51 protein-coding genes, 1 tRNA gene and 1 pseudogene (1 of these 53 cut by a window edge) are annotated in these 56,659 nt (G+C 59.9%); 11 read left to right on the top strand and 42 right to left on the bottom strand.

Annotated features, from left to right (window positions below):
- The 22 genes from ACO54Z_RS09040 to aceE all read right to left on the bottom strand — a co-directional run.
- On the bottom strand, positions 1–652 hold a 652-nt coding region (locus tag ACO54Z_RS09040; RefSeq protein WP_485996712.1), incomplete at its 3' end, for a PepSY domain-containing protein.
- A gap of 76 nt (positions 653–728) precedes the next feature.
- Positions 729–1,874: a MalY/PatB family protein gene (locus ACO54Z_RS09045; protein ID WP_485996713.1), complete on the bottom strand. Its 1,146-nt coding sequence runs from the start codon at positions 1,872–1,874 to the stop codon at positions 729–731.
- Between the two features lie 252 nt (positions 1,875–2,126).
- Positions 2,127–3,728, bottom strand: coding sequence for a ubiquinone biosynthesis regulatory protein kinase UbiB (gene ubiB, locus ACO54Z_RS09050; RefSeq protein ID WP_485996714.1), 1,602 nt, complete (start codon positions 3,726–3,728; stop codon positions 2,127–2,129).
- Between the two features lie 5 nt (positions 3,729–3,733).
- Entirely contained in the window at positions 3,734–4,327 is a 594-nt protein-coding gene (locus tag ACO54Z_RS09055; RefSeq protein WP_485996715.1) for a ubiquinone biosynthesis accessory factor UbiJ, read from the bottom strand.
- Positions 4,320–5,096 (bottom strand): bifunctional demethylmenaquinone methyltransferase/2-methoxy-6-polyprenyl-1,4-benzoquinol methylase UbiE, encoded by a 777-nt coding sequence (gene ubiE / locus ACO54Z_RS09060; RefSeq protein WP_485996716.1) that lies wholly within the window; start codon positions 5,094–5,096, stop codon positions 4,320–4,322. The genes ACO54Z_RS09055 and ubiE overlap by 8 nt, the downstream gene beginning before the upstream one ends.
- Positions 5,093–5,446, bottom strand: a complete 354-nt coding sequence (locus tag ACO54Z_RS09065; protein ID WP_485996717.1) for a gamma-butyrobetaine hydroxylase family protein — start codon at positions 5,444–5,446, stop codon at positions 5,093–5,095. The genes ubiE and ACO54Z_RS09065 overlap by 4 nt, the downstream gene beginning before the upstream one ends.
- Positions 5,430–6,104 (bottom strand): HAD family hydrolase, encoded by a 675-nt coding sequence (locus ACO54Z_RS09070; protein ID WP_298080672.1) that lies wholly within the window; start codon positions 6,102–6,104, stop codon positions 5,430–5,432. Before ACO54Z_RS09070 ends, ACO54Z_RS09065 begins: the two co-directional genes overlap by 17 nt.
- Positions 6,101–6,769, bottom strand: a complete 669-nt coding sequence (locus ACO54Z_RS09075; RefSeq protein ID WP_485996718.1) for an HAD family hydrolase — start codon at positions 6,767–6,769, stop codon at positions 6,101–6,103. The genes ACO54Z_RS09070 and ACO54Z_RS09075 overlap by 4 nt, the downstream gene beginning before the upstream one ends.
- Positions 6,770–6,802: 33 nt before the next feature.
- Positions 6,803–7,951 (bottom strand): thioredoxin fold domain-containing protein, encoded by a 1,149-nt coding sequence (locus ACO54Z_RS09080; RefSeq protein ID WP_485996719.1) that lies wholly within the window; start codon positions 7,949–7,951, stop codon positions 6,803–6,805.
- Between the two features lie 49 nt (positions 7,952–8,000).
- Complete coding sequence (locus ACO54Z_RS09085) at positions 8,001–8,636, bottom strand: carbonic anhydrase (protein WP_485996720.1); 636 nt, start codon at positions 8,634–8,636, stop codon at positions 8,001–8,003.
- A complete protein-coding gene (purD, locus tag ACO54Z_RS09090; protein ID WP_485996721.1) occupies positions 8,633–9,886 on the bottom strand; it encodes a phosphoribosylamine--glycine ligase in 1,254 nt (417 codons plus the stop codon). The genes ACO54Z_RS09085 and purD overlap by 4 nt, the downstream gene beginning before the upstream one ends.
- A gap of 107 nt (positions 9,887–9,993) precedes the next feature.
- Positions 9,994–10,563 carry a phosphoribosylglycinamide formyltransferase gene (purN, locus tag ACO54Z_RS09095; protein WP_298080667.1) on the bottom strand — a complete coding sequence of 190 codons (570 nt, stop codon included), beginning with the start codon at positions 10,561–10,563 and terminating at the stop codon, positions 9,994–9,996.
- Entirely contained in the window at positions 10,560–11,201 is a 642-nt protein-coding gene (locus tag ACO54Z_RS09100) for a YcxB family protein (protein WP_485996722.1), read from the bottom strand. Before ACO54Z_RS09100 ends, purN begins: the two co-directional genes overlap by 4 nt.
- A complete protein-coding gene (locus tag ACO54Z_RS09105) occupies positions 11,188–11,760 on the bottom strand; it encodes a YcxB family protein (RefSeq protein ID WP_485996723.1) in 573 nt (190 codons plus the stop codon). The genes ACO54Z_RS09100 and ACO54Z_RS09105 overlap by 14 nt, the downstream gene beginning before the upstream one ends.
- A gap of 498 nt (positions 11,761–12,258) precedes the next feature.
- Positions 12,259–12,420: a hypothetical protein gene (locus ACO54Z_RS09110; RefSeq protein ID WP_298080634.1), complete on the bottom strand. Its 162-nt coding sequence runs from the start codon at positions 12,418–12,420 to the stop codon at positions 12,259–12,261.
- A 60-nt stretch (positions 12,421–12,480) separates the two neighbouring features.
- Positions 12,481–13,611 (bottom strand): DUF1176 domain-containing protein, encoded by a 1,131-nt coding sequence (locus ACO54Z_RS09115; RefSeq protein ID WP_485996724.1) that lies wholly within the window; start codon positions 13,609–13,611, stop codon positions 12,481–12,483.
- Between the two features lie 271 nt (positions 13,612–13,882).
- A complete protein-coding gene (gene gltS / locus ACO54Z_RS09120) occupies positions 13,883–15,142 on the bottom strand; it encodes a sodium/glutamate symporter (RefSeq protein WP_485996725.1) in 1,260 nt (419 codons plus the stop codon).
- A 194-nt stretch (positions 15,143–15,336) separates the two neighbouring features.
- On the bottom strand, positions 15,337–16,566 hold the full coding sequence (locus tag ACO54Z_RS09125) for an HlyD family type I secretion periplasmic adaptor subunit (RefSeq protein WP_485996726.1): 1,230 nt from the start codon (positions 16,564–16,566) through the stop codon (positions 15,337–15,339).
- Positions 16,567–16,578: 12 nt separating this feature from the next.
- Positions 16,579–18,759 carry a type I secretion system permease/ATPase gene (locus ACO54Z_RS09130; protein WP_485996727.1) on the bottom strand — a complete coding sequence of 727 codons (2,181 nt, stop codon included), beginning with the start codon at positions 18,757–18,759 and terminating at the stop codon, positions 16,579–16,581.
- Positions 18,760–18,786: 27 nt separating this feature from the next.
- Positions 18,787–20,373: a TolC family protein gene (locus ACO54Z_RS09135; RefSeq protein WP_485996728.1), complete on the bottom strand. Its 1,587-nt coding sequence runs from the start codon at positions 20,371–20,373 to the stop codon at positions 18,787–18,789.
- A gap of 18 nt (positions 20,374–20,391) precedes the next feature.
- Positions 20,392–22,038, bottom strand: coding sequence for a dihydrolipoyllysine-residue acetyltransferase (aceF, locus tag ACO54Z_RS09140; protein ID WP_485996729.1), 1,647 nt, complete (start codon positions 22,036–22,038; stop codon positions 20,392–20,394).
- 39 nt (positions 22,039–22,077) lie between these two features.
- Positions 22,078–24,726, bottom strand: a complete 2,649-nt coding sequence (gene aceE / locus ACO54Z_RS09145) for a pyruvate dehydrogenase (acetyl-transferring), homodimeric type (protein ID WP_485996730.1) — start codon at positions 24,724–24,726, stop codon at positions 22,078–22,080.
- Between the two features lie 180 nt (positions 24,727–24,906).
- Between aceE and ACO54Z_RS09150 the strand changes: the two genes are divergently transcribed.
- From ACO54Z_RS09150 to ACO54Z_RS09160, 3 genes are all read left to right on the top strand, one after another.
- Positions 24,907–25,206: a hypothetical protein gene (locus tag ACO54Z_RS09150; RefSeq protein ID WP_485996731.1), complete on the top strand. Its 300-nt coding sequence runs from the start codon at positions 24,907–24,909 to the stop codon at positions 25,204–25,206.
- Between the two features lie 267 nt (positions 25,207–25,473).
- Entirely contained in the window at positions 25,474–27,651 is a 2,178-nt protein-coding gene (locus ACO54Z_RS09155; RefSeq protein WP_485996732.1) for a type I restriction-modification system subunit M, read from the top strand.
- Positions 27,652–27,803: 152 nt separating this feature from the next.
- A complete protein-coding gene (locus tag ACO54Z_RS09160) occupies positions 27,804–30,926 on the top strand; it encodes a type I restriction endonuclease subunit R (RefSeq protein ID WP_485996733.1) in 3,123 nt (1,040 codons plus the stop codon).
- Between the two features lie 133 nt (positions 30,927–31,059).
- On the opposite strand, the pseudogene ACO54Z_RS09165 reads toward ACO54Z_RS09160, so the two are convergent.
- From ACO54Z_RS09165 to coaBC, 9 genes and pseudogenes are all read right to left on the bottom strand, one after another.
- Positions 31,060–32,595 (bottom strand): annotated as a pseudogene (locus tag ACO54Z_RS09165) (CocE/NonD family hydrolase); the annotation flags it as partial.
- Positions 32,596–32,753: 158 nt separating this feature from the next.
- A complete protein-coding gene (locus tag ACO54Z_RS09170; protein WP_485996734.1) occupies positions 32,754–33,254 on the bottom strand; it encodes a hypothetical protein in 501 nt (166 codons plus the stop codon).
- Between the two features lie 146 nt (positions 33,255–33,400).
- On the bottom strand, positions 33,401–34,741 hold the full coding sequence (locus tag ACO54Z_RS09175) for a sodium-dependent transporter (protein WP_485996735.1): 1,341 nt from the start codon (positions 34,739–34,741) through the stop codon (positions 33,401–33,403).
- Positions 34,742–35,243: 502 nt separating this feature from the next.
- On the bottom strand, positions 35,244–36,077 hold the full coding sequence (locus ACO54Z_RS09180; RefSeq protein WP_485996736.1) for a factor H binding protein domain-containing protein: 834 nt from the start codon (positions 36,075–36,077) through the stop codon (positions 35,244–35,246).
- Positions 36,078–36,133: 56 nt separating this feature from the next.
- Entirely contained in the window at positions 36,134–38,074 is a 1,941-nt protein-coding gene (locus ACO54Z_RS09185; protein WP_485996737.1) for a pilin, read from the bottom strand.
- A gap of 49 nt (positions 38,075–38,123) precedes the next feature.
- Entirely contained in the window at positions 38,124–38,657 is a 534-nt protein-coding gene (locus ACO54Z_RS09190; RefSeq protein WP_485996738.1) for a glutathione S-transferase family protein, read from the bottom strand.
- 154 nt (positions 38,658–38,811) lie between these two features.
- Positions 38,812–39,543: an SDR family oxidoreductase gene (locus ACO54Z_RS09195; RefSeq protein ID WP_485996739.1), complete on the bottom strand. Its 732-nt coding sequence runs from the start codon at positions 39,541–39,543 to the stop codon at positions 38,812–38,814.
- Positions 39,544–39,662: 119 nt separating this feature from the next.
- On the bottom strand, positions 39,663–40,121 hold the full coding sequence (dut, locus tag ACO54Z_RS09200; protein ID WP_485996740.1) for a dUTP diphosphatase: 459 nt from the start codon (positions 40,119–40,121) through the stop codon (positions 39,663–39,665).
- Positions 40,118–41,299 carry a bifunctional phosphopantothenoylcysteine decarboxylase/phosphopantothenate--cysteine ligase CoaBC gene (coaBC, locus tag ACO54Z_RS09205; protein ID WP_485996741.1) on the bottom strand — a complete coding sequence of 394 codons (1,182 nt, stop codon included), beginning with the start codon at positions 41,297–41,299 and terminating at the stop codon, positions 40,118–40,120. Before coaBC ends, dut begins: the two co-directional genes overlap by 4 nt.
- A gap of 33 nt (positions 41,300–41,332) precedes the next feature.
- Here coaBC and radC point away from each other — a divergent pair, with 33 nt between their 5' ends.
- The 6 genes from radC (at position 41,333) to ACO54Z_RS09235 (ending at position 45,377) form a co-directional block, all read left to right on the top strand.
- Positions 41,333–42,007: a RadC family protein gene (gene radC, locus ACO54Z_RS09210; RefSeq protein ID WP_485996742.1), complete on the top strand. Its 675-nt coding sequence runs from the start codon at positions 41,333–41,335 to the stop codon at positions 42,005–42,007.
- Positions 42,008–42,078: 71 nt separating this feature from the next.
- A complete protein-coding gene (locus ACO54Z_RS09215) occupies positions 42,079–42,915 on the top strand; it encodes a response regulator (protein ID WP_485996743.1) in 837 nt (278 codons plus the stop codon).
- 127 nt (positions 42,916–43,042) lie between these two features.
- Positions 43,043–43,609 (top strand): nitroreductase family protein, encoded by a 567-nt coding sequence (locus tag ACO54Z_RS09220; RefSeq protein WP_485996744.1) that lies wholly within the window; start codon positions 43,043–43,045, stop codon positions 43,607–43,609.
- A 339-nt stretch (positions 43,610–43,948) separates the two neighbouring features.
- The gene (locus ACO54Z_RS09225) at positions 43,949–44,635 is read left to right on the top strand and encodes a hypothetical protein (RefSeq protein WP_485996745.1); all 687 of its coding nucleotides are present in this window, start codon (positions 43,949–43,951) and stop codon (positions 44,633–44,635) included.
- 205 nt (positions 44,636–44,840) lie between these two features.
- Positions 44,841–45,020 carry a hypothetical protein gene (locus ACO54Z_RS09230; RefSeq protein ID WP_485996746.1) on the top strand — a complete coding sequence of 60 codons (180 nt, stop codon included), beginning with the start codon at positions 44,841–44,843 and terminating at the stop codon, positions 45,018–45,020.
- A gap of 39 nt (positions 45,021–45,059) precedes the next feature.
- Positions 45,060–45,377 carry a flagellar biosynthesis protein FlgH gene (locus tag ACO54Z_RS09235; protein ID WP_485996747.1) on the top strand — a complete coding sequence of 106 codons (318 nt, stop codon included), beginning with the start codon at positions 45,060–45,062 and terminating at the stop codon, positions 45,375–45,377.
- Positions 45,378–45,570: 193 nt separating this feature from the next.
- On the opposite strand, the gene ACO54Z_RS09240 is transcribed toward ACO54Z_RS09235, so the two are convergent.
- The 11 genes from ACO54Z_RS09240 to ACO54Z_RS09290 form a co-directional block, all read right to left on the bottom strand.
- Positions 45,571–46,581 carry a hypothetical protein gene (locus ACO54Z_RS09240; protein ID WP_485996748.1) on the bottom strand — a complete coding sequence of 337 codons (1,011 nt, stop codon included), beginning with the start codon at positions 46,579–46,581 and terminating at the stop codon, positions 45,571–45,573.
- Positions 46,582–46,588: 7 nt separating this feature from the next.
- Positions 46,589–47,308: a hypothetical protein gene (locus ACO54Z_RS09245; RefSeq protein ID WP_485996749.1), complete on the bottom strand. Its 720-nt coding sequence runs from the start codon at positions 47,306–47,308 to the stop codon at positions 46,589–46,591.
- 31 nt (positions 47,309–47,339) lie between these two features.
- Entirely contained in the window at positions 47,340–48,095 is a 756-nt protein-coding gene (locus ACO54Z_RS09250; protein WP_485996750.1) for a tRNA threonylcarbamoyladenosine dehydratase, read from the bottom strand.
- Between the two features lie 5 nt (positions 48,096–48,100).
- Positions 48,101–48,850, bottom strand: a complete 750-nt coding sequence (locus ACO54Z_RS09255) for a TatD family hydrolase (RefSeq protein WP_485996751.1) — start codon at positions 48,848–48,850, stop codon at positions 48,101–48,103.
- An 11-nt stretch (positions 48,851–48,861) separates the two neighbouring features.
- Entirely contained in the window at positions 48,862–49,149 is a 288-nt protein-coding gene (locus ACO54Z_RS09260; RefSeq protein WP_485996752.1) for a hypothetical protein, read from the bottom strand.
- 64 nt (positions 49,150–49,213) lie between these two features.
- Positions 49,214–50,227 (bottom strand): UDP-glucose 4-epimerase GalE, encoded by a 1,014-nt coding sequence (galE, locus tag ACO54Z_RS09265; protein ID WP_485996753.1) that lies wholly within the window; start codon positions 50,225–50,227, stop codon positions 49,214–49,216.
- A gap of 137 nt (positions 50,228–50,364) precedes the next feature.
- Complete coding sequence (locus tag ACO54Z_RS09270; protein ID WP_485996754.1) at positions 50,365–51,720, bottom strand: undecaprenyl-phosphate glucose phosphotransferase; 1,356 nt, start codon at positions 51,718–51,720, stop codon at positions 50,365–50,367.
- 19 nt (positions 51,721–51,739) lie between these two features.
- Positions 51,740–52,708 carry a glycosyltransferase gene (locus tag ACO54Z_RS09275; RefSeq protein ID WP_485996755.1) on the bottom strand — a complete coding sequence of 323 codons (969 nt, stop codon included), beginning with the start codon at positions 52,706–52,708 and terminating at the stop codon, positions 51,740–51,742.
- Positions 52,709–52,711: 3 nt separating this feature from the next.
- Entirely contained in the window at positions 52,712–53,860 is a 1,149-nt protein-coding gene (gene glf / locus ACO54Z_RS09280) for a UDP-galactopyranose mutase (protein ID WP_485996756.1), read from the bottom strand.
- A complete protein-coding gene (locus ACO54Z_RS09285) occupies positions 53,857–54,585 on the bottom strand; it encodes an ABC transporter ATP-binding protein (RefSeq protein ID WP_485996757.1) in 729 nt (242 codons plus the stop codon). The genes glf and ACO54Z_RS09285 overlap by 4 nt, the downstream gene beginning before the upstream one ends.
- Before the next feature lie 3 nt (positions 54,586–54,588).
- Entirely contained in the window at positions 54,589–55,437 is an 849-nt protein-coding gene (locus tag ACO54Z_RS09290; RefSeq protein WP_485996758.1) for an ABC transporter permease, read from the bottom strand.
- A gap of 82 nt (positions 55,438–55,519) precedes the next feature.
- On the opposite strand from ACO54Z_RS09290, the gene ACO54Z_RS09295 reads away from it, so the two are divergent.
- Both ACO54Z_RS09295 and tig read left to right on the top strand, forming a co-directional pair.
- Positions 55,520–55,604 (top strand) — tRNA-Leu (locus tag ACO54Z_RS09295).
- A gap of 55 nt (positions 55,605–55,659) precedes the next feature.
- A protein-coding gene (gene tig / locus ACO54Z_RS09300; RefSeq protein WP_485996759.1) for a trigger factor crosses the window boundary here: on the top strand, positions 55,660–56,659 show its 5' portion. Its footprint extends 317 nt past the window's final position; the window shows 1,000 of its 1,317 coding nt (coding positions 1–1,000); the start codon lies at positions 55,660–55,662; the stop codon falls past the right edge of the window.

The following is a 56,659-nucleotide window of genomic DNA, read 5'->3' on the forward strand; positions in this document are numbered from 1 at the left end:
AGGGTGCCCGGTCAGGCGACGCAACACCGTATGAGGCTTTCGGTGGATGGCTATATTGTGCTGCCGAGGTTTCAGCGGGCGGAGGCGGCGGGTTGTTGCCGTCTTTCATGCCGCCCATACGCGGCGGGCACTTTTTTTCGTCTTTGCGCAGCACTTTGCCGTCGTCGGCGCTGATGTCCACGTCGTGGCGGGTGTCGTTGCCGAGCAGCTCGATTTCATACATGAGGCCGCCGCGTTTGCCTTCGAGGTCGGCTTCGACGGTCTTGGCGCCGGTCTCTTTTTCGGCGGTCTCTATTGCCTGGGCGAGGGTGATGGTGCCCCGGCGTGGCAGTTTGTCTTCGTACTCGCTTTTGCGCGCGGTGATTTCGCCGCTGATGGCGTCAACGCGGATTTCGTATTCCTGTTTGTCGTCGTGCAGGTCGATTTCATAGACGGCGTTGCCGCGTTTGAGTTCGAGTTCGAGGTTGTCGGCGGTGGCGCCGGTGTCTTTTTCGGCGATGGCGATGGCTTGCGCGGCGCTGATTTTGCTTTGTTCCAGCGCGACGACATCCTTGCGCGGGCCTTTGTGGCCGTGGTCATGGTCGTGTCCGGCAAGGGCAGGGGTGCTGCCGATGAGGGCGGTGAGGCCGAGGGCGAGTAGGGTTTTGGTCATTTGGCTAACTCCTGGATTTTGGGTTCGTATCGGCGGCGTGTCTGCTTCCGATGGCGCGCATTGTAGGAGGGCTTTATTAGGCGTGTGTTAGCTTGGTGACGGCGATTTCGATGCGCTCCAGCGCTTCTTCCAGCATTTCGCGCGGGCAGCCGAAGTTGAGGCGGACGAAGCCGGGGGCGCCAAAGTCCGCGCCGTCGTTCATGCCGACGCCGTGTTGTTCAAAAAATTTCTGCGGGTTTTCGACGCCAAGATCGCGCGCGTCGATCCAGGCGAGGTAGGTTGCCTCCACCGGGGTCATGTGCAGTTTGCCGGTGGCGTTGATGCGGCGTTCGGTGAGGGCGGCGTTTTCGCGCAGGTATTGGATCATTTTTTGTCGCCACGGTTCGCCGTGTTCGAGCGCGGCGATGGTCGCGGTCATGCCGAGCACGTTTACGTCGCCGGTCATGCCCGCGCTGACGCGCTGGAAGTCGCGGCGCAGTTCGGGGTTGGCGATGATGGCAAAGGCGCAGGAGAGTCCGGCGATGTTCCAGGTTTTGCTCGCCGCCATCAGGGTGATGGTGCGGCTGCGCTGGTCGTCGCCGAGGCTGGCAAACGGGCGGTGGCGGCTGCCGTTCAGGATAAGGTCGCAGTGGATTTCGTCGGCGCAGACGATGAGGTCGTATTTTTCGGCGATGCTGCTGTAGCGCGCGAGTTCGTCGTCGGTGTGGGCGCGGCCAATCGGGTTGTGCGGGTGGCAGAGGAGCAGCAGGCCGGTGTCGTCGTTGATGTTGGCTTCCAGTGCGTCAAAGTCCGGCACCCAGCGGCCGTTTTCCAGTTTGCAGGGCGAGCCGCTGTCGCTGAAGCCGGGCAACAGCGCCGGGTGTTTGCGCAGGTGCGGATAGACGGGCTCAACGAGGACGGCCCGGTTTTTGCCGTGCAGTTGGCTGATGGCGCGGCTGAAGTTGAGGCCGGGGACGACGCCGGTCAGCGGCAGGATCCAGTCGTCTTCGATGTGCCAACCGTAGCGGTCATGGCAGTGTTTTTTGACGGCGTTGACGAATCGCGGCTGGCGGTAGCCGTAGCCAAAGACGCCGTGGTCGAGGCGGTCGCGCAGGGCGTCAAGGATGGGCGGCGCGGCGAGAAATTCGGTGTCGGCGATCCACATCGGCAGGATGTTGGTGCCGGTGTATTTGTGCCATTTTTCGGAATCGCTTTGGGCGCGGGTGTCGCTGCTGCGTAGCATTTGGGGTCTCCGGTTTGGGTTTGCGGGTTTATGTACGGTCGTAGGGTGGGTCTTGACCCACCAAATTTTTGCGGGTTGTCCGGTGGGGCAAGCCCCACCCTACAGTTTGCTACAGTTTGCTATTTGATTTACATACAGGGTAGCGGGGTTGGTGTATGTAAACGGGTTGGGGATGGTGGCTGGTTCGGCTGTGCGGTGTAATCATTTAATGATGAGGGGGTATTTGGTGGGGCAAGCCCCACCCTACAGGGTTCAAGTTCCGCCGGGTTTTAGCCATTGCCAAATGCCGACGGCGGCCATGATGGCGAGTGCTGCGTGTTGCCAGAATCCGTGCGGGTTGCCGGTAATCCAAAGGGCGGCGGCGGCGATGAGCAGCAGTGTTCCGGCGAGCAGGCGCGGGTTGGTGCGTTGTCGCGCCGGGCGCGGTGGCGGCTGGTCGAGTTGTTGTAGTACGCGGGTGGCGAGCAGCGGCAGCAGCGGCAGGGTTTTGGCGTATTCGTGCGCGTGGTAGCGCATTTGTTTGAGTACGGCGCGCGGCCCGATTTGGGTTTTCATCCACGCTTCGAGTACGGGTTTGGCGGTCGTCCATAAATCCAGCTCCGGGTAGAGGCGGCGGCCTAGGCCTTCGACGTTGAAGAAGGTTTTTTGCAGGAGGACGAGCTGCGGCTGGATGTGCATATTGAAGCGGCGCGCGGTCTGGAAGAGGCTGACGAGGAAGGCGCCGAAGGAGATTTCTTTGATGGGTTTGCCGAAGATGGGCTCGGATACTTTGCGGATGGCGGCTTCGAAGTCGGTGACGCGGGTGTCGCGCGGTACCCAGCCGGATTCGACGTGTAGTTCGGCGACGCGGCGGTAGTCGCGGTTGAAGAAGGCGAGGAAGTTTTCGGCGAGGTAGTGCTGGTCTTCCGGGGTGAGCGAGCCCATGATGCCGAAGTCGATGGCGCAGTAGCGCGGGGTTTCCGGCTGGTCGGTGTAAACGAAGATGTTGCCGGGGTGCATATCGGCATGGAAGAAGCTGTCGCGGAAGACTTGGGTGAAAAATATTTCGACGCCGCGTTCGGCCAGCACTTTCATGTTGGTACCGGCGGCGTGGATGGCGGCTTCGTCGGCGATGTTGGTGGCGCGGATGCGCTCCATCACCATCACGTTGGGGCGGCAGTAGCGCCAATGGATTTCGGGGACGTACAGCAGCGGCGAGTTTTTGAAGTTGGCGCGCAGTTGGCTGGCGTTCGCCGCTTCAAACATCAGGTCGAGTTCGTTGGCGAGCGTGTTTTCAAATTCGCGCACGACTTCGACCGGGCGCAGGCGGCGGCCATCGCTGGTGCAGTTGGCGAGCCGCGCCAGTTGGTACATCAGCGCGATGTCGGCGGCGACGGCTTTTTCGACGCCGGGGCGCAACACTTTGACGACGACGTCTTCGCCGCTCAACAGGGTCGCGGCATGGACTTGGGCGACGGAGGCGGAGGCGAGCGCGTTCTCGTCAAAGGCGGCAAAGACGGCGTCTATCGGTTCGCCCAGTGCAGCTTCGATGATGGCGCGCGCTTCTGCGCCGGGGAAGGGCGGCACTTTGTCTTGTAATTGGCTCAGTTCGGCGAGGAGGTCGGGCGAGAGCAGGTCGGGGCGGGTGGAGAGGGTTTGGCCGAGTTTGACGAAGATGGGGCCGAGGTCTTGCAGCGCGAGGCGCAGCCGTTTGCCGAGGCTGGCGTCGGCGTTGTCGCGGCGGTAATGGGCTGGGTGGAGGCGGGCGAGGCGGCGCAGCCAGCGAAAGGCGCCTTCGTCCGGCAGGTGTTCGTCAAGGCGGTAGCGGATGAGGACGCGCGCGATGTGGTTCATGCGCCGGGTGGAGGCGAGCATTGTGGTCAGTGTTCCGTGGCGAAGCGGGTTTCGAGGCGGGCAAGGCGGGCGGTGAGTGCCTGCACGCGGCGGGCGAAGTCGGCAGCGTCCGCGCGGGTGGCGCAGCCGTTTTCGCTGAGGAAGGCGCGCAGTTTGGCCTCAACCGCTGCTTTGCCCGCTTCGCCGTGGGCTCGCAGGCGGCGCGCGGCGTCGGCAAGGGTGCTGCCGAGGCGTTCGCCGAAGCGCTCGCGGAAGACGGCATCGAAGTCGGGCGCGAGTTCGCCCATGACGCGCTGGAATTGTTGCGCGGCGTGCAGGTCGCCTTCGATGTAGAGTTTGCCGCGCGGCGGCGTGCTGCTGTTTGCCGGTTTTTTGAAGAGCTGGAGAAAGCCGCTCAGGTTGCCGGAAAGACGCACGTCGCAGAGGGTAGCGTGGTCGTCGGAGAAGTGCAGCTCGCCGTCGTGGATTTCGATGAGCCACGGTTGGGCGCGCCAGCCGAGGTCGAGGCTGATACGGCGGCCGTTCAACGCCGCCAGTTTGTCGCGCGCCGCCGGGTCGAGGCGCAGGGCGCTGTTGATGAGGCGCGCCAGCACCCGGCCGTTGATAAAGGTTTCAAGCATGGGGTTTGACTCCTTTGTGGATGGCGACGATGCCGTTGCTCAAATTCTGGTATTCGCAGTCGGCGAGTCCGGCGGCGGCGAACATCGCTTTCAACTCTTCTTGCGGCGGGTGCATCCGGATGGATTCGGCGAGGTACTGGTAGCTGTCGGCGTCCTTGGCGATGAGCGCGCCCATTTTTGGCAGGAAGGTGAAGCTGTACCAGTCGTAGAAGCGGTTGATGACGGCGTTTTTCGGGCGCGAGAATTCGAGCACCAGCACCCGCCCGCCCGGCTTCAGCACGCGCGCCATTTCCGCGAGCGCCTTGTCTTGATGGGTGACGTTACGCAGGCCGAACGCCATGGTGATGAGGTCGAAGCTGTTGTCCTCGAACGGCAGCGCTTCGGCGTTGGCGATGACAAATTCGAGGTTCGCGAGCCAGCCTTTGTTGGTCAGGCGCTCTTCGCCGATTTTCAGCATCGCCGCGTTGATGTCGGACGACACCAGCCGCCCTTCGATGTCCGCGCCCGCGCCTTTGCCGCGCATCCGTTTGGCCAGACGCAGGGTGATGTCGCCCGTGCCTGCCGCCAAATCCAGCACTGCCTCGCCCGGCTTGACGCCGGTCTGCCAGACGTACCAGTTTTTCCAGGCGCGGTGGATGCCCGCGCTCATGACGTCGTTCATCAGGTCGTATTTGCCTGCGACGGAATCAAACACGGCGCCGACGCGCCCTTCTTTTTCTTCTGAATCAATGGTCTCGTAGCCGAAGTGGGTTTGTTCTTTCTCTGTCATTTCTCGTCCCGTGTTTTGCCCTCTGCGGCGAGGGCTTGCAGATAGCGTTGCCAGTAGTCGTCGGCGTTAAGCGCCAAATCGTGCAACGTTTCCCAAGTGTAAATGCCGGTGTGGTGGCCATCGCTGAAGTACAGCCGCACTGCGTAGCTGCCAACCGGCTCGACGCGGCGAATCAGCACCTTGCGCCGTCCCGCAACCAGCGTCCACGCGCCGCCGTGGTTGCGCACCTCGGCAGAGGGCGAGCAGACGCGCAAATACTCGGCGCTGAGCGGGTAAGGCGTTCCGGCAAACGTTACGGTGAGGGTGTCGCCGCCTTTGGCCAGGCGCAATTCTTCAGGCACGGTGGGCATCGAACAGCTCGCGGACTTCATCATGGTGAGAAACGGTGCGCCAGGCGCGCGCCGCCAAATCGGGCATTATCATACCGTAACCCGGCAAAATCAGGGTACGGCAGCCCGCCTCCACCGCCGCCAGCACGCCGGGCGGCGAATCCTCCACCACCAGCAGGTTCTCCGGGGCGACGCCGAGCGCCGCTGCCGCCATTTGATACGGCTGCGGGTCGGGCTTGGGGCGGGCGACATCATCATGGGTAATCACCACATCAAAGCATTGGAACAGCGCCGGGCGGGTGCTGCGGGCAAAATCCTGCTCGACATTGCGGCGGAAATCACCGGTAACGAGTGCCAGCGGCACGCCCGCGCCGTGCAAATACTCAATCAGGCGGTCGGCACCGGGCATGAACGGCGCGCCTTCCACCGAGAAAATCTCGTCGCGCAGCGCGAACCAGTGCGCGATGAAATCATCCAGCGCCATCTCCTGCCCCAGCGCCTCGCCCAGCACCTTGAGATAAACCTCCGGCGGCTTGCCGACCAGCTCCGCAAACAGCTCCGGTTCGATGGGCAGCTTCTCGCGCGCAATCAGCTCGCGAAAAGCGCGGTAAATCAGGCGCTCCGTATCAAAAGTCACGCCGTCCTTGTCGAGCGCGACCGCCTTGATTACAGGCTTCATAACAGCACCTCCCGCACCGCGTCGTGATCGCGGATGATGCGCCGCACCGCCTGCGCAATCTGCGGCGCGGGCTGACGGTCGGCCGCCAGCAGGAAAACCGGACAACCGGCGGCCAGCGCCGCCTGCGCGCCCACATCCGAATCCTCCAGCACCAGCATCGCCTCCGGCGCGACGCCCAGATAGGCGGCGGCGCGCTGATACGGCTCCGGGTCAGGCTTGGTGTTGGCGACATCATCGGCGGTAATCACTACCGAAAACCGCTGCAACAACTCCGGCTGCGGGCAGCGCTGAAAATCGGCGAGGACATTGTCGAGGTCATCCGCCGTCACCAGCGCCAGCGGGTAGCCTGCGGCATAAAGTGCTTCTATCAGCGCGTCCGCCCCCGGCATGAACGGCACGCCGCGCGTGGCGATGATGGCGTCGCGCCGGGCAAACCAGCGGCGGAAAAAAGCGTCCATATCCACATCCGCGCCGAGTTTTTCCTGCAACAGCGCCGCCGTCGCGGCACAGCTCAGTCCGCTGCACGAGGCAACCACGGCAGCGGGGTCGGCAGGCGGACGGGGCAGTTCGGTCAGCGTTTGCAACAGCGCTTCGGCGTAGATGCGCTCGGAGTCGAAGGTGACGCCGTCCTTGTCGAAGGCAACGGCCTGGATGGGTGGGGTCATGGGGTTTCCTCGGGTGATTGGTGCCGGTACGGTTTAGGGCCGTGGTCGCACGACTTGTACCGCGGGCGGGCGCTTGTCGTCCGTTGCCGGGGCGGTGGTGCTGTCGCTGGCGGGTGGTTGCGGGTTTTGGTTGGCGTCCAGCGGGGCAGGGCGGTCGGCGCTGTTGTTGCTGATGTCCACCGCGCTGCCGGTCGGGGCGGGGTCGCTGTCTTCGCTGTTTTCTGGTGTGGCGGGGGCGGTGTCAGTCGCGGGCGGGGTGTCGCCGCTGCTGTCGCCTGCCGGGGTGTTTTCTGTTTTATCGTCGTCCGCTTTGGCGGTCTGGTGCATGGTAATCCAGCGGTCGAGTTCGTCGCTGTCGGCAGCCAGCACGCGGGTTTCTTCGCCGTCCGGGAAGAACAGTACCGGCAGTTCGGCGCGGTCGGCGTGTTCGCCAATTTCGTCACGGATGCGTTTTTGTTTGTCGGCGGCGGCGCTGGCGCAGGTTTCGTCCGGCTTGGCCTCGCTGGCGAGGCTGTAGAGGAGGTAGTCGCGCAGGGCTTCGTTCGGGTTGTGGTGGCAGCGGATGGCGATGGCGCGCTGGGTGGTGCTGTCGTCCGCGGTGTAGAGGTAGCGGTAGAGGGTGACGTCTGTGATGTTGGCGATTTGTTCTTCGAGGGTTTTGCACATATCGCAGTCGGGCGCGGTCATAAGCCAGAGGCGGCGTTTGCCGTCGCCTTTGACTTCTTTCAGGGCGAGCTCGCTGGCAAGCGCGGCAAATTGGCCATCGCCGGGTTTTTTGCCGGGTTTGGCGGGCGGGTCGTCCGCGCTTTTGGCGGCGGGTGGGGTGGGGGCTTCTTCGGTCGCCAGGCCTTTGGCGGCGGCGATGGCTTCGCGCCGTTCGCGGGTGATGTTGAGTGCGTCCGGCACGGCGATGATGTCCGCCTGGAAGATGTAGCCGCCGTCTTTGCTGACGTAGAGGATTTCGTTATTGCCGCCCTTGAAGCTGATTTCGTAGATGTCGCTGGAGAAGGGGACGGTGGCAATGGCGTCGATGTATTCGACCATCGCGGCGGTGTTGCGCCCGTTTTTCAGCGCGGCGATGAGCGCTTCTTGTACGTCGGCGGGCGGCGGTGCGGGCTGGAAGTCGGCGGCGCGGGCGGGGGCGATGGCGAGGAGGATGAGGAGGGCGAGTGTTTTTTTCATGGCTGTTTGCTGTGGTCTTTGTTTTTTTGCGGAGGGGAAGGGCGGCGGCTTAATGCTTGAAACGGTAGATTTCTTCGAGCGCGTCGTTGCTGTCCACCGAGCAATGCAGGTCGCGCAGGCGGCCATCGTGCACGCTGTAGATGAGGCCGTGGACAAAGAGCTGTTGCCCGCGCGCCCAGGCGCGTTGTACTTCGTTGTATTTGCAGACGTTTTTCACCTGCTCGATGACGTTCAGCTCGCACAGGCGGTCAATTTTGCCCTGTTCGTCGGCAAGGGCGAAGTTGGCGCGGTTGCCGTTGTAGATGTCCTTGATGCTGCTTAGCCAGTGGTTGAGCATACCGTGGTCTTTCATGGAGAGCGCCGCCTTGACCGCGCCGCAGTCGTAGTGGCCGCCGACGATGATGTCGCTCACTTGCAGCTCGTCCACCGCGTACTGGATAACGCTGTGGCAGTTGATGTCCATCGCGTGCACGAGGTTGCCGACGTTGCGGTGCACGAAGACTTCGCCCGGCAAGAGCCCCATCACCTGGTTCGCCGGGATGCGGCTGTCCGAGCAGCCAATCCAGAGGTAGGCGGGGTTTTGCTGCGCCGCGAGGGCGTCGAAGATGCCGGGGTTGTCGCGCGCGAAGTCTTCCGCCCAGCGGGCGTTGGCGGCGAGCAGCGCTTCGATGTGCTGTTTTTTCATTGGCCGATGTCGCGGCGCCAAGTAATGCCGTCGAACTGCACTTGCGCGATGGCGTCGTAGGCCTGTTGCCGCGCCTCGCTGGCGGTTGGGGCGACGCCGACGCAGTTCAAGACACGCCCGCCGCTGGTTTGCATTTCGCCGCATTCCTGTTTAGCGCCTGCGATGAACACCAGCCCGTGAAAGCGCGCGCGCTCCAGCCCGGTTATCGGCAAGCCTGTGCGAAATTCGCCCGGATACCCGGCGGAAGCGGCGACGACGCAGCAGGCGTGCGCGTCCTGCCAGCGGAAGGCGCTGTCATCGAGGCGGCGGTCAAGCGCGGCTTGCACCGCGTCGAGCAGTTCGCTTTGCATCAGCGGTAACACCGCCTGCGTTTCCGGGTCGCCAAAACGCATATTGTATTCAAGCAGATAGACGCCGCTCGCGTTCACCATCAGGCCGAAGAAGATGACACCGGCGAAATCCATGCCTTCTGCCTGAATGCCCTTGAGCGTCGGTTCGAGAATGTCGCGGCGAAAGGCGGCCATTTCCGCCGCGCCAAAGCGCGGATGCGGCGCGACGACGCCCATGCCGCCGGTATTTTCGCCAGTGTTGCCCTCGCCGATGGTCTTGTGGTCGCGCGCGCTGACCAGCGGCACGATGGCGCGGCTGTCGCAAAAGGAGAGCAGCGAGCATTCGTAGCCGTCGAGAAATTCCTCAATCACCACTTCCGCGCCCGCCTCGCCAAAGCGGCGCGATTCCATCATCGCCCGCAGCGCGGCTTCCGCTTCAAGACGGTTGTGGCAAATGACCACGCCCTTGCCTGCCGCCAGCCCGCTTGCTTTCACCACCGTCGGGTAGGCGCAATCCTGCACATAAGCGAGCGCGGCATCAAGCTCACGGAAACTGGCGTAGGCGGCGGTTTTCACGCCATATTTCTGCATGAAATCCTTGGCGAAACGCTTGCTGCCTTCGAGCTGCGCCGCCTGACGGTCGGGGCCGAAAATCGCCAGCCCCGCCGCGCGGAAAGTATCAACAATGCCCTCCACCAGCAGCGCCTCCGCGCCGACGAAGGTGAGGCCGACATTTTCCTTTTGCGCAAACGCCAGCAAATCTTCCACGCGGGTGAGCGGGATATTGCGCACCCGCTGCATCGCCGCCGTACCCGCATTGCCGGGGGCGACAAAAATCTGGCCGACGCGCGCGTCCTGCGCGAATTTCCAGGCGAGGGCGTGTTCGCGGCCGCCCGCGCCAATAATCAAAATATTCAGCATGTTATCCTCTTTGTAAAATCAATTTTGTCTCAAACGTCAAATGCCATTTACATACACTTGAGCGCTCAATGTGTATGTAAATCTGTAAAGCAGTGTGTGCGCCGCAATTATAGCGAATCGCCATCCAGCAAACGCGCCACCGTCGCCACCAGCAAGCGGTGCTCCTCCGGCGCAATCCGCGCCTGTAACGCTTCCGCCGTGTCGTCCGCCAATACTGGCACCCGCGCCTGGGCAATGACCGCGCCGCTGTCAATGCCGCTATCGACGAAATGCACGGTGCAACCGCTCTCGCGCTCGCCCGCATCCAGCACCGCCTGATGCACGCGCAGGCCATACATCCCCGCGCCGCCAAACTTCGGCAACAGCGACGGATGCAAATTCACCATTTTTTGCGGGAAACGTGCCACCAGCGCGGGCGGGATAATGCTCAAAAAACCGGCCAACACCACCAAATCACAATCCGGCACCGCCGCATTGAGCGCGTCGGCAAAACCTGCCGCCTTGCGGTCAAGCAACACAAACGGCACGCCCGCATTTTCAGCGTGCCGTCTGCCCGCGCAATCACGGTCGGCAATGACCGCCTTCACTTCGGCGCGAATCTCGCTGCGCGCGACCGCATCGAGCAGCGCTTTCAAATTGCTGCCGCCACCGGAAATTAAAACCACCAAAGATTTCATTGAGAATGCTCCTTGAATTGCAAAGCCTGCTGGAAAAAATTCTCCGCCGCCGATGAATCGGCAAAACGGTCAAGCGGAATAAACCAGGCAACATTACGATTGACATAAAACAGTAAAAATTCCGCATCCAGAATCACGCGCGATACCGCTGGCCAAAAATAAAAAAGGCGCGTGCGTCCCGCTTCCTCCATCAACAAACCTTCAGCGGAAACGGACAAAACAAATTGCCGCCCGTCCGGCGGATCCAACAATGCCCGCAGCATCAAGGAATAATTCCAACGCAAATAGAAAATCGTCAACCACAACAACGCCAGCGACCAAAAAAACAAATGCTGCAAGGCGGCGAGAACCGAATCACGATTGCCTAACCAGGCATCCCATTGCGCCGCAAACGCATCCGCATCCACCGTATCGCCCGGCAAAAAAGCACAGCTTTTCTGCAAGAATGAGGCGATGAGCTGCATATCCGCAAAGAAGCCATAAAACAGCGCGACAAAAAGGACGAGCGCGACCAGCGCGCCCAGCCAGTAACGCCGCTGCAAATCGCGCGGGCGGTAACGACACATCCGCCGACTGGCGCGTCGCTGCTCGCGGCTGGATACCGAAAAAACCATCTGCAAAGCATCATGATGCCTCATGGTGGCTCCGGTAAACATTCAACTGCTGTAAAAAAGATTCTGCCGCGCCCGCATCAGAAAAAGTGCGCAAGGGGATGGGAAATGCTGCGGTTTGATCAATAAAGACCAAAATAAAACCTGAGTCACGCACCACACGCTCCACCGCTGGCCAAAAATACACATTGCGCGAGCGCCCGTCCTCCTCACTACAAAAGCCATCCGCGCCAATAGAATACAAAAATTGCCGTGTTGCCAAAGACCGCACTGCTGCTTGTTTGTGCAAGACTATCTCATAAACAAAAGCGGCAGTAAAAACCAAAGCGCTGGCAATCACCGCGCCCATTGCCCACCAAATATCGCCCATGCCTTCGCCGAAAATTTCCAGTTGCAGGTGGATGCGCTGCATCCGCGAAAACAATATCCACAGGCAGCACAAATGAAATGCCCAACTGGCGATATTCAAAATACGCAATCGCCGCCGGATGGCAGGCGGCAGATAACGCTGCAACAAACGCGATACCGCTCGCTGCTCGGTGGACGTTAAAGAAACCTGAACGGTAGGAACATTTTCAGCCTGCATGGAAACTCCTTGTGCAAGAAGGGGAAATATACATACACCTTAGGCGCTGTTTACAATTGGCCATAGCATGATGATTTCATTCGCAGATTTGGTTAAGACCTGTTTACCATTCAGCCGTAAACACGCCCAAGCCAATGCGGTTGCGTGGCGACGATCTTGTGAGCTACATCATTAGATTGTAGGGTGTGTGCCGCAGGCACGCACGCGTTTGCCGATGTCAAATTCCCGCGTGCGTGTCGGCTACGCCGCCACACACCCTACGCACGGAATCCGCCCGCTGCGGGCGCTGCGCGCCCTGCAGGGGAGGGGGGGATATTCGGCGTAGCAATTCAAATTTGTGTGGATAACCAGGATTTTGAACAGGTTCTCAGTCGCTACCCTGTATGTATAAACCATCCACCGAAAGCCTCATACGGTGTTGCGCCGCTTCGCCGGGCATCCTAAAAAATAGCAAAGCCATTTTTTAGGGAAACCCGCGTCGTACTGGTTGTACTGTCTTCAGCGACGCGCCTTGTCTGCAACTTGCGGTGGATGGCTATAGTACCGGGGTTTGACGGTGGGTGGCGCTGGTATCTTTACCGATGCAGGCAAGTGGCTCGCGGCGGCATGGGCGTTGTCGCTGGCGAGGGTGAGGGCAAGTGCCAATGGTTTGGGGATCATGGCTGTCTCCGGCGCTGTTGTAAGAAAGGCGGTCGGCTTTTCGGCTTGACCGCCTTGGGGTTATTCGCTCCCGTCTGTTTTCAGGAGCTCATCGCTGCGTATTGTGCCTTTTTCGCTTTCGATGGTGGTGAGGTATTGCGGCTGTTCCCAGGCGCCACCGGCGAAGCCTTTGCACAGGCTACTGGGTTCCAAATAGCTTTTGACGAAGTCTTTGCCGTCCCATTGGTAGGTAATGATGCTCCAGCAGTCGCCAATTCCACGGGTTTTTTGGCTGCCATGCAGGACGCCGGTTTTTTCGTCGTAGCTGTTCAGGCGGTTGTCGTAGGTTTTTTCGATGGTTTTCAGGTCGCGGCTGACGAGGGTGTAGAGGAGGCCTACGTTGTAGGCGCTAAACCAGCACGGGCTTTCGCTCAGGTAGTGTTTGTCGTCCAGCGGGTAGAGGGTGATGACGGCGTTTTCGCTGTCAATGCCGCGCTCTGCATCATGCGGGCAACGGTCGAAGTGGTCGTCTTTTTCGCTGAGGTTGAGGTATTCGTCTTCGCTGATGTAGTGCGCGGCGAGCAGTTTTTTCATGGTTGCAAAGTCGGCATCGCTTTTTTTCAGTTCGCGCGGGGCGTCTTGCGGCGGGGTGACGGCTTTGATGACGGGCAGCGCGTCAGGGGAGAGGACGGCGTTTTCGTTGTTGCCGCGTTTGATGAGGGCGGAGGCGGTATCCACGCGCTCCTGGAAGTCGTCCATTTTCAGCAGGACGGCGTTGGCGCCAACGGTGGAGAGTCGCCATTGTGTTTTTTTGGCGTTTTCGCGGAAGGTGATTTTGCTGTTTTTTTTCTGTACGGCGGCAAGCAGCGCCCCGGTTTGTGCCTGGTCGAGGCTGGCGCTGCCGTCGTCTTTCAGGGTAATGTTGGCGACGCTTTTGCCGTCTATTTGCATTTCTACTTGTGCCGGGGCGCTTTCAGAGTTGGCGTCAAGAAGGCTTATGGCGCCTTGCACGCTTTCTTTTTCGCCGGCTTTGCGGGTGAACTGGACGGAGACGGGCGGGTCGTCGCCTTCGTCGCTTTGGTAGCCAGCGGCGCGGCAGGTGCCGCTGTTGTCACAGACGATTTGCCAGTCGCCCTGTTCAAAGTCAATGCCGTCCAGCGCAAATGCGGCGATGGGCGCGGCGAGGAGGAGAGCGAGGGTTTTTTGTTTCATGGTTTTTCCTTTTTTTAGGGTGAATGGATGTCGTGAGAAGGTTGTTGGGTTGGGAGCCGGCGGGCGGTTTGCAGGCTAACCCCACCCCGGGCTTTCATTTTGATGCCGACAGTGGCGTCGCGTAGTAGTTTGCAGATTTTGTATTCGAATCACCCTCCCCAGCAGGGTAAAGCCCACAGCGGGGAGGGACGGGGCTCCCTTGAGAAAGGCGAACGCCTTTCTCAAAAAACCACCGCAAGCGGTGGTTTCTTTTGTGTGAAAGGCGCGGTGGTTATGAACCCTGGATAAATTTGACGAAGGTTTGCAGCAGTCCGGCGTTGATGAGGTCAACGAGGAAGGCACCAACCATCGGTACGATGAGGAAGGCCTTGTGCGACGGGCCGAAGCGTTCGGTGACAGATTGCATATTGGCAACCGCCGTCGGCGTCGCGCCGAGACCGAAGCCGCAGTGGCCGGCGGCGAGGACGGCAGCGTCGTAGTCGCGCCCCATGACGATGTAGGTGACGAAGGTCGCATAAAGTGCCATGACGACGACCTGAACGAAGAGGATGACGGTCACTGGCAGTGCCAACGCGGTCAGTTCCCACAGTTTCAGGTCAAGCAGTGCCATCGCGAGGAAGAGCGAGAGCGAGGCATTGCCGAAGACGTCAATGGCGCGGTCAAACATATTGAATTTGAAGACGTTGGTCAGTACGTTGCGCAGGATGACGCCAAAGGCCAGCGCCCAGACGAATTTCGGCAGGTCAAGAATGGCCAGCACCGGCTTGAAATAGACTTTGTCGATGCCGTCCATGATTTCGGCAAACGCCAGACAGGCGGCAAACATGGCCAGGGTGTCGATGGCGGAATTGGCGGTAATCAGGCGTTTGCGCTCCGGTTTTTCAAACATGTCATTGGTATCGTCGCTGTTGTCGCTGCTGCCGTCATCGAGTTTTTCCAGCGGTTGGCGCTTCATTTTGTTGATGAGGCGGCGGGCAACCGGGCCACCGATAAGGCCACCGGCAACAAGGCCGAAAGTAGCACAGGCAATACCGAGACCGGTCGCGTTGGCAAGGCCGATTTTCTCCAAATCCGGCCCCCAACCGGCGGCGGTACCGTGACCGCCGGTCATGGTGATGGAGCCGGCGACGAGTCCGAGCAGCGGGTTCTGGTCAAGCGCAACGGCAAGGCCAACACCAACGGCATTCTGGATGATGATGAAGATGCCGACGACCACGGCGAAGATAATCAGCGGCAGTCCGCCCGCTTTCAGGCGAGAGAAGTCGGCGCTGAGGCCGATGGAGGAGAAGAAAACCAGCATGAAGGCGTCGCGCAAGGATTTGTCGAAGGCGAAGCTGACGTGGTTGAAGACGTAGAGTGCGTAGATAATGACTGCGGCGACGAGGCCGCCTGCAACCGGCTCGGGGATGTTGAAATCCTGCAAGAAGCGGTATTTGCGTACCAGATAGCGGCCAAAGAGCAGGACGATGCTGGCGATAATCAGCGTGTAGTAGCTGTTGATCGTCCAAGTCGTGATTTCCGTTGTTCCCATGTGTTACCTCTCTGTCAGATGGTGTTAAAGCCGGTTTGCGGCAGGGCATGGTGTGTTTCCTGCCGTAAGGCGGCGGTTCGCGGTGCTTTCGCCCCGGACAGGCAATACTAGCATAGGGTTAATTTCTGTCAAACTTTCCTTCATGCTTTTCCAATGAAAAACGCCCGCATGGTGCGGGCGTTGTGGCGGATGGTTTAGCGCTCGTGCAGCGCCTGTTTCATCCGGGTGATGGGCTTGATCAGGTACTGGAAGACGGATTTTTTGCCAGTCTGAATATCAACGGTAGCGACCATGCCGGGCAGAATGCGCAGTTCCTTGCCGTTTTTGTCGGTCAGTTTGCTGCCTTGGGTTTCGACCAGCACGCGGTAGTAGGACTGGTTGGCATCGAGGTTCAGTTCGCTACGGCGGCGTTCGTCGCTGAGTGTGTCCGGACTAATGAGAGTCACCGTGCCGTCAAGACCGCCATAGATGGCATAGTCGTAGGCAGAAAGTTTGACCGTGGCGTGCAGTCCGGGGTGAACGAAGGCGACGTCTTGCGGGCGAATGTAGGCTTGTACCAGCAGGGTGTCGTCAATGGGGACGACTTCCATGATGTCCTGTCCGGCGTTGATAACGCCGCCGACGGTGGTGATTTTGATGTTGTTGACCACGCCGCGCACCGGTGAGCGGATGTTGGAGCGTTCTACCGGGTCGGCGTGCATGGCGAGGTTTTCCCGTGCCTGTGCCAGTTCGGCTTCGGTGCGTACCAGTTCGTTGTTCGCCTCGGTTTTGTACTGGTTGCGGCGCTCGCTGATTTGTAGCGCCAAATCGGCGGATTCGCGCTGCATTCGCAGCAGTTCGATTTCAGACGACACGCCGCGCTTGACCATCGCCGCGGTGCGACGGATTTGTTCGTCAAGGATGCGTTTGCTTTGTTGCAACCCGGTGACGGCTTCGTCCAGTGCGCGGCGGCGTGCCTTGTAGGCACTGGTTTCGCGGTCGCGCAGCTCTTTGGAGACGCTGGCGGGGAATTTGAGCGGTTCGTCGTAGGCTTCGCTGCGGTAGCGCGCCAGCATCGCTTCGAGGTTCACCACTTTTGCCTCGCTTTCGCGCAAGACGGCTGAGCTGCGGGTGTCGTCAATGGTGACGAGGATGTCGCCCGCCTCTACCAGGTCGCCTTCTTTGACGTGCAATTTGGCGAGGATGCCGGGGTCAAGGCTCTGGATGACTTGCAGACGGCTGCTGGGGATGATGGAGCCCTGGCCGCGCGTGACTTCTTCGAGGTCGCTGTTATACGCCCAGATGACGAAGGCGGTGAGGAAGGCGGTGAGGAAGAAGATGCTCCACCACAGGCCGCGGTGTTTTTCTTCTTGCAGGGCGGCGTTGAGGTCGCTGACGAGTTTCAGGTCTTTTTGCGACAGTTTTTGTTTTTTGTGAAATGCCATGCTGCAGGTCCTTTAGATGGTTTCCTGTTTGCCGTGTCCGGTAGCGGGTGGCTGGTTGCCTGCCACGGCGACGGGCGGGGTGGTCGGGCGTCCGCTCAGGCGGTCGAGTACCGCCTGTTTGGGGCCGTCCATGACGATTTGTCCCTGCTCCATCACGATGATGCGGTCAACCAGCATCAGGATTTGCGGGCGGTGGGTGACGACGATCATGGTGCGGTCGCGTACCCAGTCGGCGAGTGCGCGCAGCACTTGTTGTTCGGTGTTTTGGTCAAGGCCGCTGGTTGGTTCATCCAGCAGTACCACGCGCGGGTTGCGCAGGGTGAGGCGCGCCAGGCTGACGATTTGTTGTTGGCCGCCGGAGAGGCCAGCGCCGTTTTCGCCCAGTTGCATATCCAGTCCGTGCGGGTGTCCCTGTATCAGGCGTTCGAGGCCGAAGCGCTTGAGCGCGTTCAAAAGGATTTCGTCGCTGTAGAAGCCGTCGGAGCGGGCAAGGTCAAGATTTTCGCGCAGGGTACCGAGGAAGAGGCGTGGCGACTGGGCAAGCAGCGCCACTTCGCTGCGCAGGAAGTACGGGTCAATTTGCCTTTCGTCCACGTCGTCCATGCTGACCATGCCCTGCTGCGGTTCGTACAGTCCGGCGGCGAGTTTGAGCAGGGTGGATTTGCCGCTGCCGATACGGCCAAGGATGGCGATTTTTTCGCCTGCCCTGACGTTGAGCGTGAGGTTGTCCAGTACCCGCTTGCCTTTGCCTTCTTTGCCGTAGGTGAAGGAGACGTTTTCAAAGCCGATTTTGCCCTGCGGGTGGTCAAGGGTGATGTATTGGCGGTCGGTGTGGCGTTCGACCGGGCGGCGGGTGATGTTGTTCACCCCTTGCAGGGCGAGGCGCGCCTGCTGGAAGCGTACCGCGAGGCCGGCGATTTGCGCGACCGGGCCGAGGGCACGGCCGGAGAGGATGACGCAGGCGATGAGTGCGCCCATGGTGATGCGCTCATGCACGTTTTCGGCGTGGATGAGGTAGGTGCCATAGACGACGAGGATGACGGTGTTGAGCTGCTGGATGGCGGCGGAGAAGCTGGTGACGAAGTTGCTGATGTCGCGTGTTTTGATGCTGGAAGCGGCGGTTTTGGCGGTGTAGGCATCCCAGCGGCGCTGCGCCCAGCTGAAGGCGTTGTTTACTTTCAGGGTTTCCACGCCTTCGATGGCTTCGACAGCCAGTCCTTGCCGCTGCGAGGATTCGCGCATGGATTCGTTGATGGAGCGCGCCAGCGGGAACTGGGCGAGGATGCCGGCGATGATGACCACCGGGATGATGGTGAGCGGCACCACCGCGAGTTGTCCGGCGACCATGTGCATCACGGTGATGAACAGCAGGAAGAACGGCATATCGACGAAGGCGAGCAGGCTGGCGCTGGTCATGAAGTCGCGCACGGATTCAAAGTCGCGCAGGTTGTTGGCGTAGGAGCCGGAGGAGGCGGGTTTGTCCGACATACGCAGTTGCATCACCCGGCGGAACAGCGCGGCGGAGATGATGAGGTCAGCTTTTTTGCCCGCGATGTCGGTCAGGTGCCCACGAATGAGTTTGGCGAGAAATTCAAAGAAGATGGCGAGCGAGACACCGATGCTCAGCACCCACAGGGTTTCCATGGATTTGTTCGGGATGACGCGGTCATAGACGTTCATCACATAGAGCGAGCTCACCAGTGCAAGGAAGTTGATGAGGAAGGTGGCGATGATGACCTGGTAGTAGTAGCGGCGGAAGCGCCAGATAACCCGCCAGAACCAGCCTTTGGGCAGTTCGTATTCGGGCAGTTCGGAACGGACGTCTTTTGCCGCTTTTGGTTTGATGAACCAGGCGTAGCCGAGGTATTGCGCTTCCAGCTCTGCCGTGGCCAGGCGCTGTTCGCCAATGCCGGCAAATTCGATGACGGCTTCGTTGCCGTCAAGTTTTTTCAGCACCGCCGCTTCGCCGTCGCGCAGCAGTATCACGGCGGGTAATGCCAGTTGCGGGATTTTGCGCAGGGTGCGTTTTTGCAGGTTGTTTTCAAAACCCTGGTGTTTGAGCTCTTCGCCGAGGGCTTTTTGGTTAAAGTCGCCGGCGTCGTCGCGCGGCACGGAGGCGGCCAGGGTGACGCTGGAAACGGGACTGCCGAGCAGGCGGGTTAGCAGACTGATGTGTTCAAGCAAGCTGTTCATGGAATGCCCTTTCCTTCGTTGATGCGGTTATTTTTTGCGGGTTTTGCCCGCTGCGGTCTTGCGTGCGGCGCTGTTTTTGCCCGTGGTCCTGGTTTTGGCGACGCTGCGGCTTTCGCTCTTGATGTTTTCCAGCGGGTGTCCTTCGCTTTCCAGCACCAGTTCGCCGCTGTCGCTGACGCGGACGAAGACTTTTTCCGGGCCGGTGTAAGCTTCGCCGTAGTCTTCCTCGCTCATTTCCGGGGCGCCATTGCCATCCACCGAGGTGAGGGTGAGCGGCGGTGGCGGTTCGCCCTTGCCCTGTTTTTTGCCTTTTTGTTCTTTGGCATCGGGCGAGGCGTCGCCTTTTTTCCGTCCGCCGGATTTGGCGTTCGGGTCGCTGACGTCGGGGATTTTTGCCCATTGGGTCAGGCCGCCGGTGGCGGAGAGGTAATCAAGTTTTGCCTGCATCAGGTCGTATTGTGCCTGTACGCGCAGTTGTTTGACGCTCGCCAGCTCGCTGTAGGCGTTGACCACGTCGAGCAGGGTGCGGGTGGCGATTTTGAACTGGTCTTCGTAGTCCACGACTACTTGTTCCAGCGCTTTTGCCTGCGCTTCGCTGATTTCAATGCGCGACTGGTCTTCACGCATTTGCAGGGCGGCAACTTCGGCGCGCTGGACGAGGCTGTCGTAAATTTGGTCCAGTTTGGCCTGCGCTGCGGCGGCCTGGTGTTTTTGCAGTTCGATGCCGGGCGCGGTCGCCTTGTTAAAGACGTCGGCGCTCATGGTGAGGTACACGGCGGAATCGTCGGTGTTCGCCTGCGCTTTGAGTCCGACGACCGGGTAACGCGAGCGCTCTGCCACTTTCAGCGCCGCCTGGATGCTTTCCAGTTCACGCGCCTGGGCGCGGTAGCTGGGGTGCGCCCGCGCGTCTTCTTCGCTGACGCTGTATTTGTTGAGCAGGTCGGTAATTGGTATATTGGCGAACGGGTCTTTCAGCTCGGATTCGGTCACGGGTGGATCGACGTAACGCGCGAGGCGGCGCAGGGCGAGGCCAAGGGCGCGTTCGTAACTGATGATGGATTCTTGCACCTGGATACGGCGCGCGTCGGCCTGGGTAAATTCGGAGCGGCGGCCGGGGTCGTATTCAAGGATGATGCGCAATTGTTTGACGATGTGTTCGTGACGGGCGAGGTTTTCTTTCGCCACTTTCAGCGATTCGCGTGATTTCAGCGCTTCGAGATAGTCGGAGGCGATTTTGAACGCCAGTTCGTCGGCGGTTTCGCTGGTTTTGTTTTTGTAGTACTGGGTTTTGATGCGGTCGCGTTCGATGCTCGCGCCGGTGGCGCCGAAGTCGTAGAGCTTCCAGTCGGCTTCGAGGCCGGGGGTGAATTTGTATTTGCCGTCGCTGTTCAGGACGGGCTGGTTAACGCCCGCCTTCAGCGTCGGCCAACGACTGGCCTCCGTTTGTTCCAGGGTACTTTGTGCGACGCGCTGGTTCGCTTGCGCTTCGACGATTTGCGGGTCGTGCTCAACTGCGGCACGCAGTATTTGCGGCAGGTCCCTGCCGCTTGCCTGGATTAAAGAAGCTACCGCCACGAAAATCGTGACGGTAGCGGTACGGAGTAGCCGTTTCATGAGGTTCCTGTCAAGTCATCAAAGTAAAGTCCGTTTCATGTCGCCGAGGATTTGCGCCAGCAATGTGGTCATTCTGGCACCCAAGGCTCCATCTATTACACGATGATCATATGACAGGGACATGGGCAACATCAAGCGCGGGGCGAAATCTTTGCCGTTCCACACGGGTTGCATCGCCGAGCGCGAGACGCCAAGTATAGCAACTTCAGGGGCATTGACGATCGGAGTGAAGAATGTTCCACCAATGCCGCCGAGGCTGGAGATGGTCATTGACGCACCTGACATATCTTTCGGAGACAGTTTACCTTCGCGCGCTTTTTTGCTAATAGCGGCGAGGTCGGCGGAGAGGTCGTAGATGCCTTTTTGGTCCACGTCGCGGATGACCGGGACGACGAGGCCGTTCGGGGTATCAACCGCGATGCCGATGTTGTAGTACTTCTTCAGAATCAGCGCCTTGCCGTCCGGTGAGAGCGAGGAGTTGAAGCGCGGCAGCTCTTTCAGCGCGCTGGTTAGCGCTTTCATCAGGAATGCCAGCATGGTGACGCGCACGCCGCGTTTTTCCGCCTCTGTCTTGAGCGAGACGCGGAAGGCTTCGAGGTCGGTGATGTCAGCGTAGTCGTGTTGGGTGACGTGCGGGATGTTGAGCCAGCAGCGGGTCATTGCCACGCCGGTCAAGACGTTGATGCGTGACAGCGGCTGTTCTTCGATTTCGCCAAACTGGCTGAAGTCCACCGCCGGAATCGGCGGGATGCCGCCCATGCCTTGCGGTGCCACGCCGCTGCTAATGCCACCCTTGCCGCCTGCAACCGCGGCAACGCCGCCGCTGGTGAGCAGGGTTTTGACGAAGGCGCGCAGGTCGCTTTCGAGGACGCGGCCAAGGCGGCCACTGCCCGGTACTTTGCCGAGGTCAATGCCCATTTCGCGCGCGATGCGGCGGATGGACGGGCTGGCGTGGGCGGTGGCGAAGCCCGCTTCGTCAATTTGCGGGTTGGCGACGGGTGCCGGTATGGCGGCAACCGCTGCGGGCGCAGCAGCAGGTGCTGGTGCTGGCGCCGGGGCGGCTTTCGGTGCTTCGGCAACCGGGGCAGGGGCGGCAACAGTAGCGGGCGCTGCGCCAGCGGCACTGCTCAGGGTGGCGATGAGGTCGCCTTGTTTGACCTTGTCGCCGACTTTGATGGCGACGCTGTCAACGGTACCGGCGGCTTCTGCCGGGACTTCCATCGAGGCTTTGTCGGATTCAAGCACGATGACGGACTGGCCATTTTCGACGCTGTCGCCCGCCTTGATGAGGACTTCGATGACGTCCACCGCATCGAAATCGCCAATGTCGGGGACGCGGAGGTCGGTTTTGGCAGCGCCTGCGGCGGGGGCGGCAGCCGCTGCTTTCGGGACTTCTGCCACAGCTGCGGGCGCGGCGGCAGGGGCGGCAGCGGCACCGCTCAGGGTAGCGATGAGGTCGCCCTGTTTGACTTTGTCGCCGACCTTGATGGCGACGCTGGCAACCGTCCCGGCGATTTCTGCCGGGACTTCCATGGAGGCTTTGTCGGATTCCAGCACGATCACAGACTGGCCGTTTTCGACGCTGTCGCCCGGTTTGATCAGGACTTCGATGACATCAACTGCATCAAAATCACCAATGTCGGGTACGCGGATTTCATTGCTCATTATTCAGTATCCTGTTTTTGAATGTGTTAGACGTGTGGCTTAGCGGTACAGCGGGTACTTGCCTTCGGTATCAATGCCGTATTTTTCAATCGCTTTTTGTACGTCAGCGGCGCTGGCCTTGCCTTGGTCGGCGAGTGATTTCAGGGCGGCGACGACGACGTGATAGCGGTTCACTTCAAAGTGGCGGCGCAGCGCTTCGCGCGTGTCGGAGCGGCCAAAGCCGTCGGTGCCGAGGACGAGCATATCGCGCTCTTTCGGCAGGTAGGCGCGGATTTGGTCGGGGTAGGCGCGGATGTAGTCGGTGGAGACGACAATCGGGCCTTCCTTGCCTGCAAGCACTTCGTTCAGGTAGGCGGTGCGCGGCTTGCCGGTGGGGTGCAGGCGGTTGTAACGCTCGACGTCTGCCGCTTCGCGGGCGAGCAGGGTGAAGGAGGTCGCGCTCCAAACGTCGGAACCGATGCCCCATTCGTCGGCGAGCAGTTTTGCGCCGGCGATGACTTCCTGCAGGATGGAACCGGAGCCCATCAGCTGGACATGGCCTTTGCTGCCCTTGTGTTCGCCGATTTGGTGCAGCCCTTTGAGGATGCCGTGTTCGCTGCCTTCCGGCATTTCCGGGTGGGCGTAGTTTTCGTTGAGCAGCGTCATGTAGTAGTACACGTCTTCGTGCTCGGTGTACATCCGGCGGATGCCTTCGCGCACGATGACCGCGACTTCATAGGCAAAGGTCGGGTCGTAGGGGATGCAGTTCGGAATCAGCGCCGCCTGCATATGGCTGTGGCCGTCTTCGTGTTGCAGGCCTTCGCCGTTCAGCGTGGTGCGGCCTGCGGTACCGCCGAGGAGGAAGCCGCGTGCGCGCTGGTCGCCTGCTGCCCAGGCAAAATCGCCGAAGCGCTGGAAGCCGAACATGGAGTAGTAGATGAGGAAAGGAATCATCGCCACGCCGTTGACGCTGTAGGAGGTGGCGGCGGCGATCCAGTCGCACATTGCGCCTGCTTCGTTGATGCCTTCCTGCAGGATTTGCCCGTCGGCGGCTTCCTTGTAAAACATCAATTGGTCGGCGTCAGACGGCGTATATTGCTGGCCGAGCGGGTTCCAGATGCCGTACTGGCGGAACATCCCTTCCATGCCGAAGGTGCGGAATTCGTCCGGCACAATCGGCACGATGTGCTTGCCGAGCGCCTTGTCTTTCATCAGGGCGCCGAGGACGCGGACGAACGCCATCGTGGTGGAGATTTCGCGGCCTTCCTTGGTGGCGGCGGTGATGGAGGCGAAGGATTCCAGCGACGGCGCGGGCAATGAGGCGGCGCGGTCGTGGCGCTCCGGCAGGAAGCCTTGCAGCTTCTCGCGGCGTTCCAGCAGATAATTCTGCTCCGGCGAACCTTCGGGGAATTTCAAATATTCCACCTTTTCCACCTGTTCATGCGTCAGCGGCAGGTTGAAGCGGTCGCGGAAGGCGAGTAACTGTTGCAAATCCATCTTTTTGGATTGGTGCGCGACGTTTTGCGATTCGGCAGAACCGCCCATCGCCCAGCCCTTGACGGTGTGCATCAGAATCAGCGTCGGCACGCTGCTTTCCTGCGCGGCCTTGTAAGCGGCGAAGACCTTGAGCGGGTCGTGGCCGCCGCGTTGCAAATCCCAGATTTCCTCGTCGGTCATGTCGGCAACCAGCGCCTTCAGCTCCAGCGAATTGAAGAAATGATCGCGGATATAGGCACCGTTCTTGGATTTGTACGTCTGATAATCGCCGTCGTTGACCTCCATCATCCGCTTGCGCAGCACGCCATCGACATCGCGGGCAAAGAGCTTGTCCCACTTGCTGTCCCACATGACTTTAATAACATTCCAGCCGGCGCCACGGAACTCGCCTTCCAGCTCCTGCACAATCTTGCCGCTGCCGCGAACCGGGCCGTCGAGGCGTTGCAGGTTGCAGTTGACGACGAACACCAGATTGTTCAGATGCTCGCGTGCGGCGAGGCCGATTTGCCCACGGGACTCCGGTTCGTCCATCTCGCCGTCGCCGAGGAATGCCCAGACCTTGCGCCCGGTGTTCTTGATCAGGCCACGGCTTTCCAGATAACGCATGAAGCGCGCCTGATAGAGCGCCATCATCGGGCCGAGACCCATCGAAACCGTCGGGAACTGCCAAAAATGCGGCATCAGCCACGGGTGCGGGTAAGACGACAAGCCATTGCCGCCCACTTCCTGACGATAATTATCGAGCTGCTCCTCGGTCAAGCGGCCTTCAAGGAAGGCGCGGGCGTACATCCCCGGCGCGCAGTGCCCCTGGAAGAAGACCAAATCGCCGCCCTGCTCGCCGTCCTGACCGTGCCAGAAGTGGTTCTGCCCGACTTCATACATCACCGCAGAGGATGCAAAACTGGCGATGTGGCCGCCAACATTGGTGTGCTTGCCGGCGCGGATGACCATCGCCAGCGCATTCCAGCGCACATAAGCCTCAATGCGTTTCTCCAGCTCCAGATTGCCGGGATACGACGGCTGGCGCTCCACCGGGATAGTGTTGTAATACGGCGTGGTGAAGCCGCTTTCAAAGCCGAGACCGTCGCGCGCGGCCTGGTCGAGCAGCGTTTCCAGAATGAAATGCGCGCGTTCCTCGCCTTCCTCGCGCAGCACGCTGGCAAGCGCTGCCAGCCATTCGCGGGTTTCTTGCGGGTCAATATCTTTGTTCATCTCTTAGTTGCCTCCAAAAAATTCAAAATTAACCATGCGCAACGGGGCGCAGAAGCGGCGCGAATTGTAGCACGCCCGCCCTTTCCCCGCACGGGTGGCGAAAAAGCGCGTCAAAAAAACCGTTTGATAACATCGAGCTATCTCATAACCCCACGCAACAATAAGCGCTGACGATAGCCGATGCAGGCAAACAAAAACCGCACGACGGGAAGCGGCGCCGCGCGGTTTCGTATGTGCGGTGATGGGTTGTCGGTGGTGAAACAAGCACTGCCCAATCCGACCTGCCCGCAACAAGTTATGTTGCTGGCGGCGCGGACAGAAGGCGTGAAAGTGACGGGCGTTGTTGGCGGCACGCTCGGCCTGAAAGACGCTACCGACTGCAAGACGTTGCCAGATAAAATACTTGCCGACAGTGATATCCGCACCGTAACTGTGTTGACCACGCTGGTGTACGGCAATGGTCATAGTGACAACATATAGCGCTTTGTGCCGCTGTTAAAAGGTTTTGAGCTGTTCTCCGCCAAATTCAAACCCGTGCGCGCAGAAGACATGGGGCGGGAAATGGTGAACAGGTTGGTCAAGGTGGCCTGAAAACTGGATTTGTCGTATGAAATGCCGTCTGAAAGACATCTTTTCAGACGGCATTTTGTGGGTTCAGACTGCCTTGCATATGCGGCATATAGGTGGAGTAACCCGTAGGCTGCTATCATTATTGCAGTTTTTAACACAAACAATCCAAAGTACAACATGGCTAAATCCCCGAAAAAAAGCAAAATTGACGACATTTCGCTGGAAAGCGTGATGATGAACTGCCGCAACGCCCTGCGCGGCAAAGTGGGTGGCAACGAGAAAAACCGAGATACCGTGATGGGCTTGGTGTTTTTAAAATTTGTCGGCGACAAATTCGCCGCGCGGCGAGCCGAGATTATGGCGCAGCATGGTGAGATGGTGGAGGCGCACCCTGAATTTTTGGAAAACGAAGCGTTTTATCGCAGCGAAAACGTGTTTTACCTGCCCGAGCATTCGCGCTGGCAGTATTTGGTGGAAAACGCCTCTGCCGACGATATTGCCGTGAAAATCGATGCGGCGATGAAAGAAATCGAAGAGCGCAATCCGCCGCTCAAAGGCGCGCTGCCGCAGAATTTTTACAGTGGCTTGGGGCTGAAAAACAAAGAAATCAAAAGCCTCATCGACGAAATCAGCAAGCTCGACAACCAGCGTTTCCACGAACCCGACCTGATTGGGCGGGTGCAGGAATACTTTTTGCAAGTGTTCGCCATCGATTCGGGCGTAGGCGCGGAAAAAGGCGAGTTTTACACCCCGAGCAGCATTGTGGAACTCATCGCCGAGCTGATCGAGCCATACAGCGGCACGGTCTATGACCCCTGCTGCGGCACAGGCGGCATGTTTGTGCAATCAATGAAATTTGTAGAAAACCACCAAGGCAACCGCAAAAACATCTCCATCATCGGGCAGGAAAGCAACCCCGACACCTGGCGGCTGGCAAAAATGAATCTCGCCCTGCGCGGCATCGCCCACGATTTGGGCGAAAGCAGCGAATCCACCTTTTTGCACGACCAACACCCCGACCGCAAAGTGGATTTCATTATGGCAAACCCGCCGTTCAACCTGAAAAACTGGCGTGAAGCCGACCAGCTTACCGACGACGCACGCTGGGAAGGCTACGCCGTGCCGCCCAAATCCAACGCCAACTACGCTTGGATACTGCATATGCTCAACAAGCTCGACGAAACCCGAGGCATCGCAGGCTTTCTGCTGGCAAACGGCGCACTCAACGCCGGCGGCGACAGCCCCGACACCGACCCCGAATACGCCGTGCGCAAACAGCTTTTGCAAAACGACAAAATCGAAGCCATCATCGTCTTGCCGCGCGAAATGTTTTACTCCACCGATATTTCGGTAACCCTGTGGATTGTCGCCAACAACAAAGGCGCGCGCGAGCTCAACGGACGGCAACTGCGCAGCCGCAAAAATGAAGTCTTGTTTATGGATTTGCGCACGCTCAATCAAAACCTTTACGAGAAAAAATACGTCAAACTCGATTCAGACGGCATCGCCCGTGTGCGCGAAACTTATTTCAACTGGCAGACAGGCGAAGGCTACGCCGACATTCCCGAATTTTGCCAATCCGCCACGCTGGACGACATCAAAGACAAAAACTACTCGCTCGCGCCCAGCCAGTATATTGAATTTGTGGACAGGGATTTGGGCATAGACTACCAAGCCGAAATGGCGCGCATTCAAGCCGAAATGGGCGAAGTGCTGGCAGAAGAAAAACGTACGCAGGCAATGTTGGAAATGGCGTTTGCGAATTTTAATTTCGCCCAAAGCCAGCAGCAGAAAGTAGAAATTAGATTGGGTGATTGGATTGAGCAGCATATTGAAGCCTGCAATATAAAAAATTTGACTGCTGACGACGTGTCGGGTATTAACCGTGATAAAGAATTTTTCTCGCCAGCCAAACAGGTCGGCACAGACACCAGTAAATACAAAATCGTACCACCCAAACATTTTGCCTGTAATTTGATGCACGTCGGGCGGGACATTGTGTTGCCGATTTCATTGAACACCACCGACGAAAACAAAATCGTCAGCCCGGCTTACACCGTGTTCAAAATTAAAGACGAAAGCGTGCTGTTGGGCGAGTTCTTTTTTATGTGGCTTAAATCTGATGAAAAAGACCGCTTTTTTTGGCTGTTTACTGATAGCTCTGTGCGAGACGGCTTGGCGTGGGACGATTTTTGCAATATCCGCCTTACACTGCCGCCCATTGATATACAGCGTAAATATACCGCAATGTATCAAGCTATGTTGGCAAACTTGCGTGCATATGAACGCATAAAACAGCAAACTAACCAAATTTGCCCAATACTGGTACGGTGTGCAGTAGAAGAGACAGTCTGAAAAGCCCAAAGCCGCCCAAAAGCGCGGTATGTTTTTTAAAAATTTTCAGGTAGTCCCAAAGCCCTAAAATAAGGAAAAAGGGGCGGGGCAAAATAGTTGGTAAAACCCAAAGCCGATGCCGTCTGAACAAACAAAATCCAAAGGAGCAAGCTATGTTGCCGTTTTATGAAAGCCAGTTGGAAGAAGCCGTGATTGCGCTGCTGGAAGAATCGGGCTGGGATTACACGCCTGCCGCCGATTTGCCTCGCACCGACCACCGCCAGGTGCTGCTGGAAGCGGATTTGCACGCTTTTTTGCGCCGCCGTTATGCCGATTTGAACCTTACGCCGTCTGAAATCGCCCGCATCACCGCCCAGCTCGCCCATATTCCTGTCACGCCGCTTTATGCGGGCAGCAAACAGGTTTTCAGGCTGCTGACCGAGGGGTTGACCCTGCAACGGGACAATACCGCCCTGCCTGCGGCGCATCTTTATCTGCTCGATTTTGATTGTGTTGAAAACAATATCTTTCGGGCGGTAAACCAGTTTCACGTGGTGGGCAGCCGCGAGCGCATTCCCGATGTGTTGCTGTTTGTCAACGGCATTCCTGTGGTGCTGGCGGAGCTCAAAAGCACAATAGACGAGCAAGAGTCGGTGTTTAACGCTTGGGAGCAAATCCATATCCGCTACCGCCGCGATATTCCCGAGCTGCTCAAATACACGCTGTTGAGCGTCATCAGCGATGGGGCGGTGAGCAAATTGGGCACGGTGTTTACGCCCTTTGGTTTTTATTACAGTTGGAACAGGGCAGACGATGTTCAGACGACCTCCAATGCCGATAATTTGGCAACGCTGGTAAAAGGCGCGCTTTGCCCTGCAAGGCTGTTGGCGATACTGCGTGATTTTATTTATTACCCCGACCAAAGCGACAATGAAACGGTCATCGCCTGCCGCTATCCGCAGTTTTTCGCCGCCAATAAAATGTTTGCCCATATCGCTGCGCATTTGCGCCCCGAGGGCGACGGCAAGGGCGGCACGTATTTTGGGGCAACGGGCTGCGGCAAAACTTATACGATGTTATACCTTGCCCGATTGCTAATCCGCCGCAATCAGGCGGTGTTTAAAAACCCGACGGTGATCATCATTACCGACCGTGAGGATTTGGACAGCCAAACGGCAAAAATCTTTACCAATGCCAAAACCTTTTTGGGCGAGGAAGATGTCATCGGCATTGAATCTCGGCAGGATTTGGCAAACCGCTTAAAAGCCAAACCCAGCGGCGGCGTGTATCTCACGACGATTCAAAAATTCTCTGAAAATATCGGGCTGCTTTCCGAACGCAGCAACATCATTTGTATTTCGGACGAGGCGCACCGCACGCAAACGGGCGTGGACGGCAAAATGGTGCTGGACGAGACTGGGGCAAGCGTGAAATACGGTTTTGCCAAATATCTGCGCGACAGTTTCCCCAACGCTACTTACGCTGGCTTTACCGGCACGCCGATTGATGAAACGCTGGCGGTGTTCGGCGGCGTGGTGGACAAATACACGATGAAGCAGGCGAGCGACGACGGCATTACGGTGCGCATTGCCTATGAGCCGAGACTGGCGAGGGTGTTGCTTTCAGAGGGCAAAGTCAAAGAAATCGATGCGTTTTATCAGGCGTGCGAAAACGAGGGGGCGAGCGAGGAAGCCATTGAGCAAAGCAAACGGCAAATGAGCCAAATGCGCCAAATTCTCGCCCACCCCGATCGCTTGAAACTGCTGGCGGCGGATATGGTGGCGCATTATGAAACGCTGTGTGCCGCCAATCCTGCGGTGGTAAAAAAGGCGATGATTGTGTGCGCCGACCGTGAAATTGCGTTTGCGCTGCTCAAAGAGATTGTGGCGATTCGCCCTGATTGGGCTGTGCCAAAGCAGGGGGCAGACGACAAATCTGCCCCGATTGAGAAAATCAGGCTGGTCGCCACCCGCAGCGAAAACGATGCCCCCGAGCTGTATCAGGCGTGCGGCACAAAAGAATACCGTAAAGAGCAGGATCGGCAGTTTAAAAACACAGGGTCTAATTTCCAAATCGCCGTGGTGGTGGATATGTGGATTACGGGCTTTGACGTGCCGAGTCTGGCGGCGATGTATATCGACAAGCCGCTGCAAAAGCACACGCTGATTCAAACCATTTCGCGCGTAAACCGCAATTTTGATGGCAAAACACAAGGCTTGGTGGTGGATTACATCGGTATCCGCGATGCAATGCTGAAAGCGGTGAAAATGTACGGCGATGATGACAAATCGCCCGTGGACAATATTCAGGAAGCCTTAGCGGTACTACGCAATCATGTGGCTCTATTGGGTAACATCACGCACGGCTTTAACGCTGATAAGTTTTACCACGGCAGACCGCTCGAACGCCTGCGTTGCCTAAATCTAGCAGCAGAATGGGTGCAGCAGAAAAAAGATATCGAAGACCGCTATATGGGTTTGAGCAAACGGCTCAAATCGGCGTATGAGATTGTCAGCCCCAGCGGCGAATTGAGCGATGACGAGATTTTGAAATGCCAGTTTTATTTGTCGGTGCGCGCGATTATTTACAAACAGCGACTGGGCGGCGGCGATGTGCCGACCACCGAACAAATGAATGAAGCCGTGAGCAAAATGGTGGCGGAGGCGATTACCTCCACAGGCGTGGAAAACATCATCGACCACGAGGGGGCGGAAGTGTTGTTTGATGAGGATTTTGAGAAAGCCTTGGCAGAGATTGATTTGCCCGCTTCCAAATTCCAAGCCCTGCTGGCTCTTTTGAAAAAAGCCATCGGCGAATACGGCAAAACCAATAAAGTCAAAAGCGTAGAATTTGAACAGCGGATGAAAAAGGTGGTGGAACGCTACAACAGCCGAGACAATCTGGCGTTTGTGAATGAAGTGGTGGGCGACTTTATCAACAGCCTATCGGACGAGATTTTATCGCTGCTCAAAGAGTTGCAAGCCGACCAAGCCTCGTTTGCCGAGCTGGGCATCAGCATTGAAGAAAAGGCGTTTTATGATATTTTGGTGAGCGTACGCGACAAACACCAATTTACCTACGCCGACGAAAAATGCGTTGTCCTCGCCCAAAAAATCAAAGCTTTGGTGGACGACAACACCAAATTTCCCAACTGGGCAATGCGCGACGACATCAAAAGCAAGCTCAATATGGAGCTGGTGATTCTGCTTTACCAAAACGGCTACCCGCCCGAATGGAACGACGAAGTATTTGAAAAAGTGCTGGCGCAAACGGAGAATTTTAAAAGATTTCACTGAAAGCGAAACAGCAAGGCGACCTGAAAACAGATTTCAGGTTGAAGCCACCTGCGCCAACTAGTTACCGTTCCGAACCTTCCCCTCTGCGGATTTTGTCCCGCAGGGGGAAGGTGTCCCGAATCGCAAACCGCCCCTATCCCTTCAACACACCAGCAGGCAACACTTCCAGTTCCAGCACCGAGGCGTGGATGCCGCCGACGAGGATGTGGCTGGTGGCGGTGCGTTTGCCGCGCGCTTCGCCTTCTGCCTCGCCGCTGTTGGGGTTGCAGTCGAAATGCGGGAAGTTGCTGCCTGCGATGTCCAGCCGCAGGCGGTGGCCTTTTTTGAACAGGTTGCAGGTGGCGAACGGCTCGATCACGACTTCTACCACTTCGCCGGGTTGCAGCAGTTCCGGCTGTGTCCAGCTGTTGCGGTAGCGGCAGCGGATGATGCCGTCGGTGATGTTCATCGCGTAGCCCTGCGGGTAGTCTTCGTTGGGCGGGTAAACGTCCACCAGTTTGGCGGTGAAGTCGGTGTCCGGCGCGTCGCTGTCTATACACAGGCGGACGCGCACGTCGCCCGCGACGCAGAGGTCTTCTGTCAGTGGTTCGCTCTGGAAGACCAGCACGTCGGCGCGGGCGGAAAGCGGCAGGTTGTTGCCCGCGCTGCCAAAGAATTCCGGCGCTTCGCGCTGGTCGAACGCGCCCCCGGCAAAGACCGGCAGGCCGGAGGTGATGGAGCCGCCGATGGTCGGCACCGGGTGATGCGGGTCGGACTGGAGGATGTACGCCGCTGCTGTCGCCGCTTGCGGGCGCAGTCCCATGTCTGCCTGCAGATACCATTGTTCGCGACGGCTGCCGGGTAGTGGCCAGTCCTGTGCGTGGTGCCACTGGCCGCCGTGTTGTAATCGCCCGGCGTCGTCGCGTTTGCCGCTGCCGTCGCCCATGATGAAGACGGAGACTTCGCGCCTGCCGTCCTGTTCGGGGGTTTCGGCGCAGAGGTGGCGGCTGAACCAGTCAAGGCGGCAGGTGAGCCAGTCGGGGGCTATGGCGCCGTCCAGCGCTGCCTGTGCGCCAAATTCGGCGTTGCCGCTATGGGTGATGATGCGGTCGCCGTGCAGCCAGGGTCCCATGATGAGCCGCTGCGGTGCCTGCCTTCCTGCCGCGCAGAAGGCGCGGAAATTGGCGAGGGTGGACGGCACATAGGCGTCGTACCAGCTGGAGAGGAACATCACCGGGATGTCCGGCAGTTGTGCGTACCAGCCTTCGGCGTAGATGCCCAGTTGTTGCCAGTATTCGCCGAAGGTGCCGCTCCGCCATTGTTGCAGCAGGTATGCTTCGTATTCGGGATGGTGGCGCAGCGGTGAATGTTGCGGTTGCCACGGCATACAGGCGAACCAGTCAAAGATGTTTTCCGCCGCCAGCGCCGCCGCGATTTGCGGATTGGCCTTGGCGAGCGGGCTGAGCGCCGCCTGTTTGTATGCCCAGGTCGCCTGTTTCAGCTCAAAGGCGCCGCCCTGGCGCGCGCCGCAGCGGTAGGCATTGGCGAAGCCGCCGGAATCGAGCACCATCGTCGTCAGTCCGGGCGGGTTGAGGCAGGCGGCGGCGAGCTGGGTATGCGCCGCGTATGACAGCCCCATGCTGCCGATGCGGCCATTGCACCAGTCCTGCTGCAACAGCCAGGAGATCGACTGTTTTTTCTGTTTTCAGTTCTCTAATAAGCATACGGAAAAATGCGATTCCCCAAGATTTTGAACAGCTGTTTAGGTCGTCTGAAAGCGGGTTTCGGGATTCCTGCGGCCTTTTGGCTTTTCAGGCTACCTTTGGTGTTTTTGCTGCCAAACCGGACTTACGGGACGATATTGACTTTCAGCTTGTCCAAATTTTGGGTGTCAATATATATCTCGTCTGTGCTGTAGCACGCGTCGGAATCGATGCTGTTCCTATAAGAAAAGTTTTGTTCATCTTCCATGCTGCCGTTTGTAAACCGGTAGCGCTGTGTCTGCCAGCCGGCGTAACCGCCGAAGGTGTTTTTGGCGTTCACTTCTGCGCACACCAGATAACAGGGGTAGTATTTTGGTTTGCTGGGTTGGTCGTCGGTTTCGTATATCTTGAACACTTTGCGCGGCGGGGTGATGCGGATTTTTGCACTGTCGGGGTCAAGCAGGGTGTCATTCAGATATTGGCGGATTTGCTGTTCATAGTCGTTGGGATAGGTGCCGTAGTCTGCGCTGCGAATCGTGCCCATGCTGATTTCCATGGGCGCGGTTTCAGGCGGGATGGCGCAGGCGGTCAAGAGCAGGGACAGACTGCCAATAAGGGCGGCACGGGCGGACAGTTTGGTTTTCATATTTGGTTTCCTTTTATTTGACTTGGGGACGATGTCTGCACTGCGCACGGCATCAGGTGCGACCACATCCGCTTTTGTCAGATTTGTCATAAAAACACTCCAGACAAACAAAAAAAACGCGCAGCAGTATCACACCGCTGCACACATCAAAACACGCCGATACCGTGCAGGAACACCACGACAATCGCCAGCGGCGCGACAAAACGCACCAGTACAAACCACAGGTCAAACAACCACAGCGGCAAATTGCTGCCGGTCATCGCCTCGCGCCGCACCGCCTGCCGCTGCCACGCCCAGCCGGTAAACAGCGCAATCAACAGCGCGCCGAGCGGCATACTCCAATTGGTGACGAGCAGGTCAAGCGAATCAAAAATACTGCGGTCGCCGATGAATTTGACATCGCCCAGCAGGCCAAACGACAACGCCGACGGAATGCCGACCAAAAAAATGGCGATACCGAGCAGCCACGACATCGGCGCGCGCCGCTCCGGCCGCTTGTACGCCAGCACCGCGACCACATTCTCCAGCATCGAAAACGCCGAAGTCAGCGTCGCAAACAGCACCAGTACCATGAACACCACAAACAGCGGCACGCCGAATGGCAACTTGGCAAATACCGCCGGGAGAATCGCAAAAATCAGCCCCGGCCCCTGATTCGGCTCAAAACCGAGGGCGAACACCGCCGGAAAAATCACCAGCCCGGCGAGCAGCGAAATCGCAATATTCATCCAGACAATACTGTTGGCGCTGCGCAGCAAGTCGTAGTCATCGCGCAAATACGAGGCATAAGTGACCATCACCGACACGCCGATACTGAGCGCAAAAAACGCCTGACCGAGCGCGGAGAGCATCGTCTCGCCATTGAAAAATGACCAGTCCGGCTTGAGCAGGAACAGCACGCCCTGCCACGCGCCGGGCAACGTCAGCGAGCGCAGCGCCAGCAGGACAAACATCACAAACAGCGCGGGCATCATGTACTTGTTCGCCCGCTCAATCCCCTGACTGACCCCGGCCTGCACCACATACACCACCGCCAGCATGAACAGCCCCTGGAACAAAATCACCTCGCCGGGGTTCGCAATCATCGCGCCGAAAAACGCGCCATAATCCGTCACCGCCGCCAAATCGCCATTCACGCCGTGCCAAATATAAGCGACCACCCAGCCGCCGACGACACTATAAAAAGACAACAACACAAAACAGGTGACGACACCGAGCCAGCCAACCAGCGGCCAGGCGCTGCCGGGGCGGATGCGGTGAAACGCCTGAATCGCATTGTGGCGGCTGTGCCGGCCAATGACGAACTCGGAAATCAAAACCGGCGCGCCCACCAAAAAGGTGAAAACCATAAACAGCAGAAAAAACACCGCGCCGCCGTGCGTGCCTGCGGTATAGGGAAATTTCCAGATGGCGCCGAGGCCGATGGCAGAACCGGCGGCAGCGAGGATGAAACCCAGACGGGAAGACCAGCTATCGTGATGACTCATAAACAGACCGATGTTGAAAAAGGGGCGGCATTATCGCCAATTCCACGTTTGCAGGCGGGAAAATTGCACCGTTATCGTCGTAGGGGCAAATCGTCGGGTGTGTGTCGGCGCCGACACGCACACGGAATGCTGGCATTGCGAATGTCGGGCATAAATGCCCGACCTACGTTTGCTGTCACCAACCGCTTTCACGGTGGGGCAAGCCCCACCCTACGGATATTGCGGGCGGGAATCCGCCGCAGATCGGCGAAAGCGGCGGTTTGCGCGTTGGTTCACCGTTTTGCAGGCGACTGTAGTGTGGTGCGGAATGCGGGTTGCGAATGTCGGGCATAAATGCCCGACCTACGTTTGCTGTCACCAACCGCTTTCATGGTGGGGCAAGCCCCACCCTACGGATATTGCGGGCGGGAATCCGCCGCAGGTCGGCGAAAGCGGCGGTAGGGTGTCTTGCCCCGCCATAAAAAATCCCGGCATCCAGCCGGGATTTTTGTCAAAAGCGGTGTTATTGCGCGATGGCGCCACGGCTGCCGTGGAAATTCAGGGAGCGGTCGTCGTCAATATCGGCATAGCCCACGATTTCTTCGGCGTTCGGCCCGGCAATGCCCAAGGTATAGCTGCCCGGCATCTGCTTGCCGTCGATGGTGCGGCTGCCTTCGATGCCATAGGTGGGCATCGCGCCAAATTGGTTTTCTTCGGCGCTGAAGCGGGTGATGGGCGCTTCGTGCAGGGTGATGCGCCCCAGTCCGCGCGAGGCGGTGATTTCGCCCGCGCCACGGCGTGCGCCGAAGTCGATGGTGTAGCGCAGGGTGGCGTCGTGCGTGGGGTCGGTGTCAAAGGCGCGGCCATTGTAGGTCGCCTTGCCCGCCGCCGGCAGGGTTTTGGTCGGGTCGATATATGCTGCGCCGCTTTCGTCTATGCCGAGGCGGTTCGCCAGGCTGTTGACGCCGCCGTTGATGGCAAGAATGCCTGCATGGAAGCCCTGGTAGGAGCGGACGTTGACATTTTCTGTGGTGCCGCTGCTATTTTTGCTGTCAATCGTCATTTGTGCCGGAAATTCGGCAAAACCGGCGGGGATGTGTGTGGTGTTGACCGTCAGTCCCTTGCCAAATTGTAGCTTGGTGATGGTATTGCCGTTGCGGTTCAGGGTAAATCCGGCGAAATCGCGCCAGGCGCTGTCATTGTCAGGTTCATCCCCGTCATCCGGCATGAAGTAGGTTGTGCCGGTTCGGACATTGCCGTTGGGTTTGTCGGCAGGCGGGTTGTCATCGCCGCCACCGCCACCGCAGGCGGTGAGCAGGGCCAGAGCCGTCAATGCGGTCAGGAGTTGCAGTTTCATGGGAGTACCTCTCGGTTTGGGCTGGGGGAAAGGGTCGCGTCAGGTGGCGCGGGCAGTCAGCGGCATTGCGGCGGCAGGTAGCGCGCCGGGATGACGGTTTGGCATTGCCATTGTTTGCCCGCGCGGTCGTAGTGCAGGGTCAGGGTCGCGCCGTTGTAGCGTTCAGCGTTTTCTAGGGTGATGCGGATGTCGCCGCTGGTTTCGACGTGGATGTTTTTGCCGGGAGACGGGTAGTTTTTCGGGTTGATTTTTTTGCCCGCTGCGAGTGCGGCGGCGAGGTCGTGTTGCAGAGCGCTCGCCGGGAGGAGGTTCTGCGCGATGCGGCTGCGGATGGTGTAGTCCTGGTAGGCCGGCAGGGCAATGGCGGAGACGATGCCGAGGGTGGCGAGGGTGGCGGTGCCGCCGCCGGCAAGTGCGGCGAGGTCGTCAATGCCGTTTTGCAGGTCTAGGGTCAGCGTCGGGTTTTTGCCGTCGCCGCGCAGGCGCAGGGCAACGGCGCCGCTCGCGGGCAGTTGGCTAGCGTCGGGCAGGGCGGCGAGGTCAAGCGGGGTTTGGGCGAGGTCGGCGTAGGTTTGCAGGCGCTTCAGGCCGTTGTAGTAGCTGTCGCGGCCGAGGTGGCGCTGGTTTTGGATGTAGGCGTAGGCGCTGTCGCCGAGGTCGATGTGTTCGGCGGCAAGCCAGCGGGCGACGGTCGGCGCATCGGCGGCGAGGTTTTTGCGCGCGAGCAGCGGCTGCGGCAGGTCGCTGATGAGGAGGTAGTCGCCTTCTGTCCGCAGGTAGTAGTGGTTTTGTAGTTGGCTCATCAGGGTTATGAAGGCGGCGTTCTGCGGGTTTTGTTGTGCGGCCTGGCTGGCGCCTTGTGCGGTGAGGCTGGTGAAGGCGAGGTGTTCGATGCCGTCTTGCAGGGTTTCGCGTTTGTTGAGAATGCCGCGGTCTTGCAGTTTGCCGAGGAGGGCGTCCAGCGCGGGTTTCGCGCTTTGCGGCAGGACGAGGTAGGCGCCGTTGTCGTCGGCGAGGTAGTAGAGGGTGCCGAGGGCGGCGAGGTCGTCGGCGCTGATGCCGAGGGTTTGTTGTAGGGCTTGTTTGAGTTTGCCGCCGCTTTGTGCGATGCCTTCGATTTGTGCGTCGCTGGGCAGGGTAAGGGCGGCTAGCGCGGCGATGTCGCCCTGGTAGGGCAGGTCGAGGGTGGCGCTCTGGGCAGTTGGCAGGTTGAGCGGCGCGTTGTCCGCCTGGACGAGGCTGATTTGTAGGTGCGGGCGGTCGTCGCTGGCGCTCCAGGCGAGGGCGAGTTGGCGGCTGTGGTCCAGGCCGAGACGCGCCAGGATGGGTTGCCAGTCGCGGGTTTTTAGCTGGATAAGCGGGTTTTGCGGGTCGAGCCAGAGGTAGAGGCCGTCGGCTTTGGGGTCGAGTTGGGTTTGTAGTGCGGTGAAGGGCGCGTCGCCGCCGTCTTCGCTGAGGTATTTGAGGCTGTCTGCCGGGTTTTTGACGAGGCCGGTGCTGAGGAGCAGGCGCTGGTTGGCAGCGTCGTAGCGGTAGGCGATGGGCGGGTTTTTCGGCGCGCTGATGCGGTCGGCACTGACTTGCCACGGCGCGGGGAAGGTTTGCGCCAGGGTTTGTTGGAGTGCCTGGTTGTCGGCGAATTGGGCGGTGGCGGCGATGAGCAGGTTCAGTTCGTTTTTGTCTTGTAGCAGGGCGATTTCCAGCGGGGCGTCGAGGTGCTGTTGCAGGTTTTGCAGCGGCTCGCGGGCTTCTGGCGGCAACAGGGTGAGGAGTTGCTGGATGAGGGCGCTGCGGATGGCGCCCGCTTGTGCGCGGTAGGCGTCGCTTTGGTAGATGGTGCTTGCGGGCAGGGCGTGGTTTTCGAGGAACCAGGCGTTGGGCAGGCGCAGGTAGGCGGCGGTTTGCGGCGGCAGGTTCTGGTGCAACCAGCTTTGCGGGGCGGCGTGGGCGGTGCTGAGGGCGAGTGCGCAGGCGGCAGCGAGGTGGCGGAGGTGCATGGGGTTTCCTTGTGTTGGGGGGGGGGGAATTTTATACCGGGTAGTAGTGTCAGGCGTTGGACGCGGTGAGGACGCGCTTGACGGCGGCGTCGGCGTCCATGCGTGTCATGAAGGCGGCGAGGTGCGGGTATTCGCTGTACGGTTTCGGCGTTTTTACCGACCAGCGCGCCATGACGTAGGCGTAGGCGTCGGCGACGCTGCGGCGGTCGCGGTACACGTGGCCGCTTGTGCCAATGAGGACATCGAGGTGGCTCATGACGCGGTCAATGCGCGGCCAGGCGGCTTCGCGCACGGCGTTGTGTGCGGCCGGGGTTTTGTCCGTGGTGTAGCGCGCCGGGGAGAACATCGGCCAGTAGGCGGGGTGGAAGTCGCCGGTGAGGAACGCCATGGTTTCGTTAAATTCAAACCGTGCCAGCGCGTCATCGTCCGCGCCGAGGCGGGCGGCGGGGTGGGTTTCGGCGATGTGTTGCAGGATGGCGTTCGCCTGGGTCATGGCGCGGCTGCCGCCGATGTCCAGCGCCGGCACCATGCCGAGCGGGTTGATTTTTTTGTATGCGGGGTCGGCGTAATCGACTTTCTGCACTTCGTAGTCGGCGTTCGCCCATTCGAGGGCGATCCAGCAGGCAAGGGCGCAGGTGCCGGGGCGTAGTAGAGTTTCATGGGGGCTCCTTTTGGGTTTTGGGATAAAGCGGAATTTACATACAGGGTAGCGACTATGGTGTATGTAAAACGTCTGGCTATCCGTCTTTCAGAATACGGTAGGCAACGCCGGGCGCAAGGCGCAGCAGCCATTTGAGCAGGTGGGTTTTGCCAATGTAGTGTTCGCTATCACCGCGTTCAATAGCGCGGATGATAGCGGTGGCGACTGCGTCTGGTGTCATTTTGCCGGTGCCGCGTCCGGCGGTCATGCGGGTGGCAACGAGCGGCGGGATGATTTCTTGTACCTGGATGTGTGGCGCAGCAGCTTCGGTCTGGTAACGCAGGGCGCGGGTGAAGTTGTGTAGCCCGGCCTTGCTGGCGCAGTACACCGGCGCGCTTTTTTTCGGCGCGAGCGCAAGGGCGGTGGTGATGTTGATGATGGCGCCCCAGAGGTTTTGCGCGAGCACGGGCAGCAGTCCGGCAGCAAGGGCGATGGGCGCTTCGAGGTTGAGCGCCAGTTCTTGCGCGAGGGTGGTTTGTAGTTGCTGCTGTGTGTCATGGATGAAATCGAGCGGGTGTTGCATCGCAGCGTTATTGATAAGGACGGCGATGTCGGGGTGTTCGTTTTCTATCCAGGCGATGAGGGTGGCGCGTTCGGCAGAGGATGCGAGGTCGCAGCGACGGTAAACGACGCCGGGCAGCGGCTGTTCGGGGAGGTGGCGGGCGCAGGTGATGACGCGGGCGCCGTGGTTTTGGAGCTGAGCGACAAGCGCTGCGCCGATGCCGGTAGTGCCGCCGGTGATGAGGATTTTTTGTTTGTCGAGGTTCATGGTTTTGGTGTGCGGATGGAGCGGTCGGGGCCGGGGACGCTGAACACGGTGATTTCTTCAGGTGTGATGCGGATTTCTATCGGCGCGCTCTCCATGCGGCGCTGATTCGGGGTAAAAGTCTAGTGGCTGCCGGTGTGGCCGAAGCCGCCGCTGCCACGCGTGCTGTCGGGGAAGTCGTCCACCAGTTTGAGCGCCGGGCGGGCGACGGGCTGGATGAGCAGTTGCGCGATGCGTTCGCCAAGGGCGATGGTGTAGGGCGCGTTGCTGCGGTTCCAGACGGATATTTTGAGTTCGCCCTGGTAGTCGCTGTCGATGAGGCCGGTGAGGTTGCCCAGCACCAGGCCGTGTTTGTGGCCAAGGCCGGAGCGGGGCAGGATGAGGGCGCAGTAGCCGGGGTCGGCGAGGTGGATGGCGAGTCCCGTGCCGATGAGTGCGGTGGCATTGGGCTCAACGGTGTAGTGCTCGCCATCGAAGACGGCGCGCAAATCCATCGCGGCGCTGCCGGGGGTGGCGTAGGCGGGTAGCGGGATGGTTTGGCCGACGCGCGGGTCGAGGATTTTCAGGTCGAGGGTGTTCATGCTTGTTTCCAATGGGCAAGGATGTGGGTGAGGAGTGTGTCGGCGAGCGCGGTTTTGGGCTGGCGCGGCAGGGTGGTTTCACTGTTGGTGGCGATGAGGGTGGCGGCGTTGTCGTCGGCGCCGAAGACGTCGCGGCTGACGTCGTTGGCGATGATGAGGTCGAGGTTTTTGCGCGCGCGTTTGTCGCGGGCGTAGGCGAGGACGTTGTCGGTTTCGGCGGCAAAGCCGACGGTGTAGGGGCGGTTTTCGCGCAATGCGGCGATGGTGGCGACGATGTCCGGGTTCTGCACCAGTTGCAGGGTAAGGCCGCTGTCGCCCTGTTTTTTTTGTTTGTGCGCGGCAGGCTGGGCAACGCGGTAGTCGGCGACGGCGGCAGCGGCGATGAACACGTCGCCGGGGTGGGCGAGCGATGCGGCGAGCATGTCAGCGGCGCTGCTGATGTCAAGGCGGGTAAGGCCCGCGGGGCAGGGCAGGGCGGTCGGGCCGCTGATGAGGGTGACGTCCGCGCCGCGGCGGGCAGCGGCGGCAGCAAGCGCGTAGCCCATTTTGCCGCTGCTGTGGTTCGTGAGGTAGCGCACCGGGTCAATGGCTTCGCGCGTGGGACCGGCGGTGACGGTGAGGCGGATGCCGCGCCAGTCTTGCGTGTCGCTCTGGTTGAGGTATTGCAGCAGGGTTTCCGGTTCGGGCAGGCGTCCGGCGCCGACGTCGCCGCAGGCTTGCGCGCCGCTGTCGCTGGGGATGACGATATGGTTCGGTCGCGCGGCAAGGGTAGCGAGGTTCGCCTGTACCGCCGGATGGGCGAGCATATGGCAGTTCATCGCCGGCGCGATGAGGACGCGCGCGTTAGTGGCGAGGTAGAGGGTGGTCAAGAGGTTGTCGGCGATGCCGTGCGCCAGTTTGCCGAGGGTGTTGGCGCTCGCCGGGGCGATGAGGTAGGCGTTCGCCCAGCGCGCGAGTTCGATGTGCCCCATGCCCTGTTCGGCGGCGGGGTCAAAGAGGGCATCACGCACCGCCTCGCCGGAAACGGCTTGCAGGGTGGTGGCGGTGACGAATTCGTGCGCGTGTTCGCTCATGACGATGCGCACGTTATCACCTTGTTTTTTCAGGAGTCGGACGAGCTGCGGGATTTTGTAGGCGGCGATGCCGCCGCTGATGCCGATGAGGATGTTTTGCGCCATAATGCGCCCCCTTCAAGGAAAAGGGGCATTGTAATGGATGAGGTTGCAAACTCAACGGATATGCCGCGCGAGCGGATGTTACACAGCGGCGCGCAGGCGCTGGCCGATTATGAGCTGCTCGCCATTTTGCTGCGCACCGGCAGCAAGGGCAGCAATGTGCTGGAGTTTTCGCGCGAACTGCTGCGGGTGCGCGGCGGGCTGGTCGGGCTGTTCAACAGCCGCGCCGCCGATTTGCAGGCGGTGCGCGGTCTCGGCAAGGCGAAGACGGCGGAGATTCTCGCGGTAACGGAATTGGCGCGGCGCTTCATGCGCGAGGAAATGCGGCAGCCGTCGTGGTCGTTCAAAACGGCGGCAGACGTGCGCGATTACCTCTTGATGCAGTTCAAGGGGCAGGCGCTGGAGGCGTTTGGCGTGCTGTTTTTGAACCAACAACATGGCTTCATCGCCTTTGAGCGCCTGTCAGCAGGCGCGGCGGCGCAAGTATCCGTACCGGTGCGCCAGCTGATTGCCAGCGCGCTGCACCATCACGCCGCCGCCGTCATCCTCGCGCACAACCACCCGGCGGGCAGCGCCACGCCGTCGCGCGCAGACCGCGAAACCACGCGCTACCTTGATAACGCGCTGGCGCTGATGGAGATTCGCCTGCTTGACCACTTCATCGTCGCCGGCAACGAAATCGTGTCCATGCGCGAGCGCGGCGGCTGGTAATTCTATGGAATGCGACCATGAATAACGCTACAATGCCGCGGCCTTACAATGGATGACAGGAAATAACTAACATGCTCAAAACCGCACTGATTGTGGACGATTCACGACTGGCTCGCCTGACCCTGAAACGCCTGCTGGCCAAATACGACATCGAAGTGGCAGAAGCCGAAAGCGTCGTGGATGGCGAAAACTGGATTGCGCGCCACACCCTGCCCGACATCGTATTCATGGACATCATGATGCCGGATATTGATGGCTACGAAGGACTCGCCCGCCTGCGCGCCGACCCCGACACCCACGACCTGCCGGTCATCATGTACTCCGGCGACATCTCCGAAGAAGCCCGTCAGCGCGCGCGCGATGCCGGTGCCACCGGCTACCTGCCCAAACCTGCCGACGCCAGCCGTCTCGACCACCTCCTTTCCGCGCTGCGTGACCGCGTCCGCGTCGCCCCGGCACCACAACCCGCCCCCGCGCCTGCGCCCAAACCGGCACCCGTTGCACCGCCACCCGCCCCGGCACCTCGTCCGACAGCTGTGGACGACGGCGAATTTGGCGTCGCTACCCCGTCCTACGTCGCCCCGGCTGCCGTGCCGCCCGCACCGCAAGCGGCACAACAAATCCCGCTCGCCGTCACCTACGTCGATACCGTTGAAATCAACCGCCGCCTTGACACCCTTGAGCGCCAGCTCACCGTCGCACAAGAACGCGCCCAGCGTGCGGTGGAAGACGGCAAGGCAGGCGTCAACAGCGAAATCGAACGGCACCGCAAAGAAGTATTGCACCTGCAACACCGCCTTTCCGAAAGCGACCGCCGTGCCACCATCTCCATCGTCATCGGCGCCGTCGCACTGCTGATTGCGCTGGTCGCCATCATCTGGCAACTGCTGCCCGCCTTCACCGGCTAAACCACCACCCGTTACGAAAACGCCACGCCAGTGGCGTTTTTCATTAGCCGCGCTGTAGGGTGGGGCTTGCCCCACCATCAGACATCCCGCTTTATCGCTAAAATCGCAAAAAATCGAGAAGACCCCCATGAACCCCACCCTTGACACCCTGCTGCGCCGCAGCTCACTGCGACCCAACCAAATGCAGGAGCCCGCACCAAGCGACGCCGAACTGGAACAAATCCTGCGCGCGGCCACCCGCGTTTCCGACCACGGCAACCTCAACCCGTGGCGCATCGACGTCTTTCGCAAACCCGCGCAAGAGCGCCTCGTCGCCACCCTGCTTGCCATCTGGACGCGGAAAAAACCGGACGCCGACGAAACCCTGACCGCGAAAAAAACCGGCTTCGTCGCCCGCGCACCGCTCTTGGTGATGATCTCGAGCCGCATCAACCGCGAAACCACCGTGCCGCGCATCGAACAAATCCTCTCCGGCGGTGCCGTCTGCCAAAACCTCATCATCGCCGCGAACGCGCTCGGCTACGCCGCCTGCTGGCTCAGCTCGTGGGCGGCACACGACGCCGACGTCAAGGCCGCGCTCAACGTCGCCGCCAATGATGAAATCCTCGGCTTCATCCTCCTCGGCACCCCCGCCGCAGCCGCCACCGAACGCCCGCGCCCGCCACTTGCCGATGTCGTCGTCTGGCATGAATAACCAGGGCGCGTTCACATCACACCTGCTGTGAGCGTCGTTTTGCGCGGACATGGCTGGTCAGCCTGCGCGTGGGAGCCGAGGGCAGCGGATAATCCGTGTTGATGACTGCACAGTGAGATGAAGGTCTCATGAAGCAAAAAACTCCCAAAATTTCGCCTGAAGCAGGCGCGCACCACATCTGGTTATCCATTTTTGCCAGCAGCCAATTCAAGCAGGAAGGACAACAATGACACCCCGCCAAAACCACTACCGCGCTACCTGGTGCAGTGCACAAGCAGAATCTGGAAAACGCCCTTACGGGCAGGCGTGTCCGTGGGAGTGCTTCGGGAGATTTTTTATATGAAGATAAGGCATTTGGTTGCAATATTTATTGCGGGCGGTATTCTCCTTATTCTTCTTCATATATTTGTGCTGTCTCCCATGGAGAAAGATTCATTGGTGCGTGCGGCTGAACCTTACTTGGAGCATCAGCAGTTAGGAGATGATTATAAACTGCTTTATGAGCGTATTTATGTGGATGCAGAATGCAAGGAGCTGGAGATTTACCGTGCCTATGGTACCAGGATTCCTGCCGCTCAGGTTTGTGAGCAGGTGCATGGAAAGTTTTGGTCTTATTTCACCTCCCTTAAGGAAGAAGGCGAGCTTTCTTTTATTAATCAAGAAAGTTGTATACCTGGAGATTTTAGTCCTTTTCCCAATACGCCGATAGTAAAAAAATTAGATTATTCAAGCTGGGTATTTGGTCGTTATCTAAGAATTCCAGAATATTCTTTTATGAGTTGGGATATTCATGCTGCTAATTACTTTCCTAATGATAGTAATATAAAATTTTTTTCTGGATACCGCATAATTGATGCTCTTGAAGAGCCAGTCTCACAAAGATTTGCTAGTTATTATCCAACCCGACTTTGGATACATAGCCATTTTTTTTCGTCCGTTGGAAGCGATTTGCTTCCTCCGAAATGCGATGGTCCAGCTTTGCATAAGGAACAATTTTTTACACATAATATTGGAGATAAACCATGAAACCATCTATTGTTATCCAGCAAGGCACGCAACGCCTGTTTTTTACTGAGAAGAAATACAGGTTGCACTCAGGTGCGCCATTTTCAAATGTATAGCGACAGCAATCACCTGCCTTCCCACACCTTGCGACCGGGTGAAAACACGGCAATCCCTTCAGCAAACACGGTAAAATTGGCTTCAATTTCCCCTGACAACAAGGAATCCCATGAAATCCCTCATCCCGCTCGCTACTGTCCTGTTGCTCGCCGCTTGTACCGCGCCGCCAAACAACGATGTGCCGCTGCAAGCGCAAGCACCGGCGCCGTTGGGTACGCCATCAACGCCGAGTGCCCTGGGCTGGGACATCATCAGCAGCCGTCACGTCAACTACGCCAACCAATGGTAAAAACGCCGCAATTTTTCCCCTGACTACAAGGAATCTCCCATGAAAATTTTCATCCCGCTCGCCACCGTTCTCCTGCTTGCTGCCTGCGCCGCACCGCCGCGCAATGATGTGCCGCTGCAAACGCAGGCACCTGCACCCATGGGCATGGAAGGGCCAAGTAGCGTTGGCCAGAACATTATCGGCAGTCGCCACAGTAACTACGCCAGACAGCCGAACGAAGTCAATCACGCCCTTTGGGGCGGCGCTGTGGGCGCAGGCGTCGGCAACGCCATCGGCCACGATGCCGAAAGCACTGTTTATGGCGCCGCCGCCGGTATTCTCGGCGGTTATTACGGTGGCAGTTATCTTTGGCGCTGATGGTCAAAGCGAAAAAATCCCCGGCATGGCCGGGGATTTTTTTGGCATTTTGAAAGGTATAGGCTCATAGGATGTGTGCCACAGGCACGCACGCGCGTACCCCGTTTTTCCTGCGTGCGTGTCTGCTACGCCGCCACACATCCTACGCCCGCCCAGAATCTGCCATGAATCTTTGGTGCGCTCTTGGTTGCAGTCAGGCGAGGTCGCAGGCGGCGCGCGGGGTGCCGTCGGCATTGAGGCTGATGCGGTATTCCACCAGATGGCAGTATCCAACGGCTTCAGCGCTGCCATCGGCGGCAATATGCAGTTCTTCGATGACGAGGTCGCGCAAGATGGTTTCCCGGTCGGGTGCGGGCGGTACTTCTTCCTTGTGGATGGCACTGATGAGGATGTCGTAGTCATCGCAGGTGATGCATTCGTAGCGCTTGCGCAGTCTGTCCCAGTGGCGTGTGATGTGGTCATGGGCGCAGGCGGCAATGGGGGCATAGAGGGCGGTGCCGATGGCATCGAGGGTGTTCAGTGTGGCTATGGCGGCACCCGCAGGGCGGTACGGGTCGTTGGGGTCGGCGGCGAGGTAGATTGTCAGCGCTTCGCCTTGCGGGTTGTGCCACCAGCTGGTGCCGCAAAAGCCATCGTCGTGCGGGTTGCCGTGGTAGGTGCTGCGTGGCCGGGCGGCAAGGGTGTCACGCCGTTGTTGTAAGGTGGCGGGAGCATCATCGCCTGTCGCAACGGCGAGCAGGAGGAAGTCGCCCGGCTTGGTACGGTGCGGCAATACTTGCAGGCGGTAGAGGGTGTTATCGGTCAGGGGATACGGGTCTGGCAAGGCGACATGGCGTACCTGCGGTTTGTTGTCCGTGTCGTTAATCGCTGCTGCTTGCATGAAGGCGAACAGGTCGGAGACGGCTGCGGTGATTTCCGCCTCGCTATGGTTGTCCAGCGCTGCTTCCAGACGTGCGTCAGCGGTTGCTTCGTCGGCGGGCAGGGGTCTTTCTGCTGCCGGGATGTGCCAGTGCAGGACGGCGGTGTTTTCGTGCATTTGTGTGCCGTCATGCCAGGCGCAGAGGCGGGCGGTTTTGTGCCAGGCATAGCGCGTGGGGTCAAAGGTAATGGGGTCGTTGCAGTCGTTGTCGGTCAGGGCGTAGATGTCGAGGCTGTCTGGTTGGTAAGCGGCGATGGGTGCGCCGGGTTCGTGCGCCGGGTGCATGGTGTGTTTATTTTTGGGCGGAGGTGGTGTCGCCCGCTGCGGTTGCCGTGCAGTCGCTGGCGGCGATGTCGATTTGCATGATGCTTTGGCCGTGTTCGTCCTGGTAGTCGAAGTGGACGCCACGGTATTTTTTCTTTTCGCCGAGGTTTTTCAGCGGTTCCTGGTCGCAGATGTAGGGCTTGACGGTCTGGCGGTAGGCGCTGGCGAGGCTTTCCATGTCGTGACTGGCGCGGAAGGCGGCGGCGTCTTCCACGCCTTTGACGACGGCGGTGAAGGTGTAGGTGTCGTTGTCGAGGGTGACGCTGCGGAAGCTGCTTTCCTGGGTGTCGTAGGGCAGTTGGCTCTGGATGTAGGGCAGGGCTTCGGCGGCGGTTTTGTAGGTGGGCGGCGGGGCAGGGGTGGCGGGCGCCTCGTCTTTGGGCTGGTTTTTGTTGTCCGCCGGGATGTCGGTTTTGCTGTCGCTGGCGGCGGGTTTGTCGCCGGTTTTGGTGTCGGCGGCGGGGGTGTTGTTTTTGTTGTCGCTGTTTGGCTGGGGAGCTTTGTCGCCGGTTTTGGTGTCGGTGGCGGGTTTGTCGGCTTTGCTGCCGCCGTTCGGCTGCGGGGTTTTGTCGGTTTCGGTGGTTTTGTCGTTTTGGGCGGCGGCGGGTTTTTCGTTTTTGGGGGCGGGCTGGTCGCAGGCGGTGAGGAGCAGGGCGAGGGCGGTCAGCAGGGCAAGTTGGGTTTTCATCGGTTTTTCCGGGGGGTGTTTGGTCGGGTGGTTATGATACTGCGTTTGTGGCGGGTGTCGGCTCGGCGAGCAGGGTCTGGATGATGTGGCCTGCCATCAGGATGCCGAACAGCGCCGGCATATAGGAGATGGTGCCGTTGACGGCGCGGGCGCGGCCGGGGGTGTCGCCGCCGACGGGTTGGTGTGGCAGCGGTTGGCGCGGCGGTTCGTCGGAGTAAACGACGGGGTAGTTGAGGCTGGCGCCGTGCGCTTTCAGGGTGCGGCGCATTTCGCGTGCCAGCGGGCAGCCGCTGGTTTGGTTGAGCGGGCGGATGCGGGCGTGGCCGGGGTCGAGGCGGTTGCCCGCGCCCATTGCTGAGATGACGGCGATGCCGCGCGCCTGTGCGGCGGCGACGAGCGCGGCTTTGCAGGCGATGGAGTCGATGCAGTCGGCGAGGATGTCCGGCGCGAGCGGGGCGAGGTAGTCGGCGGCCTCGCTAGGATGGAGGAAGCGGTCGTGCACGGTGAGTTCAAGCTCGGGGTTGATGTCCAGCAGGCGCTCGCGCATGACGTCGGTTTTTTTCGCGCCAAGGGTGCTGTGCAGCGCCAGCAGTTGGCGGTTGAGGTTGGAGGGCGAGACGGTGTCGTGGTCGAGGATGATGAGGTGGCCGACACCGGCGCGGGCGACGGCTTCGGCGCAGTAGCCGCCGACGCCGCCGAGGCCGGCGATGAGGACGGTTTTGTGGCGCAGCCGGTCGATGCCGTCTGCGCCGATGAGGATTTGGCTGCGGGCGTGGGGTGTGGGCATTTTTGTTACCAGTTAAAGAAGGTGTTGGCGTTGGCTTCGCTTTGCGCGCTGATGGCGGCGAGCGGCTCGCCGCGCAGGCGGGCGAGGTTGGCGGCGACGTCGGCGGTATAAGCGGGACGGTTCGGCGCGCCCTGTTTGCCGCAGAGCGGTTGGTCGGGCGCGTCGGTTTCGAGCAGGTAGCGCCCGGCGGGGACGGTCGCCAGTTGGCGTTGCAGGCGGGCGGCGCGCGGGTAGGTCGAGGTGCCGCCGATGCCGATGTAGCCGCCTTGCGCGAGGATGCGCGCCAGTTGGGCGTCCGAGCCGGTGAAGCTGTGGATGATAAAGCGCGGGTTGCCGCCGCGTTTCAAGAGGTGCAGCACGGCGTCGAGCGATTTGCGCGCGTGCAGCAGTAGCGGCAATTGGTAGCGGCGGGCGATGTCGATTTGCGCGGCGAAGGTGGCGCGTTGTGCGGCGCTGTCGCCGTTCAGGAAGTCGAGGCCGCATTCGCCGATGGCAACGGTCGACAGGTTTTGGATTTGGCTTTCGAGCGCGTGCAGGTCGTCGTCTTGGTGTCCGTCCTGGTAGAGCGGGTGCAGGCCGTAGCTGGCGTACACCCCGGGGAGAACAGCGCAGCGGGCGACGTCCGCCCAGTGCGCGCGCGTGGTCGCGGCGATGACGATGCGGGCGACGCCTGCGGCTTGGGCTTCGGCGGTGATGGCTGCCGGGTCGTCGAACCAGTCGAGGTGGCAATGGCTGTCGGTGTAGCGGAGGGGCATGGGTTTTCGGGTTATCGCCACCAGATGAAGATGAGTTCCAGCAGTCCCCAGATTCCTGAGAGGATGTCTGCTTTGTCTTTGTGAGTGTCGTCTGACGGCGGGATTGTGCTCTTGTTTGGGGTAGGTTCGCCCGCGCACGCCGGGGTGTCGTCGTTCAGCCAGTCACGGAGGGAACGGCAGCCACGCTTGGGGCGTTTGTACTCCTCGCGCGCGGGTTCGTCGTTATTCGTCCAGGCGCGGACGAGGGCGATGCCTGCCATGGCAAGCAGTAACAGGGTGAAAAAGGCTGAGGCGCTCATGCGTTTTTAGGGGCTCTACTATTCGCTTCACACACTCTCCCCCGTGGGGGAGGGAGGGCGTTTTTTAGCGATACCCCATCGGGTTTTTTTGTTGCCAGCGCCAGGTGTCGGCGACCATGTCGTCCAGGCTGCGCGTGGTGCGCCAGCCGAGTTCGGCGGCGGCTTTGTCCGGGTTTGCCCAAAAGGCGGGCAGGTCGCCCGCGCGGCGCGGCGCGAATTGGTAGGGGATTTTTTTGCCGCAGGCTTTTTCGTAGGCGTGCAGTACGTCTAGCACCGAGCGCGGCGTGCCGCTGCCGAGGTTCCAGGTGAAGACGCCGGTTTTGCCGTCGATGCCTTGCAGCGCCTTGACGTGGCCTTCCGCCAAGTCCATGACGTGGATGTAGTCGCGCAGGCAGGTGCCGTCCGGGGTGTCGTAGTCGTTGCCGTAGATGGAGAGGCGTTCGAGGCGGCCAACGGCCACTTGCGAGATGTAGGGGACGAGGTTGTTGGGGATGCCTTGCGGGTCTTCGCCGATGTCGCCGCTTTCGTGCGCGCCGACCGGGTTGAAGTAGCGCAACAGTGCCACCGACCAGTCACTGTCGGCGTGGGCGGTGTCGCGCAGGATTTGCTCAATCATCACTTTGCTTTGCCCGTAGGGGCTGCTCGGCACGCCGACCGGCAGGGTTTCGCGGTATTCGCGTTCGCCGCCCGCTTCGCCGTAAACGGTCGCCGACGAGCTGAAGACGATGCGCTTCACCTCCGCCGCCGCCATTGCCTGAAAGAGGGTGATGGAACCGCCGACGTTGTTTTCGTAGTACGGCAGCGGTTTGGCGACGCTTTCGCCGACGGCTTTCAGTCCGGCGAAGTGGATAACGGATGTGACCGGGTAGCGGGCAAAGAGGACGTCGAGCGCGGCGCGGTCGCGGATGTCGCCTTCGATGAAGGTCGCCGTTTTGCCTGCCAGTGCGCCGACGCGGCGGATGGATTCGGCGGAGCTGTTAACAAGGTTGTCGAGGACGAGGACGTCATGGCCTGCCTGCAAGAGGACGAGGACGGTGTGCGAGCCGATGTAGCCGGCACCGCCGGTGACGAGGATCATGTGTGGTCTCCTGTTGTTGTGGGTTTGAGGGGTTGGTTGTGTGCGTGTTGTTGTAGGGTGGGGCTTGCCCCACCGTGAAATTCAATGTGTTTGGTTATGGTGGGTCAAGACCCGCCCTACGGGTGATGGCGCGGGGGTTATTGGGCATTGCGGTCATGGAAGACGCGCAGGGCGGTGAGGAAGATGATTTTCAGGTCAAGCCACAGCGACCAGTTGTCGATGTACCACAGGTCGTAGTTGATGCGTTCTTCGAGGTCGGTGTCGCCGCGCCAGCCGTTCACTTGCGCCCAGCCGGTAATGCCCGCTTTCACCATGTGTTTTTGCATATAGCCGGGGATTTCGTTGCGGAACTGGGCGACGAATTGCGGCCGCTCCGGGCGCGGGCCGACCACCGACATTTCGCCTTTGAGGACGTTCCAGAATTGGGGCAGTTCGTCGATGCTCAGGCGGCGCAGCAGGCGGCCCAGCGGGATGGTGGGTTTGTCGCCCGCACCGCCCCAAGTCGCGCCGCGCTGTTCGTTATCGGTCGGCATGGTACGGAATTTGAGGATGTTAAACACTTCGCCGTTCCAGCCGACGCGCTCCTGGCGGTAGAAGACCGGGCTGCCCGCGCGGAGGCGTATCCACAGGGCGACGACGGCGAGCAGCGGCGACAGCAGGATGAGGGCGAGGCTGGCGATGATTTTGTCTTCCAGCCATTTGGTCAGGCGTTTGCGGCCGTGCATCGGCGAGATGCTGATGTCGAGCGCGTAGTGGCCGACGATGTACGAGCCCTGGTAGTTGATGAGGCGGAAGCTGCGCAGGTCGGGGATGTAGCGGATGTTGGCGGTGCTGTAGCGCAGGGCGTCCAGGATGTCGCCGACGGTGTCGCCTGCGGTCAGCGGCAGGCAGATCCAGATTTCGTCGCAGGGCGGTTCGCCGTCGCGCGCGGGGTCGAAGCGGCGCACGTCTTCGACGTCGTTGAAGAGTGCTTCGTCGGCGTCGAGCAGGCGGATTTGTCGCACGACGAAGCCGGCGAGCGGATCGCGGCGGATGGAGCGGAAGACTTCGCGGCAGGTGGCGTGGTTGCCGATGAGGGCGAGGCTGCGCGTGTTGTGCCCGGCGGCGCGCAGGCGGCTGAGCAGCCAGTAGGCGATGAGGCGGCTGATGAGGCAGAGGGCGAAGGCGGTACTGAGCCAGATGCCGAACCAGAGGCGGGAGAAGTGGTGTCCCGCTTTGGTGAGGTAGAGGTAGCCTGCAATCATTCCGGCGAGGTAGAGGAAGGCCTGGGTGAGACGCAGGAGGAGCGGGGCGCGCAAGGCGCCGCGCCAGGAGCGGTACACGCCGCAGCCGCTCAGGACGAGGACGCCGAGTAGCGAGGAGAGTGCGGTCATCCATTGGTAGCGTTCCCACTGCCAGATGGGGTAGCCGAAGTACGCCCAGAAGGTGATGACGCCCGCGAGGTAGATGCTGACGCCGTCGGCGCATTTGGCCAGCCAGTGCATGTAGGGCATGACGCCGTTGCGTGCGGCTTTAGGGTGCAGGTGCATCGTCTTGGTATTGTTGGAGGATGGTCGCGGGGTCGCGGCTCAGGTCTTGGCGGATGCCGTCGCGCACTGCCTGCCACCAGAGGCGCAGGTAGCGGCGTTTGTTGCGGTAATGACGGACGGCGGCGAGCCAGAGGAGCGCTTTCAGCAGGGCGACGGGGTAGAACCACACGCCCGCTGCCATGCGGTAGATGAGCAGGCCGTTGCGGTAGGTGAAGTAGGCTTTCCACAGCGGGTGGTAGCCGCGCCGCGCCGTCTGGAAGGTGGAGCAGTCGTGGATGAAGCGTACCGTCGGCAGGAAGCGGTGGCGCGCGCCGTGTTTCGTCAGGTTCAGGGTGTAGAGGACGTCGTCGCCGTAGATGAACAGCCCCGGTTCCGGCAGCGGTAGGCGGCGCACCCAGTCGGCGCGGACGAAGAAGCCAACAAACGACGAGCTGTCGATGGGCAGCGCTTCTGCGCCTTGGTAGGCGCTGTCGGTGACGTGAAAGGCGCCGCGGGCGCGTCCGGTGAAGACGCCAAGCGCGGTGCGCAGCAGTTTGCGCGGGTGCCAGAAAGGATTGTAACTGGGACGGTTCATTTCGCAGATGCTGCCGTCGGGGTAGTAAACGGCGGCGGCGACGCTGTCGCAGTCGTCAAGGTCTGCGGCGGCAAATTGGCGCAGGGTGTCGGCGGCGGGGAAGGCGTCGTCGTCGTAGCAGAGCAACCAGTTGGGGTTAAAGTGTTCCAGCGCTGCCGCCATGCCGAGGGCGAAGCCGCCCGCACCACCGGCGTTGTGGTCGTGCAATATCAGGTGCAGGCGCGGGTCATCGCATTGTTCCAGCCATTCGCGGCTGCCGTCGGTCGAGGCGTTATCAACGACGACCACGCCCGCGAACGGTTGTGCCAGCGTCGCCGCCAGCGTTTGCAGCAGCGCGTGGCGGCGGTTGTGGGTGACGATGACGGCAACGATGTTCATCTGTCAGATGTCGCAATAAAAGACCGGCACCTGTGCGCCGCTTTCACGGGCGGCGAGGTAGCCGCGTGCCGCATCGAGCGCTTCGCGGATGGTGACGTCCATGTCGAGGTAGCGGTAGGTGGCGAGCCGCCCGATGAAGGTAACGTTTTCCAGCGCTTGCGCGGCGCGGACGTAGTCGGCAAGCAGTTGTTGTTCGGCGGTGAGGCGGATGGGGTAGTACGGCAGGTCGTCGGCATCGCAGGCGCGGCTGTATTCGCGGTAACACACGGTTTTTTCGTGTGTCTCCCACGGCGCGAAGTGTTTGTGCTCGGTGATGCGGGTGTAGGGGACTTCCACGTTGCCATAGTTCATCACCGCCGTGCCCTGGTAGTCGCCATCGGTCACAAAGCGCTCGAAATCGAGGGTGCGATAGCCGAGGCGCCCCAGTTGGTAGTCAAAGTAGCCATCGAGCGGACCGGTGTAGAAGGTGTGCGCGTAGGCGGCGCTGTCGGCGCGGTTAAAGTGGGTGTTGAGCCGCAGGTTAATCGCCGGATGGTCAAGCATCGCCGCGACGATGGGAGTGTAGCCGTCTTTCGGCATCCCCTGAAACTGGTGGAAGAAGTAGTTGTCGTTGTAGTTGAAACGCACCGGCAGGCGTTTGAGAATGCTGGCAGGTAGTTCGCGCGGCTCGCAGCCCCATTGTTTTTGCGTATAGCCCTTGAAGAAGGCCTCATAAAGCGCGCGGCCGACGAATTTCAGCGCCTGCTCCTCAAAGTTCTGCGGTTCGGCAATGCTGCTGTCTGCCTGCTCACTGATGAAGGCGCGCGCTTCATCCGGACGCAGCGCCTTGCCGAAGAACTGGTTGATGGTGTGCAGATTGACCGGCAGCGAGTACACCTGCCCGTCCACCGTGCTTTTGACGCGGTTCACATAAGGCATCATCTCGCCGAAACGCTGCATCAGCGCCCACACCTCGGCGTCGTCGGTATGGAAAATGTGCGGACCATAGACGTGCACCATCACCCCGGTTTCGCCATCGCGGGCGCTGTAGCAGTTACCGGCGACGTGTTCGCGGCTTTCAATGACGTCCACCGCGTGTCCAGCTTCAGCCAGGGTGCGGGCAATGACAGCGCCGGAAAAACCGGCGCCAACCACGAGGATTTTTTCTTTCATGGGTGAGTCTCCAGGATATTCGCTTCTTCGCGGATGAGTTCGCCATGCTCCAGAAATATCATGCGGTTACACAGGCGTTTGGCGAGGTTGAAGTCGTGCGTGGCAAAAACCAGAATGCCCGCGTTTTCAATGAAACGCATCAGCCGCGCTTCGGCCTTTTGCCGGAAGGCTTCATCGCCGACGCTCATCCATTCGTCCATGAGGATGATTTCCGGGCGGATGCTGGTCGAGATGGAAAAAGCGAGACGCAGCACCATGCCGCTCGAATACGTGCGCACCGGCATATTGATGAAATCGCCCAGCTCGCTAAATTCCACCACTTCGTCAGTGATGGCTTCGATTTGCTTCGGCGAGAGGCCGAGAAAAAGGCCGCGCATACGGATGTTTTCAAAGCCGGTCGCCTCGCCGTCCATGCCGAGCATCGCATCCAAAAGACTGGTCACGCTGCCCTCAACGGCAATCTTACCGCACGTCGGCGCATAGACCCCGGCGAAGACGCGCAACAGCGTCGTTTTGCCGGAGCCGTTATGGCCGATGAGCGCGACCCGCTCGCCTTCGCGGATGTCGAGGGTGATGTGTTTCAGCGCTTCAATTTCGGCAAAACCCTTGCGGAAGCTGCTGAGGCCGCCACCCGCGGCCGCCTTGAACACGGTTTTCTTGAAGGAGCGCTGGTGCGCGTCGAATACGGGGAAGGTCACGCAGACATCGTCTGCCCTGATATACATCTTTTATAACCAGTAAGTGATTTTCTTGCGGGTGAGCGAGAAGACCCACATGGCCAGCGCCGTGCCGCCGAGGGCGAAGGCGGCGGCGACCTGCCAGTACAGCGGCGCGGGCATGATGCCCAGCACCGGGTCGCGCAAGAGGGTAATGAGCGAGGTAAAGGGGTTCATTTGCGCGATGTGCAGCCGCCCTTCCGGCAACTGGTTCAGCCGCCAGATGATGGGGGTGACGAAAAACAGCAGCGTTACAATGCTTTGAATGACCGGCATCATGTCGCGGAAGCGGGTACAGAAAATGGCGATGATGAGGCCGAGCCAAAGAATATTGACGGAAACCAGCACAAAGGCGGGCAGCAGCCAGAAAATATTGCTGTTGATACCAAGACCGAGGAACAGCATCACGAACGGATAAATCAGCAGGTTATGCAGCAAAATCAGCAGTTGCCGATAAAAGACGCGCATCACCAGCGCCGACAGCGGCAGGTAGGACTGCTTCAAAATATGCTCGTTGGCGGTAAAGGTTTCCGCATATTCGCTGATGGAGCCGGCGATGAATGCCCAAAAAATAAGGCCGAGCGCCAAATGCGGTACAAATTCTGCCAAATCGGTGGAAAACAGCGCGCCATAAAGCGGCCCCATCGCCGAGACCGTGACCGCCATGCTGAGCGTAATCCAGAACGGCCCCAGGGTAGAGCGGCGATACTTCAGGCGAATATCCTGTCGCGCCAGCGATTGCCACAAACGAAAACCGGCAATGCCTTGCCGGATATCCGTCCACGCACCCCCCGTGTTCATCATTTTAATCAAGATATAACGCCTCGTTATAAGGGGAAAAGAAACGGCGCAATTATCCATATTTGCCGCGACGACGCAATCGCCATTTGGACACCCGTCCGTCTTGCATTTCCCCAGGGGCTATGCTTAAATGCGCCGCTTTGCGAGAGTGGCGGAACTGGTAGACGCACTGGATTTAGGTTCCAGCGGGGCAACCCTTGAGAGTTCGAGTCTCTCCTTTCGCACCACGGTTTCCATTCATTATTGAGCGGCTCGCCGCAGTTTCATTTATCGAGGATAGATATGCAATCATCCGTTGAACAACTGGAAGGTCTTTCGCACAAATTAACGGTTGAACTACCGTCTGCGCGACTGGATCAGGAAGTCGAAAAACGTCTCAGAGAAATCACACCGCGCGTGCGCATTGATGGCTTCCGCCCCGGCAAAGTGCCGCCTGCCGTCGTCAAACAAAAATACGGTACCAGCGTCCGCCATGACGTGCTCAGCGAAATCGTCGAAGAAACCTGCCGCGAAGCCATGCAGCAAAGCGGTTACACCCCCGTAGCCTCGCCGGAAATCACCCTGCTCTCCGGCATGGCCGCCAACGAACCGATCAAATACACCGCCATCTTTGAAATCATGCCCGAAGTGGAAGTCAAGGGGCTGGAACAAATCAGCATCACCCTGCCGCGCAGCGAAGTCCGCGACGAAGACGTGGACAACATGGTACTCACCCTGCGCCGCCAGCAAGGCACCTTCCACGAAGCCGACAAGGCGGCAGAAGACACCGACCGTGTCACCGTCGATTTCGTCGGCAAGCTGGACGGCGTCGCCTTTGACGGCGGCAGCGGCGAAAATATGCCCGTCATCCTCGGCACCGGCCAAATGTTGCCCGACTTTGAAGCGGGTCTCCGTGGCGGCAAGGCGGGCGAAGAAAAAACCTTCGATGTCGCCTTCCCGGCCGATTACCACAGCGCTGACCTCGCCGGCAAAACCGCACAATTCACCGCGACCATAAAAAAAGTGGAAGCGCTGGCACTGCCGGAAATCAACGAAGCCTTCATCAAGGCCTTTGGCATCGAAAGCGGCGAACAGGACGCCTTCCGCAAGGCCATCCGCGACAACATGACGCGCGAACTGGAAAACGCCCAGCGTGCTATCCGCCGCAACCGGATGTTTACCGCCCTGCTGGAAAAAAATGCCGAACAGCTTGTGCCCGAAAGCCTGGTGCGCATGGAAGCCGAACACATGGCACATGAAGCACGACTGGAACAACAAATCGAAGACGTGCAACGGCGTCGCG

This window comes from Cardiobacterium sp., from assembly GCF_057314735.1.

Excerpts from the sequence above, each read along its gene's own strand:
- ACO54Z_RS09225 (WP_485996745.1), top strand. The coding sequence starts at position 43,949 with ATGAAGATAAGGCATTTGGTTGCAATATTTATTGCGGGCGGTATTCTC.
- ACO54Z_RS09250 (WP_485996750.1), bottom strand. The coding sequence starts at position 48,095 with ATGCCCACACCCCACGCCCGCAGCCAAATCCTCATCGGCGCAGACGGC.
- ACO54Z_RS09075 (WP_485996718.1), bottom strand. The coding sequence starts at position 6,769 with ATGACCCCACCCATCCAGGCCGTTGCCTTCGACAAGGACGGCGTCACC.
- aceE (WP_485996730.1), bottom strand. The coding sequence starts at position 24,726 with ATGAACAAAGATATTGACCCGCAAGAAACCCGCGAATGGCTGGCAGCG.
- ACO54Z_RS09275 (WP_485996755.1), bottom strand. The coding sequence starts at position 52,708 with ATGAACATCGTTGCCGTCATCGTCACCCACAACCGCCGCCACGCGCTG.
- ACO54Z_RS09235 (WP_485996747.1), top strand. The coding sequence starts at position 45,060 with ATGAAAATTTTCATCCCGCTCGCCACCGTTCTCCTGCTTGCTGCCTGC.
- ACO54Z_RS09155 (WP_485996732.1), top strand. The coding sequence starts at position 25,474 with ATGGCTAAATCCCCGAAAAAAAGCAAAATTGACGACATTTCGCTGGAA.
- ACO54Z_RS09125 (WP_485996726.1), bottom strand. The coding sequence starts at position 16,566 with ATGGCATTTCACAAAAAACAAAAACTGTCGCAAAAAGACCTGAAACTC.
- ACO54Z_RS09055 (WP_485996715.1), bottom strand. The coding sequence starts at position 4,327 with ATGCTTGAAACCTTTATCAACGGCCGGGTGCTGGCGCGCCTCATCAAC.
- ACO54Z_RS09185 (WP_485996737.1), bottom strand. The coding sequence starts at position 38,074 with ATGCACCTCCGCCACCTCGCTGCCGCCTGCGCACTCGCCCTCAGCACC.
- gltS (WP_485996725.1), bottom strand. The coding sequence starts at position 15,142 with ATGGGAACAACGGAAATCACGACTTGGACGATCAACAGCTACTACACG.
- ACO54Z_RS09045 (WP_485996713.1), bottom strand. The coding sequence starts at position 1,874 with ATGCTACGCAGCAGCGACACCCGCGCCCAAAGCGATTCCGAAAAATGG.
- ACO54Z_RS09240 (WP_485996748.1), bottom strand. The coding sequence starts at position 46,581 with ATGCACCCGGCGCACGAACCCGGCGCACCCATCGCCGCTTACCAACCA.
- ACO54Z_RS09270 (WP_485996754.1), bottom strand. The coding sequence starts at position 51,720 with ATGCCCTACATGCACTGGCTGGCCAAATGCGCCGACGGCGTCAGCATC.
- ACO54Z_RS09215 (WP_485996743.1), top strand. The coding sequence starts at position 42,079 with ATGCTCAAAACCGCACTGATTGTGGACGATTCACGACTGGCTCGCCTG.
- ACO54Z_RS09285 (WP_485996757.1), bottom strand. The coding sequence starts at position 54,585 with ATGTATATCAGGGCAGACGATGTCTGCGTGACCTTCCCCGTATTCGAC.
- ACO54Z_RS09110 (WP_298080634.1), bottom strand. The coding sequence starts at position 12,420 with ATGATCCCCAAACCATTGGCACTTGCCCTCACCCTCGCCAGCGACAAC.
- ACO54Z_RS09080 (WP_485996719.1), bottom strand. The coding sequence starts at position 7,951 with ATGAAAAAAACACTCGCCCTCCTCATCCTCCTCGCCATCGCCCCCGCC.
- ACO54Z_RS09170 (WP_485996734.1), bottom strand. The coding sequence starts at position 33,254 with ATGAAAACCAAACTGTCCGCCCGTGCCGCCCTTATTGGCAGTCTGTCC.
- ACO54Z_RS09195 (WP_485996739.1), bottom strand. The coding sequence starts at position 39,543 with ATGAACCTCGACAAACAAAAAATCCTCATCACCGGCGGCACTACCGGC.
- ACO54Z_RS09160 (WP_485996733.1), top strand. The coding sequence starts at position 27,804 with ATGTTGCCGTTTTATGAAAGCCAGTTGGAAGAAGCCGTGATTGCGCTG.
- ACO54Z_RS09115 (WP_485996724.1), bottom strand. The coding sequence starts at position 13,611 with ATGAAACAAAAAACCCTCGCTCTCCTCCTCGCCGCGCCCATCGCCGCA.
- ACO54Z_RS09065 (WP_485996717.1), bottom strand. The coding sequence starts at position 5,446 with ATGCCCACCGTGCCTGAAGAATTGCGCCTGGCCAAAGGCGGCGACACC.
- ACO54Z_RS09255 (WP_485996751.1), bottom strand. The coding sequence starts at position 48,850 with ATGCCCCTCCGCTACACCGACAGCCATTGCCACCTCGACTGGTTCGAC.
- purN (WP_298080667.1), bottom strand. The coding sequence starts at position 10,563 with ATGAAATCTTTGGTGGTTTTAATTTCCGGTGGCGGCAGCAATTTGAAA.
- aceF (WP_485996729.1), bottom strand. The coding sequence starts at position 22,038 with ATGAGCAATGAAATCCGCGTACCCGACATTGGTGATTTTGATGCAGTT.
- ACO54Z_RS09100 (WP_485996722.1), bottom strand. The coding sequence starts at position 11,201 with ATGAGGCATCATGATGCTTTGCAGATGGTTTTTTCGGTATCCAGCCGC.
- ACO54Z_RS09150 (WP_485996731.1), top strand. The coding sequence starts at position 24,907 with ATGCAGGCAAACAAAAACCGCACGACGGGAAGCGGCGCCGCGCGGTTT.
- ACO54Z_RS09260 (WP_485996752.1), bottom strand. The coding sequence starts at position 49,149 with ATGAGCGCCTCAGCCTTTTTCACCCTGTTACTGCTTGCCATGGCAGGC.
- radC (WP_485996742.1), top strand. The coding sequence starts at position 41,333 with ATGGATGAGGTTGCAAACTCAACGGATATGCCGCGCGAGCGGATGTTA.
- ACO54Z_RS09290 (WP_485996758.1), bottom strand. The coding sequence starts at position 55,437 with ATGGATAATTGCGCCGTTTCTTTTCCCCTTATAACGAGGCGTTATATC.
- ACO54Z_RS09220 (WP_485996744.1), top strand. The coding sequence starts at position 43,043 with ATGAACCCCACCCTTGACACCCTGCTGCGCCGCAGCTCACTGCGACCC.
- ACO54Z_RS09245 (WP_485996749.1), bottom strand. The coding sequence starts at position 47,308 with ATGAAAACCCAACTTGCCCTGCTGACCGCCCTCGCCCTGCTCCTCACC.
- ACO54Z_RS09180 (WP_485996736.1), bottom strand. The coding sequence starts at position 36,077 with ATGAAACTGCAACTCCTGACCGCATTGACGGCTCTGGCCCTGCTCACC.
- dut (WP_485996740.1), bottom strand. The coding sequence starts at position 40,121 with ATGAACACCCTCGACCTGAAAATCCTCGACCCGCGCGTCGGCCAAACC.
- ACO54Z_RS09105 (WP_485996723.1), bottom strand. The coding sequence starts at position 11,760 with ATGCAGGCTGAAAATGTTCCTACCGTTCAGGTTTCTTTAACGTCCACC.
- ACO54Z_RS09175 (WP_485996735.1), bottom strand. The coding sequence starts at position 34,741 with ATGAGTCATCACGATAGCTGGTCTTCCCGTCTGGGTTTCATCCTCGCT.
- coaBC (WP_485996741.1), bottom strand. The coding sequence starts at position 41,299 with ATGGCGCAAAACATCCTCATCGGCATCAGCGGCGGCATCGCCGCCTAC.
- ACO54Z_RS09130 (WP_485996727.1), bottom strand. The coding sequence starts at position 18,759 with ATGAACAGCTTGCTTGAACACATCAGTCTGCTAACCCGCCTGCTCGGC.
- purD (WP_485996721.1), bottom strand. The coding sequence starts at position 9,886 with ATGCTGAATATTTTGATTATTGGCGCGGGCGGCCGCGAACACGCCCTC.
- ACO54Z_RS09230 (WP_485996746.1), top strand. The coding sequence starts at position 44,841 with ATGAAATCCCTCATCCCGCTCGCTACTGTCCTGTTGCTCGCCGCTTGT.
- ACO54Z_RS09085 (WP_485996720.1), bottom strand. The coding sequence starts at position 8,636 with ATGAAAAAACAGCACATCGAAGCGCTGCTCGCCGCCAACGCCCGCTGG.
- ACO54Z_RS09070 (WP_298080672.1), bottom strand. The coding sequence starts at position 6,104 with ATGAAGCCTGTAATCAAGGCGGTCGCGCTCGACAAGGACGGCGTGACT.
- ubiE (WP_485996716.1), bottom strand. The coding sequence starts at position 5,096 with ATGACAGAGAAAGAACAAACCCACTTCGGCTACGAGACCATTGATTCA.
- glf (WP_485996756.1), bottom strand. The coding sequence starts at position 53,860 with ATGAAAGAAAAAATCCTCGTGGTTGGCGCCGGTTTTTCCGGCGCTGTC.
- ACO54Z_RS09135 (WP_485996728.1), bottom strand. The coding sequence starts at position 20,373 with ATGAAACGGCTACTCCGTACCGCTACCGTCACGATTTTCGTGGCGGTA.
- galE (WP_485996753.1), bottom strand. The coding sequence starts at position 50,227 with ATGATCCTCGTCACCGGCGGTGCCGGCTACATCGGCTCGCACACCGTC.
- ubiB (WP_485996714.1), bottom strand. The coding sequence starts at position 3,728 with ATGCTCGCCTCCACCCGGCGCATGAACCACATCGCGCGCGTCCTCATC.